Source organism: Alloyangia pacifica (assembly GCF_900116195.1).
Classification (GTDB): Bacteria; Pseudomonadota; Alphaproteobacteria; order Rhodobacterales; family Rhodobacteraceae; genus Salipiger; species Salipiger pacificus.
In genome coordinates this window covers 1-48,540 of record NZ_FOZW01000023.1, presented here as the reverse complement: position 1 = coordinate 48,540, position 48,540 = coordinate 1, and the positions used below count along the sequence as shown (strand labels likewise).

General features: G+C 67.8%; 47 protein-coding genes, 1 tRNA gene, 1 pseudogene and 1 riboswitch. Of the genes and pseudogenes, 24 read left to right on the top strand and 25 right to left on the bottom strand.

Annotated elements, in window-relative coordinates; all coding sequences use genetic code 11:
* Nucleotides 1–290, bottom strand: a 290-nt coding sequence (locus BM397_RS27590; protein WP_143187083.1) for a transposase, incomplete at its 3' end; no start/stop codon positions are given.
* A gap of 184 nt (nt 291–474) precedes the next feature.
* Nucleotides 475–708, bottom strand: coding sequence for a hypothetical protein (locus BM397_RS27585; RefSeq protein WP_092431085.1), 234 nt, complete (start codon nt 706–708; stop codon nt 475–477).
* 326 nt (nt 709–1,034) lie between these two features.
* Here BM397_RS27585 and BM397_RS27580 point away from each other — a divergent pair, with 326 nt between their 5' ends.
* Nucleotides 1,035–1,343 (top strand): hypothetical protein, encoded by a 309-nt coding sequence (locus BM397_RS27580; protein WP_092431100.1) that lies wholly within the window; start codon nt 1,035–1,037, stop codon nt 1,341–1,343.
* A 54-nt stretch (nt 1,344–1,397) separates the two neighbouring features.
* Here BM397_RS27580 and BM397_RS27575 read toward each other — a convergent pair whose 3' ends face one another.
* Entirely contained in the window at nt 1,398–2,486 is a 1,089-nt protein-coding gene (locus tag BM397_RS27575) for a hypothetical protein (protein ID WP_092431084.1), read from the bottom strand.
* 368 nt (nt 2,487–2,854) lie between these two features.
* On the opposite strand from BM397_RS27575, the gene trpB reads away from it, so the two are divergent.
* On the top strand, nt 2,855–4,075 hold the full coding sequence (trpB, locus tag BM397_RS27570) for a tryptophan synthase subunit beta (protein WP_092431082.1): 1,221 nt from the start codon (nt 2,855–2,857) through the stop codon (nt 4,073–4,075).
* A 47-nt stretch (nt 4,076–4,122) separates the two neighbouring features.
* Here trpB and BM397_RS27565 read toward each other — a convergent pair whose 3' ends face one another.
* The 6 genes from BM397_RS27565 to BM397_RS27540 all read right to left on the bottom strand — a co-directional run bounded on the left by BM397_RS27565 (nt 4,123) and on the right by BM397_RS27540 (nt 10,307).
* A complete protein-coding gene (locus BM397_RS27565) occupies nt 4,123–4,527 on the bottom strand; it encodes a GFA family protein (protein ID WP_092431081.1) in 405 nt (134 codons plus the stop codon).
* An 88-nt stretch (nt 4,528–4,615) separates the two neighbouring features.
* On the bottom strand, nt 4,616–5,353 hold the full coding sequence (locus BM397_RS27560; RefSeq protein WP_092431079.1) for an ABC transporter ATP-binding protein: 738 nt from the start codon (nt 5,351–5,353) through the stop codon (nt 4,616–4,618).
* Nucleotides 5,350–6,333, bottom strand: coding sequence for a FecCD family ABC transporter permease (locus BM397_RS27555; RefSeq protein WP_092431077.1), 984 nt, complete (start codon nt 6,331–6,333; stop codon nt 5,350–5,352). The genes BM397_RS27560 and BM397_RS27555 overlap by 4 nt, the downstream gene beginning before the upstream one ends.
* Entirely contained in the window at nt 6,330–7,139 is an 810-nt protein-coding gene (locus tag BM397_RS27550) for an ABC transporter substrate-binding protein (RefSeq protein ID WP_092431075.1), read from the bottom strand. Before BM397_RS27550 ends, BM397_RS27555 begins: the two co-directional genes overlap by 4 nt.
* On the bottom strand, nt 7,139–9,001 hold the full coding sequence (locus BM397_RS27545) for a TonB-dependent receptor plug domain-containing protein (protein ID WP_092431073.1): 1,863 nt from the start codon (nt 8,999–9,001) through the stop codon (nt 7,139–7,141). Before BM397_RS27545 ends, BM397_RS27550 begins: the two co-directional genes overlap by 1 nt.
* Before the next feature lie 113 nt (nt 9,002–9,114).
* Nucleotides 9,115–9,318, bottom strand: a riboswitch (cobalamin riboswitch).
* A gap of 68 nt (nt 9,319–9,386) precedes the next feature.
* Nucleotides 9,387–10,307 (bottom strand): LysR substrate-binding domain-containing protein, encoded by a 921-nt coding sequence (locus tag BM397_RS27540; RefSeq protein ID WP_092431071.1) that lies wholly within the window; start codon nt 10,305–10,307, stop codon nt 9,387–9,389.
* Nucleotides 10,308–10,533: 226 nt separating this feature from the next.
* Between BM397_RS27540 and BM397_RS27535 the strand changes: the two genes are divergently transcribed.
* The gene (locus tag BM397_RS27535) at nt 10,534–10,974 is read left to right on the top strand and encodes a cupin domain-containing protein (RefSeq protein WP_245696265.1); all 441 of its coding nucleotides are present in this window, start codon (nt 10,534–10,536) and stop codon (nt 10,972–10,974) included.
* A gap of 130 nt (nt 10,975–11,104) precedes the next feature.
* On the opposite strand, the gene BM397_RS27530 is transcribed toward BM397_RS27535, so the two are convergent.
* From BM397_RS27530 to BM397_RS27515, 4 genes are all read right to left on the bottom strand, one after another.
* On the bottom strand, nt 11,105–12,493 hold the full coding sequence (locus BM397_RS27530) for an FtsX-like permease family protein (protein ID WP_092431067.1): 1,389 nt from the start codon (nt 12,491–12,493) through the stop codon (nt 11,105–11,107).
* Entirely contained in the window at nt 12,484–13,170 is a 687-nt protein-coding gene (locus BM397_RS27525; RefSeq protein ID WP_092431064.1) for an ABC transporter ATP-binding protein, read from the bottom strand. The genes BM397_RS27530 and BM397_RS27525 overlap by 10 nt, the downstream gene beginning before the upstream one ends.
* A gap of 7 nt (nt 13,171–13,177) precedes the next feature.
* A complete protein-coding gene (locus tag BM397_RS27520; RefSeq protein ID WP_092431061.1) occupies nt 13,178–13,597 on the bottom strand; it encodes a hypothetical protein in 420 nt (139 codons plus the stop codon).
* A 71-nt stretch (nt 13,598–13,668) separates the two neighbouring features.
* On the bottom strand, nt 13,669–15,141 hold the full coding sequence (locus BM397_RS27515; protein ID WP_176806967.1) for an alkaline phosphatase: 1,473 nt from the start codon (nt 15,139–15,141) through the stop codon (nt 13,669–13,671).
* A 468-nt stretch (nt 15,142–15,609) separates the two neighbouring features.
* On the opposite strand from BM397_RS27515, the gene BM397_RS27510 reads away from it, so the two are divergent.
* Entirely contained in the window at nt 15,610–16,734 is a 1,125-nt protein-coding gene (locus BM397_RS27510) for a mannitol dehydrogenase family protein (RefSeq protein ID WP_092431056.1), read from the top strand.
* On the top strand, nt 16,731–17,714 hold the full coding sequence (locus BM397_RS27505) for an aldo/keto reductase (RefSeq protein WP_245696264.1): 984 nt from the start codon (nt 16,731–16,733) through the stop codon (nt 17,712–17,714). The genes BM397_RS27510 and BM397_RS27505 overlap by 4 nt, the downstream gene beginning before the upstream one ends.
* Before the next feature lie 3 nt (nt 17,715–17,717).
* On the opposite strand, the gene BM397_RS27500 is transcribed toward BM397_RS27505, so the two are convergent.
* Nucleotides 17,718–18,620 carry a GntR family transcriptional regulator gene (locus tag BM397_RS27500; RefSeq protein ID WP_092431054.1) on the bottom strand — a complete coding sequence of 301 codons (903 nt, stop codon included), beginning with the start codon at nt 18,618–18,620 and terminating at the stop codon, nt 17,718–17,720.
* Between the two features lie 202 nt (nt 18,621–18,822).
* Here BM397_RS27500 and BM397_RS27495 point away from each other — a divergent pair, with 202 nt between their 5' ends.
* The 5 genes from BM397_RS27495 to BM397_RS27475 all read left to right on the top strand — a co-directional run bounded on the left by BM397_RS27495 (nt 18,823) and on the right by BM397_RS27475 (nt 23,930).
* Nucleotides 18,823–19,848: an ABC transporter permease gene (locus tag BM397_RS27495; RefSeq protein ID WP_092431052.1), complete on the top strand. Its 1,026-nt coding sequence runs from the start codon at nt 18,823–18,825 to the stop codon at nt 19,846–19,848.
* 67 nt (nt 19,849–19,915) lie between these two features.
* Nucleotides 19,916–20,860 carry an ABC transporter substrate-binding protein gene (locus tag BM397_RS27490; RefSeq protein ID WP_092431050.1) on the top strand — a complete coding sequence of 315 codons (945 nt, stop codon included), beginning with the start codon at nt 19,916–19,918 and terminating at the stop codon, nt 20,858–20,860.
* Nucleotides 20,861–20,915: 55 nt separating this feature from the next.
* Nucleotides 20,916–21,728, top strand: a complete 813-nt coding sequence (locus tag BM397_RS27485; protein WP_218124943.1) for an ATP-binding cassette domain-containing protein — start codon at nt 20,916–20,918, stop codon at nt 21,726–21,728.
* Entirely contained in the window at nt 21,725–22,747 is a 1,023-nt protein-coding gene (locus BM397_RS27480) for a zinc-binding alcohol dehydrogenase family protein (RefSeq protein ID WP_092431049.1), read from the top strand. The genes BM397_RS27485 and BM397_RS27480 overlap by 4 nt, the downstream gene beginning before the upstream one ends.
* 139 nt (nt 22,748–22,886) lie before the next feature.
* Nucleotides 22,887–23,930 carry an L-idonate 5-dehydrogenase gene (locus tag BM397_RS27475; RefSeq protein ID WP_176806965.1) on the top strand — a complete coding sequence of 348 codons (1,044 nt, stop codon included), beginning with the start codon at nt 22,887–22,889 and terminating at the stop codon, nt 23,928–23,930.
* Here the strand turns inward: BM397_RS27475 and BM397_RS27470 are convergent, their stop codons facing one another.
* Genes BM397_RS27470 through BM397_RS27455 form a run of 4 tightly spaced genes read right to left on the bottom strand, consistent with a single transcriptional unit; the run spans nt 23,931 to nt 27,422 of the window.
* A complete protein-coding gene (locus BM397_RS27470) occupies nt 23,931–24,764 on the bottom strand; it encodes a metal ABC transporter permease (RefSeq protein WP_092431043.1) in 834 nt (277 codons plus the stop codon). It abuts the gene before it with no gap.
* Nucleotides 24,761–25,615, bottom strand: coding sequence for a metal ABC transporter permease (locus tag BM397_RS27465; RefSeq protein WP_092431041.1), 855 nt, complete (start codon nt 25,613–25,615; stop codon nt 24,761–24,763). Before BM397_RS27465 ends, BM397_RS27470 begins: the two co-directional genes overlap by 4 nt.
* Complete coding sequence (locus tag BM397_RS27460; protein WP_092431039.1) at nt 25,612–26,505, bottom strand: manganese/iron ABC transporter ATP-binding protein; 894 nt, start codon at nt 26,503–26,505, stop codon at nt 25,612–25,614. Before BM397_RS27460 ends, BM397_RS27465 begins: the two co-directional genes overlap by 4 nt.
* Complete coding sequence (locus BM397_RS27455) at nt 26,502–27,422, bottom strand: metal ABC transporter substrate-binding protein (RefSeq protein ID WP_092431038.1); 921 nt, start codon at nt 27,420–27,422, stop codon at nt 26,502–26,504. The genes BM397_RS27460 and BM397_RS27455 overlap by 4 nt, the downstream gene beginning before the upstream one ends.
* A gap of 168 nt (nt 27,423–27,590) precedes the next feature.
* Between BM397_RS27455 and BM397_RS27450 the strand changes: the two genes are divergently transcribed.
* The 6 genes from BM397_RS27450 (at nt 27,591) to BM397_RS27425 (ending at nt 35,104) form a co-directional block, all read left to right on the top strand.
* Nucleotides 27,591–28,013, top strand: a complete 423-nt coding sequence (locus BM397_RS27450; protein WP_092431036.1) for a Fur family transcriptional regulator — start codon at nt 27,591–27,593, stop codon at nt 28,011–28,013.
* A gap of 140 nt (nt 28,014–28,153) precedes the next feature.
* Entirely contained in the window at nt 28,154–28,945 is a 792-nt protein-coding gene (locus BM397_RS27445; protein WP_092431035.1) for a uracil-DNA glycosylase, read from the top strand.
* Nucleotides 28,942–29,532, top strand: coding sequence for a hypothetical protein (locus BM397_RS27440; protein WP_245696263.1), 591 nt, complete (start codon nt 28,942–28,944; stop codon nt 29,530–29,532). The genes BM397_RS27445 and BM397_RS27440 overlap by 4 nt, the downstream gene beginning before the upstream one ends.
* A 51-nt stretch (nt 29,533–29,583) precedes the next feature.
* Entirely contained in the window at nt 29,584–30,126 is a 543-nt protein-coding gene (gene moaB, locus BM397_RS27435) for a molybdenum cofactor biosynthesis protein B (RefSeq protein WP_092431034.1), read from the top strand.
* Nucleotides 30,127–30,234: 108 nt separating this feature from the next.
* On the top strand, nt 30,235–31,710 hold the full coding sequence (locus tag BM397_RS27430; protein ID WP_092431033.1) for an efflux RND transporter periplasmic adaptor subunit: 1,476 nt from the start codon (nt 30,235–30,237) through the stop codon (nt 31,708–31,710).
* A gap of 4 nt (nt 31,711–31,714) precedes the next feature.
* Nucleotides 31,715–35,104, top strand: a complete 3,390-nt coding sequence (locus BM397_RS27425) for an efflux RND transporter permease subunit (RefSeq protein ID WP_092431031.1) — start codon at nt 31,715–31,717, stop codon at nt 35,102–35,104.
* Nucleotides 35,105–35,321: 217 nt separating this feature from the next.
* Here BM397_RS27425 and BM397_RS27420 read toward each other — a convergent pair whose 3' ends face one another.
* Entirely contained in the window at nt 35,322–36,122 is an 801-nt protein-coding gene (locus BM397_RS27420; protein ID WP_092431090.1) for a protein-disulfide reductase DsbD domain-containing protein, read from the bottom strand.
* 135 nt (nt 36,123–36,257) lie between these two features.
* Here BM397_RS27420 and BM397_RS27415 point away from each other — a divergent pair, with 135 nt between their 5' ends.
* Nucleotides 36,258–36,842 carry a YqgE/AlgH family protein gene (locus BM397_RS27415; protein WP_092431030.1) on the top strand — a complete coding sequence of 195 codons (585 nt, stop codon included), beginning with the start codon at nt 36,258–36,260 and terminating at the stop codon, nt 36,840–36,842.
* A gap of 183 nt (nt 36,843–37,025) precedes the next feature.
* Here BM397_RS27415 and BM397_RS27410 read toward each other — a convergent pair whose 3' ends face one another.
* Nucleotides 37,026–37,973, bottom strand: coding sequence for an L-threonylcarbamoyladenylate synthase (locus BM397_RS27410; protein ID WP_092431029.1), 948 nt, complete (start codon nt 37,971–37,973; stop codon nt 37,026–37,028).
* A gap of 127 nt (nt 37,974–38,100) precedes the next feature.
* On the opposite strand from BM397_RS27410, the gene BM397_RS27405 reads away from it, so the two are divergent.
* From BM397_RS27405 to BM397_RS27390, 4 genes are all read left to right on the top strand, one after another.
* Nucleotides 38,101–39,801: an acyl-CoA dehydrogenase gene (locus BM397_RS27405; protein ID WP_092431027.1), complete on the top strand. Its 1,701-nt coding sequence runs from the start codon at nt 38,101–38,103 to the stop codon at nt 39,799–39,801.
* Nucleotides 39,801–40,835, top strand: a complete 1,035-nt coding sequence (locus BM397_RS27400; protein ID WP_092431026.1) for an MBL fold metallo-hydrolase — start codon at nt 39,801–39,803, stop codon at nt 40,833–40,835. Before BM397_RS27405 ends, BM397_RS27400 begins: the two co-directional genes overlap by 1 nt.
* 103 nt (nt 40,836–40,938) lie before the next feature.
* The gene (locus BM397_RS27395; RefSeq protein WP_092431089.1) at nt 40,939–41,073 is read left to right on the top strand and encodes an aa3-type cytochrome c oxidase subunit IV; all 135 of its coding nucleotides are present in this window, start codon (nt 40,939–40,941) and stop codon (nt 41,071–41,073) included.
* 82 nt (nt 41,074–41,155) lie between these two features.
* Complete coding sequence (locus tag BM397_RS27390; RefSeq protein ID WP_176806964.1) at nt 41,156–41,797, top strand: hypothetical protein; 642 nt, start codon at nt 41,156–41,158, stop codon at nt 41,795–41,797.
* Here BM397_RS27390 and BM397_RS27385 read toward each other — a convergent pair.
* From BM397_RS27385 to greA, 4 genes are all read right to left on the bottom strand, one after another.
* Entirely contained in the window at nt 41,782–42,108 is a 327-nt protein-coding gene (locus BM397_RS27385) for an AzlD domain-containing protein (protein WP_092431025.1), read from the bottom strand. The two genes, BM397_RS27390 and BM397_RS27385, sit on opposite strands and share 16 nt — an antisense overlap.
* Nucleotides 42,105–42,800, bottom strand: coding sequence for an AzlC family ABC transporter permease (locus tag BM397_RS27380; RefSeq protein WP_245696262.1), 696 nt, complete (start codon nt 42,798–42,800; stop codon nt 42,105–42,107). Before BM397_RS27380 ends, BM397_RS27385 begins: the two co-directional genes overlap by 4 nt.
* Before the next feature lie 199 nt (nt 42,801–42,999).
* Nucleotides 43,000–44,013 carry a hypothetical protein gene (locus tag BM397_RS27375; protein ID WP_092431022.1) on the bottom strand — a complete coding sequence of 338 codons (1,014 nt, stop codon included), beginning with the start codon at nt 44,011–44,013 and terminating at the stop codon, nt 43,000–43,002.
* A gap of 29 nt (nt 44,014–44,042) precedes the next feature.
* Nucleotides 44,043–44,513, bottom strand: a complete 471-nt coding sequence (gene greA, locus BM397_RS27370; protein ID WP_092431021.1) for a transcription elongation factor GreA — start codon at nt 44,511–44,513, stop codon at nt 44,043–44,045.
* Nucleotides 44,514–44,817: 304 nt separating this feature from the next.
* On the opposite strand from greA, the gene BM397_RS27365 reads away from it, so the two are divergent.
* Nucleotides 44,818–46,464, top strand: coding sequence for an electron transfer flavoprotein-ubiquinone oxidoreductase (locus BM397_RS27365; protein WP_092431020.1), 1,647 nt, complete (start codon nt 44,818–44,820; stop codon nt 46,462–46,464).
* A 109-nt stretch (nt 46,465–46,573) separates the two neighbouring features.
* A tRNA-Ser gene (locus BM397_RS27360) sits at nt 46,574–46,663 on the top strand.
* Between the two features lie 270 nt (nt 46,664–46,933).
* On the opposite strand, the gene BM397_RS27355 is transcribed toward BM397_RS27360, so the two are convergent.
* Complete coding sequence (locus tag BM397_RS27355) at nt 46,934–48,052, bottom strand: phage portal protein (RefSeq protein WP_092431019.1); 1,119 nt, start codon at nt 48,050–48,052, stop codon at nt 46,934–46,936.
* Nucleotides 48,053–48,156: 104 nt separating this feature from the next.
* Here BM397_RS27355 and BM397_RS27350 point away from each other — a divergent pair.
* Nucleotides 48,157–48,540 (top strand): annotated as a pseudogene (locus BM397_RS27350) (transposase); the annotation flags it as partial.

Genomic DNA, 48,540 nt, shown 5'->3' with positions numbered 1-48,540 from the left:
AGGTAGGTTGCGTCAATCATCACGGTCTTTTTCTCGCCGTGCCCGGCAGCCAGTCCCGCCATCATCCTCGCGAAGATGCCCTTGTCGCTCCAACGCTTCCAGCGGTTGTAGAGCGTCTTGTGGGGGCCGTATTCCCTTGGCGCGTCTCTCCAGCGCAACCCATTGCGATTGATGAAGATAATCCCGCTGAGAACGCGCCGATCATCAACGCGCGGTTTGCCGTGGGACTTCGGGAAATAGGGCTCCAGACGCGCCATCTGCGCATCGCTCAGCCAGAAGAGATCAGACATATCACCGCTCTGTTTTCGCACGGTGAATCATGCCCCTCTGGCACAATCAATGGGTCCTGAGCCTAGAACGACACCTGAGCGCAGTGAGCGACCGTTGCGAAATCATGGTGCCGAGCCGTTCGGAGCGACGCGCACGGCCCACGACCGAGTGAAGATCACATAGCAGATCAGACGGTGCGCACCGTCAGTGCAGGCTGAGCAGCAGCTTGATGTCATGCGGGCCAAGGCCGGAGAGCAGTTCGCGCTGCTCGGGATGGAGCGCGGTGCCGCGGTCGATGCGTGCCTTCAACATCTGAGCGATTTCGCTGGTGGACTGGTAATAGAGGTCGGGATTGTCGCGTGCCATATCCTGCAACAGGCCCTCGAGCAGCTTCTTACGTTTCTCGGAGTCCAGATCCTTGCGCTTTTCTTGCAGCATGGTGCTTTCCTTTTCGTACGATCATACTCGCTTCAGGTAGGTTCGCCGCGCCCCCGTGCCAAGCATCCGTCATTCCCACCGTAGTCTCTGGAGGGCCGTAACGCGCATGTTCTGGTCACCAACGCTGGACCGTAGTTAGGTGACGATGTCTTCCGGCTCCACTCGCTTTCCTGCCATTCCATAGTCCTCCTGTTCACCGAAGCCGCGCATCGTGGGGGGACCACTTCAAAGAGGCTGGCTCAGGAAGGCGGGTAGGGCATATGCCGTCCGGGGGCGCGATCTTCCTGCTGGAAGAAGAAGTCGCTCCCGGTCATTCTGACCGCATCATGAGTGAGACCGCTGGATCATCAGAGTGCCGGGGCTTCGAGCTGCGCAGGCAGATCGACGGCCTCGTCTACCGCTTCGAACGCCGCACCGATGCGAGCGGGCGCATCGGCTACAAGCGGAGCGACGGTGACTTCTGGATCGTCTGGCACGCGAAGCTCGGCTGGATCGCCGGCGACCGGGACGGGGAAGAGGTCTTCGGCCGGCCATGGGACCAGCTGACGGGGCAATCAAGCGAGGTGCCGCCCGAAGGTGTCTGGGTCAGCCGGAAGGGTGCGAAATCCTACGTCTACGATCTTGTGCACGTCTGATCGCCGCAGCTGGCAGATTGTGGCGGCGCAGGAGCCGCGGCGTTGCCGGAGGCATCACTGCGGCCGGAAGTGGCGGTAGAAATTGCGGAAGTACCCGTCCGGAGACAGCCATTCTTCCCAGATCTCGCGCATTCTTCGCTGCTGGTCGACGAATTGTTCCGGGCTCAGCGCGGCATGGTGGTCGACGAGGATCTGCCCTGCACGGTGATGCTCGTCCAGCGGCACCCAGACCAGTTCCTTCGGCCAGTCGAGCAGGAAATCGTAGGGCAGGATGCAGATGGTGTCGAAAAACAGCATCGGTCTGCCAGCCGCCATGATCTCGTAGAAGCGCAGAGAGTAATTGCCGATGCCGCGCACGCAGAGGCTGTAGTCGCTGTCCGCGAGATTGCCGAGGAACTCGCCCAGCGCGCTCTTGCGGGCCACCGTCTGCTCGTCCGAGCTGGCTTTCCTGTCGGCCCCGGCAAAAAAGTCGCCGCGCAGCACGAAATTGGTATCGACACCGGGGTGGTCGAGCAGGGTCTGCACGGACTTGGCGCGAAGGAACTTGTACTGGAAGTTCTCCTTCAGAGAGGCGGAATAGCCCGACATGTGCCGCTTGGAGAGATGCGGCAGCGAGGTGCGCGCGAATTGAACGAGGCGCGATTTGAGCCGCGGTTTCAACACCAACCCGCAGAAGCCGATCGAGGGGCGCTCCTGCTTCTCGCGCAGCGGCGCCGGGCCGTTGGTGTGGTCGGGCATCCAGGCGGGCAGGGCGTATTCGTTCGGCTGCCGATCCTTCTCGATCGTCGGCGTGAAAAGCAGTGCGTTCCTGGCCGGGAACTTGAAATCGTGGTCGCGCTCGTGAAAGACGATGATCTGCTTGCCCGCCTCGGCGGCCTTCTGGGCAAAGCGCAGCGCGACCTCGGTGGTGCCGTCGGAGAGATACCTGTGCCAAGTACTGGGCAGGACGACATATTCTGCCTCCTCCATCGTCTCGGTCATCTGGAAATAACCGGCGCCGTTCTTTTTGTACTTGTCGAAGACGTTGGTGCCCGCGGACCAGAAGGTGGTCTCCTCGTTGCCGAGGAAGGGGATCAGCATCGCGCAGTTCATCGGGTTCACGGGAGAGGCAAAAGCCGGGTCGGTGTAAATCTTCAGGCGCATCCAAATGGGTCCAATCGTTATCACGGCGCAGGGGGGCGTGCGCGCAAAAGACTTCGGTAAAATTCAATGAAGCGCGTAGGTCGGCGAAAAAGCCGGCGCCAAGCAGAAGGTAAAAAGCGAAAGTTGTCTTGGCAAGCACCTCATCGCCATGAAGTGCCATGATCCGCGACCGGCGAGGGATATGCTGCCCGATCGTCCGATTTCCCGGCCGGTTGCCGCGCGGGGCACCGCTGGGACAGGCGAATGACGGGCCCGGAACGCCACCCGCGCGAGAAATCCCGCCCCATTTCCTCGCAGCGGGCGCGTGACCTCTGGTCATTGGCCGCGCGCTTGCTTTAGAGAGGGGAAAATTCTGCGGGAGAGGCGCGATGGACGATCTGGTCAATTCCTTCATGACAGGCCCCGACGAGAAGGGCCGCTTCGGCATCTATGGCGGGCGCTTCGTGTCCGAGACCCTGATGCCGCTGATCCTCGAGCTTGAGGAACAGTACGAGCGCGCCAAGACCGACCAGAGCTTCTGGGACGAGATGGACTGGCTGTGGAAGCACTACGTCGGCCGTCCCTCGCCGCTCTACTACGCCGAGCGCCTGTCCGACCACCTCGGCGGCGCCAAGGTCTATTTCAAGCGCGACGAGCTGAATCATACCGGTGCGCACAAGATCAACAACGTGCTGGGCCAGATCATCCTCGCCAAGCGCATGGGCAAGACCCGCATCATCGCCGAGACCGGTGCCGGTCAGCACGGCGTGGCGACCGCGACGGTCTGCGCCAAGTTCGGCCTGAAATGCGTCGTCTACATGGGTGCGCATGACGTCGAGCGCCAGCAGCCCAACGTCTTCCGCATGCGCCTTCTGGGCGCCGAGGTGGTGCCCGTCACCTCCGGCCGCGGCACGCTGAAGGATGCGATGAACGACGCGCTGCGCGACTGGGTGACCAACGTGCGCGACACCTTCTACTGCATCGGCACCGTGGCGGGTCCGCACCCGTACCCGGCCATGGTCCGCGATTTCCAGTCGATCATCGGCAAGGAGACCAAGGAGCAGATCCTTGAGCAGGAGGGCCGTCTGCCCGACACGATCATCGCCGCCATCGGCGGTGGCTCGAACGCCATGGGCCTGTTCTACCCGTTCCTCGACGACAAGGACGTGCGTATCATCGGCGTCGAGGCCGGCGGCAAGGGCGTCAACGAGAAGATGGAGCATTGCGCCTCGCTCACCGGCGGCCGCCCCGGCGTGCTGCACGGCAACCGCACCTACCTGCTGCAAGATGACGACGGGCAGATCCTCGAGGGCTTCTCGATTTCCGCGGGCCTCGACTACCCGGGCATCGGGCCGGAACACGCCTGGCTGCATGACACGGGTCGCGCGGAATACGTGGCGATCACCGACAAGGAGGCGCTCGAGGCGTTCCAGCTGTCGTGCTCGACCGAGGGCATCATCCCGGCTCTGGAGCCGTCGCATGCGCTGGCCCACGTGATGAAGATCGCGCCCGATCTGCCCAAGGACCACATCATCGTCATGAACATGTGCGGCCGCGGCGACAAGGACATCTTCGCCGTCGCCAAGCACCTCGGCGTCGACATCAGCTGAGGGCTGCAAGCCATTGAAAGGCCCGGGCGAAGTATCGCCCGGGTTTTCTATTTCTGGCCATCGTCCTCGGAGCGCCCGGTGCCCTCGCGGTTGCCCGGGTAGTGGTGGGCGAGCGGGAACTCCGGCAGCCAGGGTTCGCGCCGCACGGTCCAGTTCTCGTAGCTCGGAACCAGCTGTCCCGGCGCGTCGAGCGTGCCGAGATGCAGCTCCACCTCGTCTCCGTCGACCGCAAAGACCGACGAGCCGCAGAGCGGGCAGAAATGTCGGCCCCTGTAGCTTTGTGTCTCGCCGGTGACGATGACCGCTGCCTCCGGGAAGATCGCGGCGGCGTAGAACAGCGCGCCGTGGTGCTTGCGGCAGTCAAGGCAATGGCAGAGGCCGGTGCGGTAGGGCTGCCCCTGCGCCCGGATGCGGACCGCCCCGCAAAGACATCCGCCGTCGTAGGTTTCCATCGCGCTGTTCCTTCTTCGAGCCATTGCCCGGAAGGTATCGCCAAGCCCGCGCGGAACAAGGCCCGCAGGGCCTTCCTCCATCGTCAGCTCACCGCGCCCGGTGCATCGGCTGGAACACCGGCCCGTCCGGGGTCTGCGCATGATAGGCGGTGATCCCGAAGCCCCGCGCCAGTAGCTCATCGGACAGCACCTCTTCCGGCGGGCCATCCGCCAGCAGCCGCCCCTCGGCCAGCAGCACCAGCCGCGTGCAGTGCCGCGCCGCGAGGCCGATGTCATGCAGCGAGAGCAGCACACCGTGGCCCTCGGCGGCGAGCGCACCGAAGACTTCCATCGTGGCGATCTGATGCGCCGGGTCGAGCCCCGCCGTGGGCTCGTCGGCCATCAGCAGCGGCGTCTCCTGCGCCAGCGCGCGGGCCAGCAGCGCACGCGCCTGCTCGCCGCCCGAGAGGTTGGTGGAGCGCCGCTTGCGCAACCCCTCCAGCCCCATCTTGGCGATCGCCGCCTCGACCGGTCCTTGCGCGTGATCGCCATGCGGAAGGCGGCCAAGCGCCACGAGGTCCTCGACCTTTACCGGCCAGGCGATCTCGCGCGCCTGCGGCATCCAGGCGACGGCCTTCGCCCGCTGCTGCGGTGTCAGCCCGGCCAGGGAGCTTTCGCCGCGCGAGGGGATCAGACCCAGCGCAGCGCGCATCAGGCTGGTCTTGCCCGCGCCGTTGGGACCGATGAGGCCGACCACCTCGTGCGCTCCGATTTCCAGCGTGATGTCGGAGAAGACCTCGCGGCCACGTAGGGTTACCGAGAGTTTCTGAAGTGACAGGAAGCTCATGCCCGCTCCCCCCGGCTGCGCCAGACAAGGCGCAGGAAGAACGGCGCGCCAACGAGTGCGGTCAGCACCCCGAGCTTGAGGTCGCGGTCCGGGGCGACCACGCGCACGGCGATGTCCGCCGCCAGCAGCATCGCCGCGCCGCCTGCCGCCGAGACCCAGAGCAGCGGGCCGGGACGTCCGCCCACCGCGCCGCGCAGCAGGTGCGGCACCACCAGGCCGACGAAGCCGATTGCCCCCGCCACCGCCGTGCCCGCGCCGACGACGCAGGCGGTGCCCAGCACCACCCGGAGCCGCAGCAACCCGAGATCGATACCCATCGAGGCCGCCGCATCCTCGCCCAGCGTCAGCGCGTCCAGCCCGCGTCCGACGCCCGCCAGCAGCAGCACGCCCACGGCCATGAAGGGCAGCGCCAGCCAGACATGCAGCATCGAGCGGTCGGCGAGCGATCCCATCATCCAGAAGACGATCTCGCTGGCGGCGAAAGGGTTGGGCGAGAGGTTCAGCACCAGCTGCGTCAGCGCACCCGCGACCGCCGACAGCGCGACCCCGGCAAGGATCAGCGTCAGTGTCTCGGCGCGCGGCCCTGCGAGCATGATGAGGATCAGCACGGCGATCACCGCCCCGGCAAGCGCGCTCAGTGGCAGCGCCAGCGCAAAGGCCACCGACAGCCCGCTCTGGATCGCCAGAACGGCCCCAAGCGCGGCGCTGGCCGAAACGCCCAGCAGGCCGGGCTCGGCCAGAGGATTGCGCAGGTAGCCCTGCATGGCAGCCCCTGCCAGCCCCAGCGTGCCGCCGATCATCAGCGCCAGCAGCACGCGGGGCAGGCGAATCTCGCGCATCACCATTGGCAATGGGCCGTCGCCGCCGAAGATCAGCGCGGGCAGGCTCTCGGGCAGGCTGACATCCGCCGGGCCGATCGACAGCGAAACCGCCGCGAGCGCCAGCACCAGCGGCAGAAGGAACGCGAGGGCGCGGGTCATTCGATCTCCTGACGGAAGCGCGAGAGGTCTTCGATGGCGCCCAGCACGTGCGGCGTGCCGCAGATCCAGTCGCTGCCAGTATTGGCGGTGGCCGCCCGCGCGGCGCGCAGCTGGCGGACGACGGGATGCATCAGGATCTCCTCCGAGCGCGAAGCGCCGGGGTAGGGGCGCGCGGTGATCAGCGCCTCGGGCTCAGCCATGGCCAGTGCCTCGAGCGGCAGCTGCCCGCCGCCGCGCGCGCCGGCGATGTTGTGAAACCCGGCGGCGAGCAGGATTTCCCCTGCCAGCGTCTGGTCGCCGGTGGTGTAGCCATTGGCATAGTAGAGCGCGGCGGAGGGGCGGCGGTCCATCTCTGCGCGCAGGGCGGCAAGGCGTGTCTCGAACTCGGCGATCAGCGCCTCGGCCCGCTTTTGCCGGCCCATCGCCTCGCCCAGCGTCCGAAGCCGGGCGGGCACGTCGGCCAGCGAAGCGGCGGGCGCGACCCGCAGCACGCGTGTGCCGAGCCGCTCGAGCATCTGCGCCGCCGCCTGCGCCGTGTAGCTGCCGACCACCACGAGATCGGGCCGCAGCAGCCAGACCTCCTCGGCCTGTCCGTGGTTGACCGGATAGCCCTTCGCCTCTTCCGCCATGGCCGAACTCATCGGATCGCGTGCCAGCTTCGAGACCGAGACCAGCTGGCCCGGCGCCGCGAGCAGCATCGCCAGCTGGTCGGTGCAAAGGTTCATCGACACGACGCGCGCCGGGGCCTCCTGCGCGGCGGCCGGAGCCGCCGCGAGCAGGAGGCAGATCAGCGCGCGCCGCAGCATCAGAAGCGCGCCCGGACGCCGAAATAGGCGGCCCGGTCCGAGGTGCCGTAGCCGGTCACCACCTGGTAGTCCTCGTCGAAGAGGTTCTCGACCCGCAGGTAGAGTTCAGCCTGATCCGAGAGGGCATAGCGCAGGTTCATGTCGGCCACGGTGTAGTCGTCCATCGCGTAGCTGGCATCATGCAGGCCCGAGATGTGCCGGACCGTGAACGCGCCGCGGAACGCGTCGGAGATTCTGGAGTCGAGCGTCAGCGCGGTGCCGCGCAGCGGGACGCCCGCGATGGGCGCGCCGGTCTCGGCATCCTCGCTGTCCGTCCAGGTGTAGGCCGCGCCAAGGTTGATCCGGTCGGTCACCTCCACGCCCGCCTTCAGCTCGAGCCCCTGCGTCCAGCTCGTGCCCTCGCTCTGGACGTAGACATAGGCCGGTGCGGGGGCCGTGATCAGGTCGGTGATCTCGGTCCGGAACAGCGTCGCCGCGACATAGCCGGAGCCAAAGCGCTGCTCGGCGCCAAGCTCGTAGCTGACGGAGGTCTCGGGTGTCAGCTCTTCGTTGCCCGACCAGCCGTCGTAGCGTTCGTAGAGCGAGGGCGCGCGGAAGCCGGTGCCGACGCTGGCCCGCAGCGTCAGGTCTGGATTCGGAAGATAAGCCAGCGAGACGCGGCCCGTCGTCTTCCCGCCGTAGTCGGAATGGTCATCGTGGCGCAGCACGGTGACCAGTTCGATCTGGTCGGACAGGTGCCAGTCGGCCTGTGCCCACAGGCCCAGGGTGTCCTGCTCGCCGTCGTCGCTGCCATTGTCGAAATACTCGCGGGTCGCGTCGGCGCCGAAGGTGAGCGTGGCTGCCGAAAGCTCGGTCTGACCTTCGTAGGCGAGGCCCCAGCGGTGCCCTTCGTAGGGGTATTCGAAGGGGATGATGCTGCCGGGCGAGTAGTAGGTGTCGACGTAGGTGCCCGAGAGCTTGCGGTCGATGTCGTAATATTGCGCCGAGACCTCGTGGCTCACCGCGCCGGTCTCGAGCCGCGCAAAGGCGCGCAGACCGTATTCCTCGCTTTCCGACAGTTCGTCGGGGGTGCCGTCCATGGGGCCGAGCTCGTCGTAGTCGCTGTCCCGCTTCTGCCAGAAGGCCGCGCCGCCCACCGTCACGTCGTCGGTCAGAGCGTAGTCGCCCGAGAGGCTCAGGCGGGTCGCCTCGTGGCCGTCCTCTTCCGTGTTGCCGTCGTCTTCGTCCGCCGCCGAGTAGCCGTCGGTGGTGATGCGGCTCAGGGTTGAGGCGAAGCTGCCGCGCTCGCCGAGGTAGCTGAGGTTGTAGCTCAGCTTGGCGGTATTGTAGCTGCCGAACTCGGCGGCCACGCTCTGGTTCAGCCCTTCCTCGGTCGCGCGGTTGGTGGTGATGTTGATCACGCCGCCAATCGCCTCGGAGCCGTAGAGCGCCGATTGCGAGCCTTTCAGGACCTCGATGCGACTGACGTCGGCAGTGGTCAGCATGCCGAAGTCATACTGGATCTGCGGCCCCGAGGTGTCGGTCACGTCGATCCCGTCGACATAGACACCCACGTATTTGCCCGGCAGACCACGGATGAAGACCGAGGAGGTCCCGCCGATGCCGCCATTGCTCGTCAGGCTCACGCCCGGCAGACGTGCAAGGTAGTCGGCCAGCAGCGTCTCGCCGCTCTGCTCGAGGTCATCCTTGGTGACCACCTCAACTGTCACGCCGCTGCGCGCGAGCTCGGTGCTCTCGCCGCGGTTGGCGCTGAGGGTGAGCGTGCCGAGATCGACGGCGTCCTGCGCGAAGGCGGTGCCGGACAGGCCGAGCGTGGTGAGGGCGGTGGCTGTGAAGAGCGCTGCGCGCTGCGATGGCTTCATTGTCCCTTTTCCGTTCTTTTCATGTCGCCGGAAGGGACTCTCCCTGCCGCAGACGGTTAGCGTGATGCCACCTCTACGGAAGGTCCGTCGCCCGCGGCGCTCCCCGCGCCGGGACTGGGTGATCGGCTTCGGCAGGTCTCCTGACTCGCGGGTCCATGCTTGGCCGGGTCTTCCCGCCCCGAAAGGCAGTGACTTGGGTCCGGCGTCGCTCTCCGCCTACAGTTGCGGGGGCAGTCGCGGAGTTGGGCCGGGGCCCGCACCGCATTCCCTATTCACCGGGCGGCAGGCCGCCCGGAACCGAAGCAGAGACGGCATAGCCGCTCGCCGCGCGCCGCGCAACAATCAGAAACGGTCAGTCAGCGTGCCGGGGTGCCGCGCGCCTCACTCAGGGCCCGGCGCGCCCGGCGCTGCGCGGGGCAGGGGCGAACCCCTCAGCCTCGACCTCGCCGTGGATCCAGTCGGAGAACTCGCGGATCATCGGGTCCTCGGCCCGGGCCTCCGGGTAGGCGAGCGAATAGATGACGAAGGGCATCACCACGGTGTCGAAGAGCCGGACCAGCCGCCCCTCGCGCAACGTGCCCTGCACCACGGCGTCATAGGCCAGCGCCACGCCCTGTCCGCGCTCGGCGGCGGTGGTCGCCAGTTCGCAGTTGGGAAAGGTCGGCCCGCGCGGGAACGCCGGGGCCGGCAGGCCGGCGGAAGCGAACCAGCTGCCCCAGGCGTCCATCGTCTCGTCGTGCATCAGGGTCAGCCGCGCAAGGTCCGCAGGCTCGCGCACCTGCTCGCGCTCGCGCAGCTCGGGACTGATCACCGGGTAGCGCCCGGAACTCATCAGCGGATCGGTGACCACACCCGGCGTGGGCTCGTCCGCCCATTGGATCACCAGGTCCGACTCGTTGGCGGCGAAATCCAGCGACGGCGCGCCGTCCGAGACCCGCAGACGCAGCCTGTCGCCGAAACTCAGCCGGTCGAGCCGGGGCACCAGCCAGCGGGCCGCAAAGCCGGGGGTCGAGAGCACGCGGAAAGGACGCCGCCCGGCCTCGCGGACGGCGCGGGTCGACTCGTCGAAGGCGTCGAGCAGCTGGGTCATCTTCCCCGCATAGGCGCGCCCGGTGAGGGTAAGCGCCAAGCGGTTGCCGTGGCGCTCGAACAGGGCGGTGTCGAAATACGCCTCGAGCGCGCGGATCTGGTGGCTGAGCGCGGAGGGACTGAGGCACAGCTCCTCGGCCGCGACCTTGACGTTGAGATGTCGCGCGACCGCTTCGAATGCCCGGACCGCCGCGAAGGGAGGAAGTTTTCGTGCCATGGCGCTCTGCTCCCGTTCACGTCAGTGCCGCGAAAGGCTGTCCCGCGACACCTTTTCGACCCTAACACAGCCGGGGCCCGTGCCAAAATTCGGGCGTGTTCCCAAGCGGCTGGTGCTTGGATGAATTCCTTTCATCGGCACCTGAAAAAGACCCATTCGGCGGTGCGTCCGGTGGCTGTTACCTTGAACGCCATACCTTCAAAATTTTTGAAAAGGGAATTTCCCCATGCCTTTACCAGTCCCGCAATCTCCCGCCCCCGTCCCCGCCCCGGCGCTCTGCGCGGCCCTTCTCACCCTCGTAGCCGGCGCCGCCGCCGCGCAGATGTCGGGCCCGTCCGAGCACGCCGGCCTCACGGTCGAAATGCTGGCGGAACTGCCAGCCGCGACCATGGAGGCGACCGTCGGCCTGCCGGGCTACACCCTGCGCATGCGAGCGATCGAGATCGCGCCGGGCGGGCAGATCGCCGAGCATGGCCACGCCGACAGGCCCGGCATCGTCACGGTCATCGACGGCGCCTGGATCGAGGGGCAGCCTTCGGGTGAGCAAACCTTCGAGGCCGCCGTCCTCGGCACTTTCCCAGAGAAGGAAGATACGGTGCACTGGGTCTACAACCGCAGCGATGCACCCGCGACCGCCCTCGTGTGTGACATCGCCAAGGCGGAGTAGCCCTTTCCGGGATGCGGCGCCCAGACCTCTCTCTGGTCCCGGCTCCGCGGGGTGTGCGCCGAGGTCCGATGCCCTGCTCCCGGGCACCTCTTGCGACCGGTGCACACCTTTTGCGGACGCTTTCCCCCGGTCAGCTGCGCAGCCCGTCAACCACCGGCTGGCGCAGCACCACCGCGGCGGGCAGCAGCGACAGCAGCATGGCCAGCGTGACGAAGCCCGCCAGCAGGTGCAATTCGGTCCAGCCAGGAAGCGCCGAGATCGCAATGTCGGTGCGGGCGCTGACGATGCGCGACAGCACCTCCGCCGCGCCCCAGCCGACGCCGAGCCCCAGCAGCGAACCAGCCAGCAGCAGCACCGCGCTGAACGCCCAGACCGTCGCGAAGACGAAGCGGCGCGGCGCGCCGAGCGCGCGCAACAGGGCGATTTGCCGGCGGAACAGCCGGGTCAGGATGAAGAGCCCGGTGAGCACGCTGGCGGCCACCAGCCCCTGTGTGACCAGCGCCATCAGCGACATGGCCTGCCGCACGTCGCCCATAACCCGATAGAGGCCCGAGAGCACGGCGCCGGGGAAGAAGGCCATGGTCTCGCCATCGCGGGTGAACTCCGAACGCAGCGCGTAGTTGGCCCAGAGCTCCTGTGCGCGGATCACCACGGCGGGGGTGCCGGGGAAATACTCCGGATCGAACGGCGGCCCGATCTGCGCCTCGCGGTCCGGAGCGTGGCCGTTGGCAAGCCCGTGGACCTCCCAGACGAATTCGACCGGGATCAGGATTGCCCGGTCCCAGGGGGTACCGGTCGGGGCCATGCGGCCGACCACGGTGATCGTGCCGCCGTGGTCGTGGTCGTGTGACTCCTCGCCGTGATCCCCTTCGTCGTGGTCCTCACCCTCTTCGTCCGCGTGCCCGCCGCCATGCGCCTCGGGATCGGCGGCGTCGCCGACACCATGGGCGGGGGTGAAGCGCGCGCCGGTCTCCAGCGCCACCAGCGCGCCGACGACAGCCTCAGCATGGTCCTGCCAGAGCCGTCCTTCGATCTGGCCCTCCGACAGATGGCGCAGGAACTCCGCCGTGGTGCCCACCACCGGCGCCGCGCCGTAGCTGTCGCCGAAGGCCAGCGGCGCGGCGATCGAGACCTGCTCGTGCCCGGCAATCTCGGCGTAGGCGGCGCCCGAGACCAGCCCCATGTCCGAGGGTTGCAGGAAGACCGAGGCGAAGAGCGCGGTCAGCTCGCTGCCGGGAGCGGCGACGATCAGGTCGAACTTGTCCGCCGCCTGCGCAGTGCCCCGGCGCAGGCCGCGCTCCTGCGCCAAGAGCCCGATGCCCATGCCGGTCGAGATCGCGATGAGCAGCACGAAAAGCGCGGCGCTCCAGCGGAAGCGCCCGAAAAAGCCGCGCAGCAGCGGCCATGGCGCGTAGCCGCGCAGCACCAGAACTCCGGTCAGGAGCGCCGGCAGCAGCAGCACGATGAGCAACGCGATGTCCTGCGCCAGTGCCGGCAGGGTGTCCCAGATCAGGCGCATGCGGGGACCTCGTCTGCTGCCAGCGCGCCGCCCTCGATGGTCAGCACCCGGTCCATCCGGTCTAGCAGCGCGGGGTCATGACTGACCGCGATGAGCGTCGTGCCCTGCGTGCGAACCAGCGCCACGAGATCGTCGATCAGCCGGTCGGCGTTGGCGCGATCGAGGCTGGCTGTGGGCTCGTCCGCCAGCAGCACCGGCGCCTCGGCAGCCATCGCGCGGGCGATGGCCACGCGCTGACGCTCGCCGCCGGAGAAGCTGGTGACCCGGCGCTCCGCGTCGGTGAGCCCCAACGCTTCAAGCCGCGCCCTGGCGCGGGCGCGCAGCGCCGGACGCTCCGAGCGCGGACGGAAGAGCGCGGTCAGCGAGGCGTTGTCGAGTGCGCCAAGCTCCTCGAAGAGCATGAAATCCTGAAAGATCATGCCGATGTTCCGGGCGCGGAACCGGGCCCGGCCCTCCGAGCCGAGCGACAGAAGTTCGGTATCCCCCCAGCGCACCGATCCCTCGGCGCGGTCGAGCAGCCCGGCCAGCGCGTAGAGCAGGGTGGTCTTGCCGGCGCCCGAGGCGCCACGGATGCCGATCAGCGCGCCGGGCGTGGCGCTCAGGGCGGGCAGGTCCAGCAGAAGCCGGCCGCGCGGACTGCGCAGGCGCAGATCCGCGACGTGGAGAGGCAGGGACATGCGCGGCTCAGCCGTAGGTCGCATCGACCAGCCGCATCATGCTGACAAAGCCGGTGTCGGGATCGGTGTAGGCGCCAAGCTCCAGCACACCGGAGGTGACGATCTTCACGTTGAACGGCATCACCTCGACCACGCGCTTGGTGTAGACGGCGATGATGTCATTGGGCCATTCCGCCTCGGTTTCGCAGAAGGGGCAGACCGCCATGGGCATCTTGGTCAGCACGAAAAAGCGGCTCTCGGCCTTCAGCGGCGGCGCCATGAAACCCTCGATGTCCAGCCGCTGCCCGGCGCTCTGCTCGGCCAGGTCCGACAGGCCGCGCCCCTTGGTCTGGTAGAGCTCGCGGACCTTGAGCGTGTCGGCCCGGGCGGCGCGCGAGAGCAGCGGGGTTGCGAGGGTGGAAGCGAGGAAGGTGCGGCGGGTCAGCATGGGGGAACCTGTGGGTCGGAAACGGCGACGGGGGCGGACTGGCCGCCCCCGCCAAGTCTGTTGGCAGTCTATCACTCGGCGGTGACGGCGTGGTGCATCACGTGGAAGATCACGTTCTGCTCGATGGTGCCGTCAAAGAGATGCGACCAGGGGCCCTTGGCGTAGACCGCGACGTCCTCGCCCGAGTGGCTTTCCGACGACTTGGGGATCAGCGCCTGCTGCACGTAGTCGATGTCGGTGGCCTCTTCCTGGGTCAGCTCGGGGCGCGATCCGGAGTAGTCGTTCTCGCCTTCGCCCTTGGTCAGCACCGAGCCGGCACCGTTGAGGTAGCCCACCACGGTGTAGGGCTTGCCGTCATCGGCCAGCACCAGCTCGTCCGAGTGCTTCTCGCCGGTCTTGGCGACGTCGTAGCACAGGCCCTCGATGGGGGTGCCGCGGCCGCAATAGCCGTTGAAGGCGATCGAGTGCTCGTGGTCGGCGGTGACGATGATCAGCGTGTCGGCGTCGTCGGTCAGCTCGTCGGCCATGGCCACGGCATCGGCGAAGGCCATGCCGTCGATCATCGTGCGCTGCGCGTTGCCGGCGTGGTTGGCGTGGTCGACGCGGCCGGCCTCGATCTCGAGGTAGTAGCCGTTCTCGTTGCTGCTGAGGTACTCGATCGCCGCCTTGGTCATCTCGGCCAGCGAGGGCTCGTCATCCTCGGCGCGGTCGGCTTCGTATTCCATGTGGCTGTCGTTGAACAGCGCCAGAACCGGGGCGGAGCCGTCGAGGTTCAGCCCGTTGAAGGTCTCGGTGTTCCAGGCGTATTGTGCGCCCATGCCGGTGGCGGCCTCGATCAGGTTCGCGCCGTCCGGCCGGTGGCCCTTGCCACCCTCGTCGAGGGTCACCTCGGTGCCGGCGAAGTAGCGGCGACCGCCGCCCATCGCGAGGTCCACGACACCCGCATCCATCTGGTCGATCAGCTGGCTGGCGATGTCCTTCTGGGCGGTGCAGCCCTCGGGGACCTCGTCTTCCCAGTTGCGGTTGGCGGTCTTGGCGTAGACGCCGGCCGGGGTGGCGTGGGTGAGGCGCGCGGTCGAGATGACGCCCACCGACTTGTCCATGCCGGTGACGATCTCGGCGAAGGTGGTCAGCTCGTTGCCGGCCACGGTCGAGCAATCGTCATGGATCGCGTCGCCGCCGAGGTTGATCAGGTTGAAACGCTGCTTCACGCCGGTGTTCATCGCGCCCGCGGTGGGGGCCGAGTCCGGGGTCTGGGCGTTGATGTTGTAGGTCTTCACCAGCGCGCTGTGGAAGTCCGGCGTCTCGTAGGGCAGCACGTGCTCCTCGCCGAACTGACCTTCCTGCTGACCGGCATAGAGACGGGTGGCGTAGTTGGTGCCGACACCGTTGCCGTCCGCGACCAGCAGGATGACGTTCTTGGCGCGGCCGGTGTTCATCTCGCGGTCGATGATCGCCTGGATGGCGTCCTGACCGGCGGTGAACCAGGCGTCGCTTGCCTGCGGGATGTCCTGCGCGCTGGCGGCACCGGCGGCGAGGATCATGGCGAGGGAGGTGGTGGAGAAGATCGTCTTCACGACAGGGGTGCTCCGAAGTCTGGAGGGCTTTGCCCGTTGCTGGGTTTTGGGTGTCGGGCGCTTCAGACAGGAGGGGAGTCACAGCCGCGTGATGGTTTCATGACAATACAACGACAGTTCGCGCTCCGTTGCCGCTGCCATGTCGGGGCGTAGGGCGGCGGCCCGGTAGCTCCGGGGTGCCCCGGTCAGATGCGAGCAATGATACGGGCAGCAGGAGAGAGAACCGGGCCGTTGCCTGTAGGGCGATTGAGGATCCGTATCGTGCCGCGCGTCGACCACGTTTCCGTCCCTCGCGATGGGGGGGCGCCCTGATCGGTGGCGTCGGTCTCACCAGCGCGACAATCCCCTTGACCTCGGCAAGGTACTCAATAATAAAAAACCAAATATGCGGTCGCCGGAGGAGGCGGCCGCGCCCGGGCAGGAGGAGGAGACACCATGCTCAGCACGCCGATCCTGCAATTCGGCACCAGCCGCTTCCTGCAGGCGCATGTGGACCTGTTCCTGTCCGATGCGCTGGCCCGGGGTGAGGCGCTTGGCCCCGTCACCGTGGTCCAGTCTTCCGGTGATCCCGCGCGGGCGGCGCGGCTCGGCGGGCTGACCGCGCCCGAGGGCTATCCCGTCCGTCTCAGGGGGCTGCGCGCAGGACAGGAGGTGGATGAGGAGCACCGGGTCACAAGCGTGAGACGGACACTCAGCACCGCCACTGACATGGAGGCGCTTCTGGACCTCGTGCGCGGCGAGGTTCAGATCATCCTGTCGAATACCGCCGATGCCGGCTTCCGCGCTCGGCCGGCCGACGCCACGGCGGAGACGCAACCGCTGCAGGAGATGTCCTATCCCGGCAAGCTTGCCCGGCTGCTGCTCGCCCGCTTCGAGGCGGGTGGCGCGCGCATCCAGGTCATGCCGACCGAGCTCGTCCAGAACAACGGCGACACGCTGCGCGAACTCGTTCTGGAGGCCTCCGCCGAACTGCCCGGGGCCTTCCGCGACTGGCTCAGCACCGATGTGCTCTGGGTCAACTCGCTGGTCGACCGGATCGTCTCGGAACCGCTGGAGCCCGCCGGGGCCGTGGCCGAGCCCTATGCGCTCTGGGCCATCGAGGATCGCCCCGGCCTGATCCTGCCCTGCGCCCATCCCGATGTGCAGGTGGTGGCCGATCTCGGCAAGGTGGAGCGGCTGAAGCTCTTCATCCTCAACCTGGGTCACACATGGATGGTCTCGCGCTGGCTGGACGAGGGGCGGCAAGGCCCGGCTCTGGTGCGCGAGGTTCTGGCCGACCCCGAGCGCCGCGCCGCACTGGAGACGCTCTACCGCGAGGAGGTTCTGCCCGGCTTCGCCGCGGCGGGCGAGGGCGCGGCGGCAACCGCCTATGTGGCCGAGACGCTGGACCGTTTCGCCAATCCGTTCCTTGACCACGGGCTTTCGGACATCGCGCAGAACCATTCAGAAAAACTCGAGCGCCGTCTCGCCGCCTTCGTCACATGGGCGCGCGGGCAGGGCGATCGCACGGAGAAACCGCGGATCAACGCCGCGTTGGCACGCAGGGAGGAAACCGCATGAAGACCCCCATGAACACGAGGACCATCGGCAAAACGGGCGTCGAGGTGACTGAGGTCGCCTTCGGCTGCGCGAGCATCGGCAATCTTTACCGGAAGGTGACCGATGCGGACGCCGAGGCGGTTCTCCAGACAGCCTGGGATGCGGGCATCCGCTATTTCGACACCGCGCCGCACTATGGTCGGGGCCTCTCCGAGACCCGGCTGGGGCGTTTTCTGAAGGGCCGCGACCGGGACAGTTTCGCCCTGTCGTCGAAGCTCGGCAGGGTGCTGTCGCCGTCGCCCGAACCGATCGCCGAGGCCGACAGCTACATCGAGCCGCTGCCCAACCTGATGAGTTACGACTACTCGGGCGACGGCATCCGTGAGAGTTTCGAGCAGGCCTGCGGGCGGCTTGGGGTGACCCGGCTCGACATTGCCTATGTGCATGACATTGGCGCCTATACCCACGGGGAGGCGGCCAACGCCGGGCACATGGACGCGTTCTTCGGCAGTGGCTACGAGGCGTTGGTCAAGCTCAAGGAGGCCGGGAAGATCGGCGCCTTCGGTCTTGGGGTGAACGAGTGCCAGGTCTGCCTCGACGTAATGGATCACGGGCCGATCGACGTCATCCTGCTCGCCGGGCGGCTGACGCTGCTCGACCGCTCCGCCGAGGAGGCGCTGGTGCCGCGCTGCCGCGAGGCGGGGACGAGCCTCGTGCTTGGCGGGGTGTTCAACTCCGGCATCCTCGCGACGGGGCCGGTCGAGGGGGCGACCTATGACTATGGCCCCGCGCCGAAGGAGGTGCTGGACCGCGTTGCCGAGCTGCAAAGGGACGCTGAAGCGCTTGGCATGCCGCTGGCCACCGCCGCGCTGCAATTCGCGCTGGGCCATCCGGCGACGGCCTCGGTGCTGCTCGGAACGTCGAAGGCCTCTAGCCTGACGCGCAACCTCGACGCGCTGAAGGCCCCTGTCCCCGCGGGGACGGAGGCGCTCTTCGCCTGAGCCTCAACCCAGACGGTGGTCGCGGAGCGAGGAGAGCAGCGTCGTCTTCGACGTCAGAAGATGCCGCCGCGCTGCCTGCTCCGCCCCCGCCGCGTCGCGCAGCAATAGTGCGTCGAGCAGGGCGACATGCTCGCCGATGGCAGCTTGGTTCCTGTGTCTTTCCAGTGTTTTGTCCCACATGTAATGGTAGTGGAAGATCAGCGCGATCACCTTCTGGAACTCGGCGACAAAGCGGTTCTGCACCACCGAGTTGATCGTCGCGTGAAACCGTTCGTCGAGCGGCGAAAAGTCGTGGAAGTCGGTTTCGATCCGGTCGAGCAGGTCGAGGTGCTCGGCACGCAGCGCCTCCAGCTTCGGCCAGATCGGATGGCTGCCGGGCAGGGTGACGAGATGCTGGACGGCGTTCAACTCGAGCAGGCTGCGGAATTCCGAGAGCTCCACGGCGAAACCGGCGGTGAAGCCGAGCAGCAGCCAGCCGCCCTTCTTGCGCCGCTCGACGAGGCCGAAGCGGCTGAGCCCGGCGAGGAACTCCTGCAACAGCTGCGGCGTCACGCCGAACTCGCGTGACAGGGCCGCGACGTTGAGTGGCGTCCCTGCGGGGACGTCGAAACGCAGGATCCATTCGAGAAAGCGTTGCTCCAGCGTTTCGGGGTCCTCGGTCTGCAGCTCGAGGGGCATTCGGTCACCGTCGCGCGGGGCGCGGAGCAGCGTCTTCTCGCGGCCCTCCCAGCGGATCAACCCATCGTCCGAGGCGCGCTGCAGGCAGGCGCGCACAACGGTGCGGCTGACCCCGAGCCGGTCGCCGAGGGCGTTCTCCGAAGGCAGCGAGTCGTCGGGGGACAGCCCGGCGCAGAGCTCGAGCAAGGCGTTGTAGGTCTCGCGGAAGCGGGTGTCGCTGCGGGCCATGGGTCAGGACCCTGCGGACCGGTTTGGCTGATCGTGCGTCATGTGGTCCTTTCAGATGGGCGACTTGGTATTTTACCGATGAATTAAATTATTAAAAACACTTGACCCCGGTCAAGCATCACGACACCTTGTTTTTAATAATTTTGTGCCGCGTGGGGGAGGGACCATGATCCGGCACTGTCCGAGGACCCCGGGAGGACCCATGGCCAATATCTCGCAGCCGTCGCAAGGCGCCTGGACGCGCATGCTGCCCAGCTCGACCGCCGCTTTTCACCGCATCTCGGCGCTGCTGACGCTGGCGATCCTCGTCATCGCCTTTTCCTTTGCCAGCCCGGCCTTCCTGTCGGTGAACAACACGCTGACCATCCTGCTGCAGACCTCGGTCATCGGCCTGCTGGGCATCGGCATGACCATGGTGATCATCACCGGCGGCATCGATCTCAGCGTCGGCTCGGTGCTGGCGCTCTCGGGCACGGTCACGGGCATGATGGTCAAGGCCGGTGTGCCGGTGGTGCCCGCGATGATGCTGGGTGTCTGCATGGGGGCGGCCTGCGGCCTGTTCAACGGTTTCGTCGTCACCAAGATGAAGATCACGCCCTTCGTCGCCACCCTGGGCATGATGCTGATCGCCCGCGGCGCGGCGCTGCAGCTGACCGGCGCGGCGCCGATCTCGCAGCTCGGCGAGGCCTTCGGGGTGCTCGGCAACGGTGCGCTCTTCCGCATGGTCGAGATGGGCGATAACGGGTTTCCGCGGGTTATCTTCCCTGGCATTCCCTACCCGGCGATCCTGCTGGTGGTGATCGCCATCGCGGCCTCCTACATGCTGCGCCGCCGCGCCATCGGGCGGCACATCTACGCCACCGGCTCCAACGAGGAAGCGGCGCGACTGTCGGGCGTGCTGGTGGATCGCACGAAACTCATTGCCTACACGCTCTCCGGCGCGCTCGCCGGTGTGGCGGGCAACGTGCTGATGTCGCGGCTGATCACCGCCCAGCCGAGCGAGGGCGTGATGTACGAGCTCGACGCCATCGCCGCGGCGGTGATCGGGGGCGCCTCGCTGATGGGCGGCGTCGGCGGCATCTCGGGCACGATGATCGGCGCCTTCATCATCGGCGTGCTGCGCAACGGGCTGAACATGGGCGGCGTGTCGTCCTTCATCCAGCAGATCGTCATCGGCTTCGTCGTCATCGGCGCCGTCTACATCGACCAGCTGCGCAACCGCCGCTGAGGCGAGGCGCGCCCCCGACCGACCTAAAATTTCCAACGAAGACTGTCATCTAGGGAGGAAAGACAGGATGAACGGAAGACTGACCAAGCTCATGGCGGCAAGCGCGCTGGCGCTGACCGCGGCGGGTGCCGCCCAGGCGGGCGAGATCGCGGTGATCGTCAAGACCACCAGCTCGAACTTCTGGCAGAACGTGAACCTCGGCGCCACGGCGGCGATCGAGGGCCAGTCCGAGCACACGATGACGTTCGACGGCCCGGCCACCGAGAGCGCCATCGCCGATCAGGTGAACCTCGTCGAGAACGCCATCAACCGCGGCGTCGCGGGCATCGTGCTGGCACCCTCGGACCCCGAGGCGCTGGCCCCGGCGGTGAAGCGTGCCTACGAGTCCGCGATCCCGGTGGTGATCATCGACTCTGCCCTGACCGACAGCGCCGAGGGCACCTACCAGGCGTTCCTCTCGACCGACAACTGTGCGGCGGGCGAGTTGGTCGCCAGCGCGATGATCGACAAGGTGGGCACCGAGGGCAAGGTCGCCGTCATGTCCTATGTCGCGGGCGTCGGCTCCGAGATCGGCCGCGTCGGCTGTTTCAGCGACTACCTTGCCGCCAACTCCTCGCTGGAGATCGTCGGCCCGTATTACTCGCAGTCGCAGATGGCCAACGCGCTGAACCAGACCACAGATGTGCTGGCGGCGAACCCGGATCTCGTGGGCATCTTCGGCGCCAACGAGCCCACCGCCGTGGGCATGGGCCGGGCCATCGAACAGGCCGGCAAGGCCGGTCAGATCGCCGCCTTCGGCTTTGACGGCAACGCCGACCTGCAGGAGTTCGTGCGCAACGGCACGCTCGAGGCGATCGCGGTGCAGGGCTCGTTCCAGATGGGTGAGCTGGGGGTGAACGCGGTGATGGACGTGCTGGCAGGCAACAAGATCGAGTCCTTCATCGACACCGGCGTCGTGCTGGTGACCAAGGACAACATCGACGCGCCCGAAGCGCAGAACGTGCTCTACTGAGCGATGCGGCCGGGGCCCTCGCGGCCCCGGCCAGACCCACGGAAGGAAGCGCAGCATGAGCCAGACCCAGCTTGCCCCCGCCCGGTTCGACGCCGAGGCCGCCCCCCTCGTCGAGATGCGGGGCATCGAGAAACACTTCGGCGGCGTTGTGGCGGTGGACGGCGTCTCGCTCGATCTGCGCCCGGGCGAGGTGGTCGGCGTGCTCGGCCATAACGGCGCGGGCAAGTCCTGCCTGATGCGCATCCTGTCGGGTGCCATGGCCCCCAGCCACGGCGAGATCCGCATCGGCGGCGACGTTGTCGAGATGGGCTCGCCGCAGGACGCGCGGGCGCATGGGGTCGAGACCATCTACCAGACGCTGGCGCTGGCCGATCACCTCGACGCGCCGTCGAACCTGTTCCTTGGGCGCGAGCTGAAGACCCGCCTCGGCAACCTCGACGACAAGCGCATGCTGGCCGAGGCGCGCAAGGTGCTGGCGACGCTGAACCCCAATTTCACCAATCTCAAGGACCCGGTGTCGAGCCTCTCGGGCGGCCAGCGGCAGGTCATCGCGATCGCTCGCGCCATCTACTTCGACGTGAAGATCCTGATCATGGACGAGCCCACCGCGGCGCTCGGCCCGTCGGAGACGGCGATGGTCGCCGATCTCATCCGCAAGCTGCGGGCGCAGGGCATCGGCATCTTCCTCGTCAGCCACGACATGCACGACGTCTTCGACCTTTGCGACCGGGTGGTGGTGATGAACAAGGGCAAGCTTGTCGGCGCCCACCCCATCGACGAGGTGCACAAGGATGATATCCTGTCGCTGATCATCAAGGGCGAGCTGCCGACCGACTGGCGGCCGCGCAACCTGGAGGCGGCGCAATGAACAGCCACACCGAGACCATGCTCTGCGGCACTTGCGTGGAGCCGGGGGCCTTCGCGCTCGAGGCGCGACCGAAGCCCGCCAGCGCGCCCGAGGGCTGGGTGCTGGTGGATATCGCGGCGGTCGGCCTTTGTGGCACCGACTACCACATTCTCGAGGGCAAGCACCCGTTCTTGCAGTACCCCCGGGTGATCGGTCACGAGCTCTCGGGCCATGTCGCAGAGGATGCGGCGGGCTGGCGTGCGGGCGAGCTCGTCGTGATCAACCCCTATCTTTCCTGCGGCGAGTGCCGGGCCTGCAAGCGTGGCAAGCCCAACTGCTGCATGTCCATCGAGGTTCTCGGTGTTCACCGCGACGGCGGGCTCTGCGCGCGCATCGCGGTGCCGGCAGGCAATCTCTACGCCGCCGGGGACCTGCGCCCCGAGCAGGCGGCGATGGTCGAGTTCCTTGCCATCGGTGCCCATGCTGTGAGCCGCTCGGGTATCGCGCCCGGCGACCGGGTGCTGGTGACGGGGGCGGGGCCGATCGGTCTCGGCACCGCGCTGTTTGCCCGGCTCGAAGGCGCCGAGGTGCACCTGATGGACCTCAGCCCGGCGCGGCTCGAGCAGGCGCAGCGGCTCTTCGGGTTCGAGCACCTGCATGTGGCGGGAGAACCGATCCTCGAGGGGGACCTGTCGGACGGTTTCGACCTGATCTTCGACGCCACCGGTAACGCAAAGGCGATCGAGGCGGGCTTCCCGCTTCTGGCGCATGGCTCGACCTACGTGCTGGTCAGCGTGGTGAAGGATCGGATCACCTTCGAGGACGCCGAGTTCCACAAGCGCGAGACGCGGATCATCGGCTCGCGCAACGCGCTGAAGGCGGATTTCGAGCGGGTGATGGTGGCGATTGCCGCGGGGGACATCGACACGGATGCGCTGCTCTCGGAGCGCATCGCGCTGGCCGAGCTGCCCGAGCGGTTTCCATTGCTGGCCAAGGACCGCGACGCATTGATCAAGGCGGTGGTCACCCCGCTGCGGTGAGCCGCCGGGCGCCCGGTTTTTCGCCTTGAAACCCGTCCCTGCGCCTGTCTAGCTGTCCGCGAGGACAGGCGCCCGTCGCGCCGCAGAGGAGACAGCCCATGACCCGATCCGCGACCCCGATGCCGGCAGGACGCGCCTGATGGAGGCCGTCGTCATCCACGCCCCGAAGGACCTGCGGCTGGATACCATGCAGGGCGCCCCGACCCCCGGGCCGGGCGCAGTGCGCATCGCCGTGAGCCATGGCGGCATCTGCGGCTCGGACCTGCATTATTACCTGCATGGTGGCTTCGGCACGATCCGCATCCGCGAGCCCATGGCGCTGGGGCACGAGGTGTCGGGGATCATTACCGACATTGGCGCCGGGGTCAGTGGCCTCTCGGAAGGCGACCGTGTGGCGATCAACCCCTCGCGCCCCTGCAACGACTGCGAGTACTGCCTGCGCGGCATGGCCAACCATTGCCTCGACATGCGTTTCGCCGGCTCGGCTATGCGCTTTCCGCACGAGCAGGGATTCTTCCGCGCGCAACTGACGCTGCCGGCGCGGCAAGCGGTGCGGCTGTCGCACAAGGCCGATCTTGCGCTCACCGCCATGTCCGAGCCGCTGGCGGTCTGCCTGCATGCGGTGGCGCAGGCGGGCAGCCTGATCGGCAAGCGTGTGGCGGTCTCGGGTTGCGGCCCGATCGGCTGCCTGACCATTGCGGCGGCGAAGCTCGCCGGTGCCGAGGAGATCGTGGCGACCGACATTTCGGCCTCCGCGCTGGATGTGGCCAAGACCATGGGGGCGGACCGGGTGATCAACCTCGCCGGTCACGAAGGCGCGCTGGAGGGGTTGCAAGCGGGCAAGGGGCAGGTCGATGTGCTTTTCGAATGCTCGGGGGCTCCGGCAGCTGTGGTTGCTGGCTGCTCCATTCTGCGCCCGCGCGGCAAGATGGTGACCGTCGGCCTCGGGCCGGAAACGCCGCTGCCGATGACGGTGATCGTCGCCAAGGAGTTGCGCCTCATGGGCAGCTTCCGCTTCGATCCGGAGTTCGCCACGGCGGCGCGGCTGATCGACAGCGGGCGGCTCGACGTGAAACCGCTGCTCACCGGCGTTCTGCCGGTGGCGCAGGCGCAGGAGGCCTTCGAGCTGGCCGCCGACAAGACCCGTGCGATGAAGGTGCAGATCGCCTTTCCGGCGCCCTGATCAGACCTGAGCGGACGCCCGGCGCGTGAGGATCCCGCGCCGGACCAACGCCGCGAGGAAGATCGCGGTCAGGATCAGGATGATCGTCGGCGCCGGGGCGCTGTCGAGGAAGAAGCTCAGGTAGGTCCCCGCCAGCATAGCGAAGAGGCAGGCGGCAGAGGCCGCGATCATCATTCTGCCGAAGCTGCGTGCGATCAGGAAGCCGATGGCCCCCGGCGCGATCAGCAGCCCCACGGCAAGGATCAGCCCGGTGGCGCTGAGCGTCGCCACGATGGCCAGCGAGATCAGCGTCAGCAGACCGTAGTGCAGCAGCCCCACCGATAGCCCGCTCGCCCGCGCCTGCGCCGGATCGAAGGCGTGCAGCAGCAGGTCTTTCCATTTCAGCAGCAGCGCGCCCGCCACGACCAGAGAAATCAGCCCGGCGGTCCAGAGGTCCTCGGCGCCGACACCCAGCATGTTGCCGAAGAGGATGTGGTCGAGGTGCACGTTGGTGTGGATCTGCGTGTAGAGCACGATGCCGAGCGCGAACATGCCCGAGAAGACCACGCCCATCACCGTGTCCTGCTTGACCCGGCTGTTGCCGGCCAGAAATCCGGTTGCAAGCGCGGTAAACATGCCCGCGCCGAACGCCCCGAGGATCAGCGGCAGGTTCAGGATATAGGCCAGCACCACGCCCGGCAGGATCGCATGGCTGATCGCATCGCCCATCAGCGCCCAGCCCTTGAGCACGAGGAAGCACGAGAGCAGCGCGCAGGGGATGGCGACGATGGCGCAGATCACGAAGGCGTTCTGCATGAACGGAAACTGGAAGGGCAGGGTGAGGGCCTCGATCATGCTGCCTCCTCCAGCGCCGCGCGGGCCTTGCGGTGGGCCGCGAGGCGTCCGTGTTTGGGCGCGAAGGTGAAGGCCAGCAGGAAGATCGCCGTCTGCAAGAGCACGATGATGCCGCCGGTCGCGCCGTCAAGGAAATAGCTCAGATAGGCGCCCGCGAAGCTGGTCGCCGTGCCGATCGCCACCGAGGTCAGGATCAGCCGCGGAAAGCGGTCGCAGAGCAGGTAGGCGGTGGCACCCGGGGTCACCACCATGGCGATCACCAGAAAAGCCCCGACGGTCTGCATCGCCGCCACCACGCAGGCCGAGAGCAGCGTGAAGAACAGCGCCTTGAGCAGCCCCGGCCGCAGCCCGATCGAGCGCGCATGGCCCTCGTCGAAGAACACCACCATGAGGTCCTTCCACTTGGCCAGCAGCACCGCCAGCGACAGGACGCCGATGATTGCCAGTTGCAGCGTGTCGGCGGGGGTGATGGCAAGGATATTGCCCATGGTGATGGTCTGGATCGACACGGCCATGGGATTTACCGAGGCCATGAACAGCCCGAGCCCGAAGAAGGAGGTGAAAATCAGCCCGATGATCACGTCGCTCTTCAGCCCCGAGCGGTCCGAGAGCAGCAGCATCGCGGCCGCCGCCAACCCTCCCGAGAGGAAGGCGCCGAGCGCGAAAGGCAAGCCGAGCATGTAGGCGCCCGCGACACCCGGCACCACCGAGTGCGAGAGCGCGTCGCCGATCAGCGACCAGCCCTTGAGCATCAGGTAGCTCGACAGGAAGGCGCAGACCGCGCCGACCAGCGCCGAGACCCACATGGCGTTGGTCATGTAGCCGTAGGTGAAGGGCTCGAGCAGGCTCATTCCCTCTCCTCCGGCTTGGCCCGGCGCATCTCGCCGCCGTAGCGCACCAGCGGGCGTTCGTCGTCGGTGAGGATCGACACCCTCCGGGGGTCTTCGTCGTCGTGCAGGTCTGCGCCCTCGATGGTGAAATGCCGCAGCACGCCGCCGAAGGCCTCTTCCAGCGCGGCGCGGGTGAAGGTGGTTTCGGTCGGCCCAAAGGCGAGCACCGTGCCCTTGACCAGCACCGTGCGGTCGCAGAATTCGGGCACCGTGCCGAGGTTGTGGGTGGAGACCAGCATGACCCGGCCCTCGTCCTTCAACTCGCGCAGCAGGGCGATGATCTGCGCCTCGGTCTTCACGTCGACGCCGGTGAAGGGCTCGTCGAGCAGGATCACCTGGCCCTCCTGTGCCAGCGCGCGGGCGAGGAAGACGCGCTTCTTCTGGCCGCCCGAGAGCTCGCCGATCTGGCGCAAACGGAAGTCCGTCATGCCGACGCGCGCGAGCGCCGCCTCTACAGCCGCGTGGTCGGCTTGCGACGGTCGCCGCAGGAACCCCATGTGGCCGTAGCGGCCCATCATCACCACGTCCTCGACCAGCACCGGGAAGGACCAGTCGACCTCTTCCGACTGCGGGACGTAGGCGACGAGATTTTGCTTCAGCGCCGCCTTCACCGACTGGCCGAGCAGGGTGATCCTGCCCTGCGCCACCGGAACGAAGCCCATGATCGCCTTGAACAGCGTCGACTTGCCCGCGCCGTTGACCCCGACGAGCGCGGTGATCGTGCCGCGCGGGATCTCGAAGCTGGCGCGGCGCAGCGCGGTGTGGCCGTTGCGGTAGGTGACGGTAACGTCCTCGACGCGGATGCCGTCCATGATGCCAGTGTCTTTCATATCCGGCTGCGTCCCGGTCATTTCGCGGCTTCTTGTTCGGCGAGGCCCGCCTCGAGCCCCTCGGCAATGGTGCGCGCGGTGACGCCAAGCAGATCGAGATAGCTCGGCACCGGCCCGTCCGGCTCCGAGAGGCTGTCGACATAGAGCACGCCGCCGTAGGCCGCGCCGGTCTCGCGCGCCACCTGCTCGGCGGGGCGGGTGCTGACGGTGCTTTCGCAGAAGACCACGGGGATGTCGTTGCCGCTCACCCCGTCGATCACCGCGCGCACCTGTTGCGGCGTGCCCATCTGGTCGGCGTTCATCGGCCAGAGGTAGAGCTCCTTCATGCCGAAATCGCGGGCGAGGTAGCTGAAGGCGCCCTCGCAGGTCACCAGCCAGCGCTGCTCTTCGGGGATGGCCGCGATCCGCGCGCGCAGCGGCTCGAGCGCGCTGCGCAGCGCGTCCTTGTATGCGGCGGCGTTGGCGGCATAGGTCTCGGCGTTCGCGGGATCGTTCTCGGCGAAGGCCGTCTCGATGTTGTCGATGTAGATCAGCGCGTTCTCGAGCCCCATCCAGGCGTGCGGGTTGGGCTTGCCCTCATATGCGCCGGCGGCGATGGGGATCGGGTCGATGCCGTCGGAGAGCGTCACCGAGGGCACGTCCCGCAGGTTCGACAGGAACTGCTCGAACCACAGCTCGAGGTTCAGCCCGTTCCACAGGATCAGATCCGCCCCCTGCGCCCGCACGATGTCGCGCGGGGTGGGCTGGTAGCCATGGATCTCGGCGCCGGGCTTGGTGACCGAAACTACCTCGGCAGCCTCCCCGGCGACCTGCGCCGCCATGTCCGCGAGAACGGTGAAGGTGGTCACCACCTTCATCTTCTCCGCCGCGCCGGCGGGCTGGGCGATCAGCAGGCCAAGGCAGGCAAGGGCGACGAAGGGGCGGCGGCTGGCGGGCATTGGGATCCTCCTCGGGGTGTTTGAGGAAATGTAAATGCGAGGCATTCGCAGAAGTCAAGCTAGATGCGAGTGATTCTCATTTATGTGCGGAGCACCGCCTTGCCGTCTCCGCGTGGTTGCCACGTTGCCGGACCGGGGCTATCAAACGGGCCTGAACAGGAGTTGCCCATGACTGCGGTCTCGACCGATTTTGCCCAGGCCTTGCGCGATGCGGGGCTGCGCGTGACGCAGCAGCGCATGATCGTGATGTCCGTGCTCATGGAGTCCGAGGACCACCCCAATGCCGACGAGCTCTTTGCCCGCACCAAGGCGATCGACGGCTCGGTCTCCTTTGCCACGGTCTACCGCACGCTTTCGGCGCTGGAGGAGGCGGGGCTGATCCGCAAGCTCAGCTTCGAGCACGAGCCTGCGCGCTTCGAGGTGACGCCGGCCGCCGAGCATGACCACCTCGTCGACGTGGACACCGGCGAGGTGATCGAGATCGAAAGCGCCGAGATCGAGCGGCTGCGGCGCGAGCTGGTCGAGCGGCTGGGCTATGAGATCATCAGCCACAACACGCTGATCCGCGCCCGCAAGAAGCCGCGCTCCTGAACGCTGGCGGCGCCGACGGCTTTCATCTTTCCGCAAATACTCACGGCGCGGCGCGTGACCCTGGTGGCGGCATGAGTATTTTGGGAAAGATGAAGCAAGGGGAGATTTGCTCTGCCGCCGCGCTCGGCTAGTGTCGGGCCATGGATTCGGGGATTGACTGGCATTGGGCGCGTGCGGCGCTGGACTGGCAGCTGGAGCTGGGCGCCGACGAGGCGATCGGCGAGGCGCCGGTAGACCGTTTTGCGCTGGAAGCGGCGGAACAGGCAGCGCGGGCTCAGCCCGCCGCGGCGACGCCCGAGCGCGGGCGGGCGCCCGCACCCATGGCCGAACCGGCCGGGCCGGACCCTGTGCACCTGGCCAAGGACGCCGCGCGGGGCGCGGGCAGCCTCGAGGCTTTGCAGGCGGCGATGGCGGCCTTCGAGCTTTGCGAGCTGAAGCGCGGCGCGCGCAACCTGGTCTTCAGTGACGGGGTGGCGGGCGCGCGGGTAATGATCGTCGGCGAGGCGCCGGGCCGCGAGGAGGACCTGCAGGGCAAGCCCTTCGTCGGGCGCGCCGGGCAACTGCTCGACCGGATGCTGGGCGCAATCGGTCTCAGCCGTGCGGAGTCGGTCTACATCACCAACGTGCTGCCCTGGCGGCCACCGCAGAACCGCGATCCGCGTCCGGAAGAGATCGCGATGATGAGGCCCTTCCTTGCCCGGCACATCGCGCTGGCCGATCCCGACCTTGTGGTGATCATGGGCAATATTTCCTGCGATGCGCTGCTCGGCAAACGCGGGATCACCCGGCTGCGCGGCACCTGGACCGAGGCCGAGGGCCGTCCGGCGCTGCCGATGTTCCACCCTGCCTACCTGCTGCGCCAGCCCGCGATGAAGCGGCAGGCCTGGGCCGACCTGCTGGAGCTGCAGGCCAAGCTGAAGGCGCTGGGGTGAGGCGCGCGCGGGCCGGGCGCAGGGGTGCCGGGGCCGCGATCTGCGCGCTGCTGCTGGCCATGGCGGGCTCGGCGAGCGCTGACGGCTTCATGCCGGATTACACCGCGCTCTTTCGGGATCGGGCTGCCGAGGTCGAGGACCCTGCGCCGGGACTGGAGATCCTCGAGTTGCCGGGGCCGGTGATCCTGACGCGGCGCGACGGGGCAGGGGTACGGGCAGAGGATCAGAGCGGCCACGGGCCCGCGGGCTGCGCGCTGGCGCGGCTGGTCGAGATCACCGCCGCCGTGCAGCTCTGTCCCGACCTTCTGAACATCGCCGAACGTGACCGGCTCGCGACGCTGCTGCTGCGCGCCGCGCGTTTTGCCGCCGAGAACACCTATCCGCCGCTCACCCCGGAGTTGCGTGAGGAGGCGCTGACCGCCGCGCTGGCCAAGGCCCGGCTGGCGCAGGGCGGCACCTGCCCGCAGCCCGAGACCGAGGCCGACTGGGTGCGCTTTGCCCGCAGCCTTGCCACCGACGAGGCGGCCCGGCGCTTTGCCCATATCTTCGCGGTGCCGCGACTGCCGGTGGCGCAGCCCTGCCCGTGAGGCTATGGCTGTCGCAGACACCCCCGTGACCCGAGCCCTGATGGAGCCCGCATGAGCCGCATCGACGAAACCCGAGAGTTCATCCCTGTCCGCATCGCGGTGCTGACCGTGAGCGACACCCGCGGCCTTGACGAGGACCGCTCGGGCGCCACGCTGGTGCAGCGTCTGACCGATGCAGGGCATCTGCTGGCGGATCGCGCAATCGTGAAGGATGACCGGGCTGCCATCTCGGCGCAGCTGCGCGCCTGGATCGCCAGCCCCGAGGTCGACGTGATCATCTCGACCGGCGGCACCGGGCTGACCGGCCGCGACGTGACCGTCGAGGCGCACCGCGACGTCTACGAGAAGGAGATCGAGGCCTTCGGCACGGTCTTCACCATGGTTTCCATGCAGAAAATCGGGACATCCGCAGTCCAGTCGCGAGCCACGGGCGGCGTTGCGGGGGGCACCTACCTCTTTGCGCTGCCCGGCAGCACCGGCGCCTGCAAGGACGCCTGGGACGAGATCCTGCGCTGGCAGCTCGACTACCGCCACATGCCCTGCAACTTCGTCGAGATCTTTCCGCGGCTCGAGGAGCACAAGCGGCGGAAATGATACACTCCCGCGGAGCGTGGTGACGGCTTGGATTGTGCCGGGACGTCGGCATAAGCTGAATGCAGCCAGACAGGAGGGTGCCTCCCTCCCATTTCGCGGGACGATCAAATGCGGTTTCTTCGGCGGAGCCTCGTTGGGCTCTTTCTTCTTTCGCTGACGCTGGGCCTGCTGGCCTGGGCCGGAATCCTGGTGCGGGATGCCGTGCAGGCCTATCTGACCGACACCCCGCGCATCCCGCAGGCTCGCGAGAGGGTGTTCGCCGTCAACGTGGTGCCGGTGCGGCTGGAGACCGTGGCGCCGGTGATGACCGCCTTCGGCGAGATCCAGAGCCGCCGTACGCTCGAGCTGCGCAGCGCCGTCGGCGGCACGCTGATCGACCTTGCGCCCGAGTTCGTCGAGGGCGGGCGGGTCGCGGCGGGCACGCTTCTGGCGCGCATCGATCCGGCTGACATGCAGGCCGAGCTGGAGCGCGCGCAGAGCGCCCTGCACGATGCCGAGGCCGAGCGCCGCGAGGCGATCCGCGCGGTGGAGCTGGAGAAGGACGCGCTCGCCGCCGCCGAGGAACAGGCCGAATTGCGCCAGCGGGCCTACCAGCGGCAGGCCGACCTGCAGAGTCGCGGCGTGGGCACCTCGGCGCTGGTCGAGGAAGCCGAGCTTTCCGCCTCCTCGGCGCGGCAGGCGGTGGTCACGCGGCGACAGGCGCTGGCGCAGGCCGAGGCGCGGGTGGACCAGAGCACCACCTCGCTGACCCGCGCGCATATCGCGCTCGACGAGGCGCAGCGTCGTCTCGACGAGACCGAGATCCGCGCCGGATTCGATGCCCAGCTCGAGGAGGTCTCGGTGGTCGGCGGGCGGCGGGTCTCGGCCAACGAGATGCTGGCGACGCTGGTGGACCCGACGGCGCTGGAGGTGGCCTTCCGCGTGTCGACCCAGCAATACCTGCAGCTGCTCAATGCCTCTGACCGGCCGCGCGAATTGCCGGTGACGGTGACGCTGGACTTCTACGGCGCCTCGGTGAGCAGCTTCGGCACGCTGACCCGCGAGGGTGCGGCGGTTGGCGAGGGCCAGACCGGGCGGCTGCTCTTTGCCGCGCTCGAGACGCCGCGCGGCTTCAAGCCGGGCGATTTCGTCACCGTCACGATCGACGAGTCGCCGCTGGAACAGGTGGCCCTGTTGCCCGCCACCGCACTCGGACCGTCGGGAGACGTGCTGGTGCTGGACGGCGAGGAACGGCTCGAAGCGATCTCGGTCGAGCTGCTGCGCCGGCAGGGGGATTCGGTGATCATCCGAGCACCGGGGCTGGATGGCCGGTTGGTCGTCGCTGAGCGCACGCCGCTGCTGGGGGCAGGGATCAAGGTCCGCCCGCTCGACAAGGCGGCCACGAGCGGGCCCACTGGCCCCGATGTGCAGGCCGAGGCGGCGATGCTGGAGCTGACCGAGGAGCGCCGTGCACGGCTGGTGGCTTTCATCGAGGGCAACGACGGTATGCCCGCCGAGGCCAAGCAGCGGCTGCTGGCGCAGATTTTGGAACCTCGGGTGCCCGCGCAGGTGATCGAGCGGCTCGAAGCGCGGATGGGGGGCTGAGCCGATGCGCCACATCCCCGGTTCCGCGAGCGGCCTGCTGAGCTATTTCACCCGCCACCGGACCGTGGCGAACCTGCTGCTGGTGATCCTGCTTGGCGCCGGTCTTCTGGCTGTGCCCAACATGCGGGCGCAATATTTCCCCGACGTGATCGAGGACGAGATCGACGTGCGCGTCAGCTGGGACGGGGCCGGGGCGCAGGACATCGACAACGCCATCGTGCAGCTCCTTGAGCCGACCTTGCTGGCGGTCGAGGGCGTGGTGGCCACCGAGAGCCTCTCGCGCGAGGGCTCGGCGCGGATCGAGCTGGAGTTCGAGCCCAATTACAACATGGCCAAGGCGCTCGACGACGTGCAGACGGCGGTGGATTCCGTCGATAACCTGCCCGAGCAGGCCGATGATCCGCGGGTGACGTCGGGCGGCTGGCGCGACCGGGTGACCGACGTGGTGATCACCGGGCCGGTGGGGGTGGATCAGCTCGGGCGGTTCGCCGACGAGTTCGTCGTGCGGCTCTTTGCTGAGGGGGTGACCCGAACCACCATCCGCGGCGTCGCCGCGCCGCAGATCATCGTCGAGGTGCCCACCGCCAACCTGCTGGGCTACGACGTCACCATGCAGCAGATCGCGGAGGCGATCTCGGCCGAGGTGGATGCCGCGCCCGCCGGGGACGTGAGCGGCGCCAACGCCCGCGTCCGCGCAGGTGTCGAAAAGCGCGCGCTGCGCGACATCTCGGCCATCGTCCTGCGCTCGGAGCCGGATGGCACCAAGCTCACCGTCGGCGACGTGGCGCTGCTGCGCGAGGAGGGGATCGACCGCGAGCGCGCCTATTTCGTCGGCGAGCACCCGGCGATCTCGGTGCGGGTGGACCGTTCTGCCGACGGCGACGCGATCAAGATCCAGCAGACTGTCGCCGAGGTGGCGCGCGAGTTCCAGTCGGTGCTGCCCGGCGGCACGACGATCGATCTGATCCGCACCCGCGCCGAGGCAATCACCAACCGCCTCGACCTCTTGTTGCACAATGGCCTGTCGGGGCTGGTGCTTGTGGTCGGGCTGCTGTTCCTCTTCCTCAACGCCCGCACGGCGCTCTGGGTGGCGGCGGGGATCCCGACAGCGATGCTGGCCGCGCTGGCGCTGATGTATGCCTCGGGTCTGACGCTCAACATGATCTCGCTTTTCGCGTTGATCATCACGCTGGGGATCGTGGTCGACGATGCCATCGTCGTGGGCGAGCACGCCGACCACCTGCACCGGCGACGCGGCCTGTCGCCGGTCGAGGCGGCCGAGACCGCCGCCCGGCGCATGGCGCTGCCGGTGTTCAGCTCGACGCTGACCACGGTGATCGCCTTCTTCGGGCTGACCGCCATCGGCGGGCGTTTCGGGCAGATGATCTCGGACATCCCCTTCACGGTGATCGTGGTGCTGATCGCCAGCCTGGTGGAATGCTTCCTGATCCTGCCCAACCACATGGCCCATGCCATCGCCAAGTCGACCGAACATCACTGGTACGACTGGCCTTCGCGCATGGTGAACCGCGGCTTCCGCTGGATGCGCGAGACGCTGTTCCGCCCGTTCATGGCCGGGGTGATCGCGGCCCGCTACGTGGTGCTCGCGGGGGCGGTGCTGCTGCTCGCCTCGCAGGCGGCAAGCTTCATCCGCGGCGACGTGGTCTGGCGGTTCTTCAATTCGCCCGAACGGCCCTCGGTGAGCGGCAACTTCGCCATGACGCCCGGTGCCACGCGCGCCGACACGCTGGCGCAGATGCGCGAGATGCAGCGCGCCACCGAGGCGCTCGCCGCCGAGTACGAGGACCGCTACGGCCGCAACCCGCTCGACTACGTGATCGCCGAGATCGGCGGCAATTCGGGGCGCGCGCTGGCCGAGGCCGAGAACAAGGAGGCCGACCAGCTGGGCGCGATCTCGATCGAGCTGATCGATCCCGATTTGCGTCCCTACTCCAGCTACGAGTTCGTCGCCGCGCTGCAGGAACGGGTCGAGCAGATGCCGATGGTCGAGGTGATCAGCTTCCGCGGCTGGCGCTCGGGACCGGGGGGCGATGCGCTCGACGTGCAGTTCTACGGCGCGGATGCCGAGACGCTCAAGCACGCGGCCGAAGACCTGAAAACCGCCGTGCTGCGCTTCCCCGAGGTCTCGGCGGTGGAGGACAACCTGTCCTACGACAAGGACGAGCTGGTGCTCGAGCTGACCCCGCAGGGGCAGGCCCTTGGTCTCACCGTTGATGATCTCGGCGTGGTGCTGCGCCACCGCATCGGCGGCATCGAGGCGGCGACATTCCCGGTGGGCCCGCGCAGCGCCGAGGTGCGGGTCGAGCTGCCGGAGGGCGAGCAGACCGCCGATTTCCTCGAGCGCACGCAAATCCGGACACCCGAGGGTGCCTATGTGCAGCTTGCCGATATCGTTCGCGTCGCGCGGCAGACCGGCTTTTCCACCGTTCGGCGCGAGAACGGCCTGCGCACGGTCTCGGTCACCGGCGACATCTCCGAGGACGATGCCGAACGCGCCGCCGAGATCGTGCAGGCGCTGCAGGACGAGATCCTGCCCGCCATCGCCGCCGAGCGGCAGGTCGAGTACAACCTCTCGGGACTCGCCGAAGACGAGCAGGATTTCCTCTCCGACGCGGGCGCCGGGCTGGTGCTGGTGCTGTTGGGCATCTACCTCGTGCTGGCCTGGGTCTTCGCCAGCTGGACGCGGCCCCTGGTGGTGATGGCGGTGATCCCCTTCGGGCTGGTCGGGGCGATCTACGGCCACGCGCTCTGGGACGTGCCGCTGTCGATGTTCACCGTGGTCGGCCTGCTGGGCATGACCGGCATCATCATCAACGATTCCATCGTGCTGGTGACGCAGATCGACGAATACGCGCCGGACCGGGGCATCTTTCAGGCGATCATCGACGGGGCCTCGGACCGCCTGCGTCCGGTGTTCCTGACCACGGCCACCACCGTTCTGGGGCTCGCGCCGCTGCTCTACGAGCGCAGCTCTGACGCGCAGTTCCTCAAGCCGACGGTGATCACGCTGGTCTACGGGCTGGGCTTTGGCATGCTGCTGGTGCTGCTCGTTGTGCCGGCGCTGCTGGCGGCGCAGCACGATATCGCGCGCCGTATCGCGGCCCTGCGCCGCGGCGCGCGGCACCGCCACGGCGGGGTGCGCGCGCTGGTGCTGGGGCTTGGCGTGCTGGTGCTGGGCTGGCTGGCTGCAACCATGGGCAGCCTGCTGGTGCAGGGGGCGCTGCCGGGCGCGCTGCAGCTGTCCGCGCTGGCGGGGCTGCCGGCAACGGTCGCCGGCTTCCTGCTCTTCGTCGCGGGTGTGGCGCCGCTGCTTGGGCTGGTCTGGGCGTCGGTGCTGGTCCTGGGACTGGTCAGGGGGCGGGCGCGGGCCTAGGGGCAGCCTTGCGGGCCACTGGCGCCATTGGGGCAAGCTGGGAGTGCGCCTCCCGGGCCAGCGGAGAAAGAGGGCCCCAAGTGAACCTGCGCCGACGCAAATCTAACAGCGACGCTTCCCCGCCGCCAAAGTCCGCTTGTGGCTGAACGATCGGGTGCGGCGAGTCCTGCGCTGCTGCGCGGAAAGCCTAGCTTGCGAGGCAGAAGCAGAAGCTGGCTCAGCCGCAGCCTTGGATGTCGACCGCGTGGCTGTCTCCAAGCACCGTGAAGCGCAGCTTCGAGCGATCGAGGGCGAAGGGCTTGCCCTCCATGTGCATCAGCCTGGTTTCGCTGATCAGCGTGTTGCCCTTGCGCTGTGTCCTCGGCTCCGAGGCCCAGAGCTCCGGCTGGCCGGCCTCCACCACGGTTTCCTCGGGGCCGGCAATCGCCGGCATGTCGATCTCGGCGCGCAGCTTCAGTCCACCCTTCGCAGGGCTGACGGTGCAGCGCACGGCGCTGACCCGGGCTTCCTTGGCGGTGAAGGGAGCCTCGGCGAGCGCCGCGGCGATCATCGGATCGACGCTGGTGCTGTCGGGTAGAACGGCGGTCACATGCAGCGTCTGCGGCACGCAGATGTCACTGCACACACCGATCATCATGTTCGCCTCGAGCGTCACCGGTCCGCCGTTGCCGGAGATCCGCAGCGGCAGCACCAGCTCACCCTTGTAGCCCACCGAGCGCGCGCCGGACTGGCGGAAGACATGCGGTGTCGGCCAGAGCGCGGTGACTCGCGCCACGTTGTCCGAACCGCTCCAGTCGAAGACCGGGGGAATTCCGGCATCGCCGGGGGCGCGCCAGTAGGTCTTCCAGCCGGGCGCGAGGCGCAGGTGCAGCGCTGCCATGTGGTCACCGTCGGGCAGGCGCCAGCCGGGGCGCAGTTCGGCTACCACCGGCTCTTCGGCATGGGCGGTGCCGGCGACGAGTGGCGGCAGGCCAAAGGCGCAAAGGCAGGTCAGGACTCTGAAGATATCGCGGATCATGAATTTCAAATGGCGTCTCCCCCCGCTCCTGCCAAGTCACATTGCAGCGAGAGCGCGGTGTTTCAAGCCGGATGTGTGCTTGCACCCTCAGGTCGGGAAGGTCACACTCGGGAGGCAGATCGCAGAAAGGTCCTCATGACGCACAGCCAGATCGCCTCCGGCGCCACCGACCTGACCGGGTCCTTGCTGATCGCCATGCCCGGCATGGGCGACGAACGTTTCGAGCATGCGGTGATCTACCTCTGCGCCCATTCCGACGAAGGGGCGATGGGGCTCATCCTCAACAAGCCCTCGTCGGAAGTGACGCTGGAAGGCCTGTTCGAACAGCTGGGAATCGACGCCGAGCCTGGCTCGGGGCACGAGCCGGTGCATTTCGGCGGACCGGTCGAGATGGGCCGCGGTTTCGTGCTGCACAGCAACGACTACCGCTCGGAGCTGACCACATTGCAGGTGGACGACGGTTTTTCCATGACCGGCACGCTTGATGTGCTCGAACACATCGCGCGGGGCGACGGGCCGGACGACTGGATCGCCATGCTCGGCTATGCCGGCTGGGGACCGGGACAGCTCGAGGGCGAGCTGGCGGAAAATGCCTGGCTGGTCTGCCCGGCCACCCGGGATCTGGTGTTCGGCACGGCCGATGCCGCCAAGTGGGGCGCGGCCCTGGACAGCCTCGGTATCGCGGCGCTGGCGCTCTCGGGCGAGGGCGGTCGGGCCTGAAGCCCTTCAGTTGGCTGGGCCTGAGCTCTGCGGACGGTCGGGCCTGAGCGCCGCGCGGGGTTCATTGTTCTTCAAATATGCCCGCCGGAGGCGTCCGGCATCTGCCAGGCCGCACCGCGCCGTGGGGAAGGCAGGGGTGCGTATATTTGGAAAAATGAAGGCGACCGGCGCGCCGGGTCCGTCTCAGCGCGGCGCGGCGGCGCGGCTGAGGCGGTCGTTGATCGCGATGCCCGCGCCCACATGCGGGATGGGGGCCACGGCAATCACTTCGGCGCCAGCCGCATCGAGCTGGTGCAGGTGGGCAAAGAGATTGGAGGCCGCCTCGTCGAGATCGCCCGCGGGCGAGAGGTTGAGATCGCAATCCACGTCGCCGAAGCCGAGCCGGGCCTCGCCCTCGCGCCATTCGGCGGCATTGAGCCGCATCCGCGCGCGCGGCGCGTAATGCGAGGCGGTCTGGCCGGGAGCGGAGATCGCCTCGCGCTCCTGCCGGCGCATCACCGGGTGGCCGAGCGCCTCGGAGAGCTGCTCGGCGCTGATCCCGCCGGGGCGCAGCAGGGTGGGGCGGCCGGCGAGGCCGAGGATGGTGCTTTCGAGGCCGACCGGGCAGGGGCCGCCGTCGAGCACCGCGGCGATGCGCCCGTCGAGGCTGCTGAGCACGTGGTCGGCGGTGGTCGGGCTGATCCGGCCCGAGCGGTTTGCCGAAGGGCCGGCGAGCGGGCCGCCGAAGGCGGTGAGCAGGTCGCGGGCCAGCGGCGCGGCCGGCAGGCGCACGGCGAGCGTGCTGAGCCCGGCGGTGACGCGATCGGAAATGCCCGCGTCCTCGCGGATCGGCAGTACCAGCGTCAGCGGGCCCGGCCAGAAGGCCTGGGCGATGTTCTCCGCCGTGCCGGACCAATGCACCAGCTCCTTGGCGTGCTCGATGCTGGGCACGTGAACGATCAGCGGATTGAAGCTGGGACGGCCCTTGGCCTCATAGATCGCCGCCACCGCAGCGTCGTCGCGCGCATCGGCACCGAGCCCGTAGACCGTCTCTGTCGGAAAGGCGACGAGCTTGCCATCGCGCAGCAGATCGGCGGCGCGGGCGATGCCGGCCGCATCGGCGGGCAGGCGCAGGGTGGAGGTGTCGGGCATCGGGCTTTCCGTGACGCTGCGTTCCGTTTGGTCAGGGGCGAGCCATGGTCTTAGGGTCGCACCGAAATCGTGGGATCCTCCCTACCCGAGGGGACCCGCCTTGCCAACCAGGATCGGAGGACCTGCCATGCCATATCGCGCGCCCGTCGCTGAAATGACCTTCCTGCTCAAGGAGGTGGTCGGCTTTGACGAGGTCAGCGCGACGCCGCGATACGCCGAGGCGAGCGACGACATGGTGCAGGCCGTGCTGGGCGAAGCCGGGCGGCTTTGCGACGAGGTGCTGGCGCCGCTGAACCGCGCGGGCGACCTGCAGGGCGCGGTGCTGGAGAACGGCGTGCTGCGCAGCTCGCCGGGCTTTGCCGAGGGCTATGCCGCGCTTGCCGAGGGCGGCTGGGTCGCCGTCTCTGCCGACCCCGAGCACGGCGGCATGGGGCTGCCGGTGGCGGTGGGCACCGCAGTGAACGAGATGATGGCCGGGGCCTGCCTCGCGCTGCAGCTCAACCCGCTGCTGACGCAGGGCCAGATCGAGGCGCTGGAGCATCACGCCAGCGAGGAGATCAAGGCGCTCTACCTGCCCAAGCTGATCTCGGGCGAATGGTCCGGCACGATGAACCTGACCGAGCCGCAGGCGGGATCGGACGTGGGCGCGCTGACCAGCAAGGCCTCGCCCAATGGCGATGGCACCTACGCGGTGACCGGGCAGAAGATCTTCATCTCCTGGGGCGATTGCGACTTCGTCGGGAACGTCTGCCACCTCGTGCTGGCGCGTCTGCCCGACGCACCCGCCGGAACCAAGGGGATCAGCCTGTTCCTCGTGCCCAAGTACATTCCAGACGGCGGTGGCGCGCCGGGGGTGGCCAATGACCTCAAGGTGGTGAGTCTCGAGCACAAGATGGGCCTGCATGGCTCGCCGACCTGCGTGATGAGCTTCGATGGCGCGACGGGCTGGCTGATCGGCGAGGAAGGCGACGGCATGCGCGCGATGTTCACCATGATGAACAACGCCCGGCTCGGCGTCGGCGGGCAGGGCATCGGCGCCGCCGAGGGCGCCTATCAGCACGCGCTGGAGTATGCCATGGAGCGCAAGCAGGGCCGGTCGCCGGACGGCACCATTGTCGGCCACGCCGACGTGCGGCGGATGCTGGCAGGGATGAAGGCGGACATCCTCGCGGCGCGCGCGATCGCGCTGAGCTGCGCCGTCGCCATCGACATGGGCCGCGCCACCGACGAGGCCGAGTGGATCGCCCGCGCGGCCTTCCTGACGCCGATCGCCAAGGCCTTTGGCACCGATGTCGGTTGCGAGGCGGCCGAGGCGGGCGTGCAGGTCTGGGGCGGCATGGGCTACATCGAGGAAAGCGGTGCCGCGCAATACTACCGCGATGTGCGGGTGACGGCGATCTACGAGGGCACCAACGGCATCCAGGCGATGGACCTCGTGGGGCGCAAGCTGATGGACGGCGGCGAGGCGGCGGGGCGGCTGCTCGACGAGATCGAGGCGCAGGCCGAGGCAGCCAAGGCAACCGCTCCCGAGCTTGCCGGCGCGGTCTGGGAGGCCGCGGAGAGCCTGCGCGAGGCCACCGAGGCGTTGGTCGCCCGGCCCATGCCGGAGCGCTTCGGGGTGGCAGTGCCTTACCTGCGCGCCTTTGCCCGCGTGCTCGGGGGGCATTTCCATCTGCGCGCGGCCATGGCAGACCCTTCGGGAGCCCACGCGCGTCTCGCGCGCTTCTACATCACGAGGCTCCTGCCCGAACATGCCGGCCTGCTGGCCCATGTCGCGCGGGGCGACGCCGAGCTGATGGCCATCACTGCCGAGGACCTTGCCGCCTGATGAAGCCTGCCCTGCATTACCCGTTCGACACGCCCCCGGCCTGGGGCGAGGCCCTCGAAGTTGCCGAGGGGGTGCTGTGGATGCGCCTGCCGCTGCCGATGAAGCTCGACCACGTCAACGTCTACGCGCTGGACGATGGCGATGGTTGGACGCTGATCGACACCGGCATGCACACGCCGCGGGCGCTGCGGGTCTGGGAAACGCTGCTGGCCGGGCCGCTGGCGGGCAAGCCTGTGCGGCGGGTGGTGGTGACCCACCACCACCCCGATCACGTCGGCCTCGCGGGCTGGTTCCAGCAACAGGGGGCGGAGCTGCTGACCACGCGCACCGCCTGGCTGTTCTCGCGCATGCTGCAGCTCGACGCGCAGGACGCGCCGCCGCCCGAGCAGGTGACCTACTGGCAGCGCTGCGGCATGGAGCCGCGAGTGCTGGAGCGGCGACGGACGGAGCGGCCCTTCAATTTCGCCGATTGCGTCTGGCCGATGCCGCTCGGCTTCACCCGGCTGCAGCAGGACGACGTGCTGCGCATGGGCGGGCGCGACTGGGAGGTGCATATCGGCAATGGCCATGCCCCCGAGCATGCGACCTTCTGGTCGCAGGACGACGATCTCGTGCTGGCGGGGGACCAGATCCTGTCGACCATCAGCTCCAACCTCGGGGTCTATGCGACCGAGCCCGAGGCCGATCCGGTGGGCGATTGGCTCGAGGCCTGCGAGCGTCTCGGCGCGATGGCGCGCGAGGAGCATTTCGTGCTGGGTGGGCACAAGCTGCCGTTCACCGGATTGCCATTCCGCATGCGCCAGCTGATCGACAACCACCATGGCGCGCTGGAGCGGCTGGAGGCGCATCTGGACACGCCCAAGAGCGCCGGGGACTGCTTTGCGCCGCTGTTCAAGCGCACGATCGGCGATGCGGAATACGGGCTGGCGCTGGTCGAGGCCATGGCGCATTGCCAGCATCTCTACGTTGAGGGACGCGCGACGCGGACGCTTGGCGAGGACGGGGCCTGGCTGTGGCAGGCGGTGCGGGGCTGATCCATCACGCCGCAGCTGCGCGGGCTCAAGAACAGGTGACAGCTGGTGCAGAATCCGCTAAGCCTCTGGGCGGAGAAGAAACGCCCGAGGGATGGACGGACACATGGCAGACTACAAGCCCGGCAGCATGGATATCACCGCGCAGGAGCAGACCTTTCACGGCTTCATCAAGTGGGTCATCCGCACGGTTTACGTGATCATCGCGGTGCTGCTGTTCCTGGCGATCTTCAACTCCTGATCCCGCGGGGTCTAGGGAGGAGAATTTCAGCCACGGCCGGGCGGCGGAGGAGCCGCCCGCTGACCAAAGAGGGTCGGCTTTCATGTTCCATCGCGCCACGTTCCTGGCCGGTCTCGCAGCGCTTGCGCTGGCGGGATGCACCCCGTCGATGCATTATCCCAACGCCACCCCCGAGCAGGTGGCGGCGGCGCGCTACGTTGACAGTGGTCCGACCAAGCTGACGCTTTACACGATGATCAGCAACCGCTCGGAGGCCGGCGCGCATTCGAGCCTGATGATCAGCGCGCCCTCGCAGCGGGTGGTCTTCGACCCGGCGGGCTCGGTACGGGCGAGCAACGTGCCGGAAGTGGATGACGTGCTTTACGGCGTGACGCCCGAGGTCGCGGAGTTCTACGCGCGGGCCCATGCGCGCGAGACCTATCGCGTGCGCATCCAGAGCATCGAAGTGCCCCCCGAGGTCGCCGAGCAGGCGCTGCGCGCGGCGCAGGCCTATGGCCCGGTGTCGCAGAGCTTCTGCACCCAGGCGACATCCTCGGTGCTCAGCCAGCTGCCGGGATTCGAGGGCATCCACCGGACCTGGTTCCCGAGGAGCCTTGCCGACCAGCTGGCGCAGATGCCCGGGGTGACCGAGCAGGTGCTGCGCGAGCAGGATTCCGATGACAAGCAACTGGCGGTCGCGGCCTTCGAGCAGAGCGCCGCCGCGGACGATCAGCCCAGCAGGTAACCGCCCGCGACCATCGCCACTGCGCCGCTGAGGATCGCCAGGATCACGTTCTTGGTCAGCAGGCCGACGCCCAGCGTCGCCGCCGTGGCGAGCAGCCGCAGCGGGTCGGTCTGACCACCGGTGGCGGCGGGCCAGGCCACAAGCGGTGCGACAAGCGCGGGCATCATTGCCACGGCGGTGTAGCGCAGGTGCCGGGTCAGCCATTCCGGCAGGGGACGGTCGCCGACCAGCCCGAGGAAGAGGAAGCGCAGCGCGAAGCTGCCCAGTCCCAGCCCGAGGATCACCAGCCAGAGGTCTCCGCGATCAATCATTTCTGCATCCTCCGTTCGGTCTCGGCCCCGGCAGCCATGCCGAGGGTCGCGGCGCAGAGCACCCCGAGGTTGTAGGGCAGGAAGGCCAGCAGCAGCGTGGCCAGCGTGGCGACCAGCGCTGCCACCACATGCGCGCCGGTACGCAGCGCCGGGGCGATCATCGCGAGAAAGGCGATGGGCAGCGCGAAGTCGAGGCCGAAGTCGGCGGGCACCGCCTCGCCCAGCCAGGCACCGAGCAGGGTGAAGGCATACCAAGGCGGGCAGATCGGCGTCATCGCGCCCATGAAAAAGGCGAATTTCTGCGCCAGCGTCTTCTCGGGGTGCTTCTCGAACTCCAGTGCCGAGGCGGCATAGGTCTGGTCGACGAGGAAGTAGGCGCTCAGCGCGCGTTTCCACAGCGGCAGGCCGCCCAAGTGCGGGGTGATGGCGGCGGAATACATCGCCATGCGCAGGTTCACCGCCAGCGCCGAGGCAAGCACGATCAGCGTCGGCACATGATCCTGCAGCATCTGCAGCGAGACGAATTGCGCGGCGCCGGCGATCACCACGACCGAGAAGCTCAGCGTTTCGAAGACAGTCAGCCCGGCCTCGGTGGCCAGCACGCCGAACAGCGTGCCGAAGGGCGCGATCACCAGCAGGAAGGGCAGCCCGGCCTGGAAGCCCTGCCAGTAATTGGAACTCGGGGTCGGCACGGGGGTCTCCTTGGCGCGATCAACCGGGCAAGGCGTAGCCAAGGGCGCGGGGAGATGCAATCGCGTGCAGCGCTGCTTGTCCGGCGCTGACGGGATGCGTGGCGCGCGGCGGGAGGGGGGTAGGGGGGTAGGGGCGCTGCCCCTCATGGCCTGCGGCCATTTCACCCCGGCGTATTTTGAAAGAGAAGAAGCCCTGACGTCAGTCGAAGGCGCCGGCGACGCGGCCGAGAAGCATGAAGGCGCGGGCGGTGCGGGTGTTCGAGAGCTCGGCAATCTCGGTATCCGAGGCGTGTTCGGCGAAACGCACGAACGCTCGGTCATAGAGGCGCAGGAAGTGGTGCACCGCGTCGCGGAAGATGGCGTCCTGCTTCATCCGCCCCGAGCTCAGTGCCAGCGAGGAGCGGTCGCGCACGCCCCCGAGCGCCGCAACGGCGCGCCCGCGGGTGCCCTTGGCGAACTCGCGCCAGACCTCGGGGCGGGCGAGGTCGGGCTGCAGGTCGTCCATGTAGATGCCTTCCTGCGACAGCAGCGTGAGCACGTCCTGCGAGGCCTGGATCAACTGCGCCGCCGGCCGGTCCTTCAGGGCGCGGCGCAGCGCGGCGAACCCCTCGAGGTCCTCGGCGGTGTCGGGGAAGTTCAGCGCGCGGATGAAATCGGCATTGCCGAGTGGCGGCTCGAGCGCCTCGGCTGGGGTGCCGAGAGACAGCGCCGGCTGGTCTTCGGCCTGCGGCTGCGCGGCGGCGGGCGCGGCCCCCTGCGCCTCGAGAGCGGCCTGCGCGGCGCGGGTTGAGCCGAGCATGGCCAGCGTTGTCTCGATCTTGCGCTGCGCCGCCGCGATCTCGTCGAGCTTGCGGGCGAGGGTGCTGGCCGAGGGGTCGTTCCGCCCGGTCTGCGCCTGGGTCAGGTAGGACTTGCGGATCGCCTCGATCGCCGTCTGCAACCGCTGGCTCTCCTCGCGCATCACGCGCGACGCGCGGGCGGTCAGCGCCGCCACCCAGATCATCGCCACCGGCAGGAACACCACCATGACCGCGAGCACGAATCCCAGCCCACCGGGCACGGCGGTGCCCAGGGTGAACACATAGCCGCCTGACAGCACGAGCCAGAAGAGGCTGGCCGCCAAGGCGGCGATCTCGATGCCGCTCATGCGGCGCTTCTCGCCCTGGTCATACATGCCGAGCGGGGCGGAGCGGCTGTCGTTGCTGTCTGCCATGATGCGGCGCGACCCTTACCTGTGGTGCGTTACTTGTAGGCGATCGTGAGGATCTCGTAGCTCTTCTCGCCGCCGGGAGTGCGCACCTCGACGCTGTCGCCTTCCTCCTTGCCAATCAGGGCGCGGGCGATCGGCGACTTGATGTTGAGCAGGCCCTTCTCGATGTTGGCCTCGTGCTCGCCGACGATCTGCCAGGTCTTCTCCTCGTCGGTGTCCTCGTCGACCACCGTGACCGTCGCGCCGAATTTCACCGAGCCGGACAATTTCGCGGGATCGATCACCTCGGCCAGCGAGATCACGCCTTCGATCTCCTTGATCCGGCCCTCGATGAAGCTCTGCTTCTCACGCGCGGAGTGGTACTCGGCGTTCTCCGACAGGTCGCCGTGCTCGCGTGCCTCGGCGATGGCCTTGATGATGGCCGGACGCTCGACGGACTTGAGCGTTTTCAATTCGGTCTCGAGCGCGGTGAAGCCCGCGCGGGTCATCAGGATTTTTTCCATAGAGTCTTTCCGCAACTGTCCCGGGGCCTGTGCCCGGCCCCTTTGTGTTTGCCGTCTAAAACCATGAGTGGTCAGTTCTGGCAAGAGTGGGCATTGTCCCGCGCTTTGGCAAGGGCGGGCTGTGCGTGCAGGGCAGGGGCGGATGTGCGGCGCTCCGCCGGATAAGATTCATCGCCTGTCCACTATTATTTTCCGAAGGTCGCGACAGGCACCTTTTATGCCGCGTTTCGATTGACCTGTGCTGCGCTGCCGCGCTACGCCAATGCGCAAGATAATTACAGCAAACAGCCAGCGGAGGACCGGCATGGCCGAGATCGAGCGCGAGTCGATGGAATATGATGTGGTGATCGTGGGGGCGGGGCCTGCGGGGCTCTCGGCCGCGATCCGGCTGAAGCAGCTCGACGCGGATCTGAACGTGGTGGTGCTCGAGAAGGGCTCCGAGGTGGGTGCGCACATCCTGTCGGGTGCGGTTCTGGACCCCTGCGGTCTCGATGCGCTGATCCCCGACTGGAAGGAAAAGGGCGCGCCGGTCACCGTGCCCGTCAAGGAAGACAAGTTCTACCTTCTCGGCGAGGCTGGCAAGGTCACCATCCCGCACTGGCCGATGCCGAAATTCATGTCGAACCACGGCAACTACATCGTCTCCATGGGCAACGTCTGCCGCTGGATGGCGGAGCAGGCCGAGGCGCTCGGGGTCGAGATCTTCCCGGGCATGGCCTGCTCGGAGCTGGTCTACGGCGACAATGGCGAGATCCGCGGCGTCGTCGCCGGCGAGTTCGGCAAGGAGGCCGACGGCACCCCGGGCCCGGGCTACGAGCCGGGCATGGAGCTGCTTGGCAAATATGTCTTCCTGTCGGAGGGCGTGCGCGGCTCGCTGTCGAAGGAAGTGATCGAGAAGTACAACCTCTCCGACGGTCACTGCCCGCAGAAGTTCGGCCTCGGGATGAAGGAGATCTGGGAGATCGATCCCGCCAAGCACAGCGAGGGCCGGGTCGAGCACACCATGGGCTGGCCGCTGGGCGGCAATGCCGGGGGCGGGGCCTTCATCTACCACCTCGACAACAACCAGGTCTACGTCGGCTTCGTGGTGCACCTGAACTACCGCAACCCGCACCTCTATCCCTACATGGAGTTCCAGCGCTTCAAGCATCACCCGCACGTCGCTGCGCTGCTCGAGGGCGGCAAGCGCGTCGCCTATGGCGCGCGGGCGATCTCGGAGGGCGGTTTCCAGTCGATGCCGAAGATGGTCGCGCCCGGCGTGGCGCTGCTCGGCTGTTCGGTGGGCATGGTCAACGTGCCGCGCATCAAGGGCAACCACAACGCCATGCTCTCGGGCAAGGCGGCGGCAGAGGCGGCCTATGAGGCGATCCAGGCCGGGCGCGCCTCGGACGAGCTCTCGGCCTACGAGAGCGAAGTGCGCGAGGGCGCTATTGGCAAGGACCTGTGGAAGGTGCGCAACGTCAAGCCGCTCTGGTCGAAGACCGGCCTGCTGGGCTCGCTGGCCCTCGGCGGCTTCGACATGTGGACCAACAGCTTCGGCTTCTCGCTTTTCGGCACGGTCAAGCACGGCAAGACCGACGCGGCCTCGACCGAGCTTGCGGCAGGGCACCAGCCGATCGACTACCCCAAGCCCGATGGCAAGCTGAGCTTCGACCGGCTGACCAACGTCAGCTTCTCCTTCACCAACCACGAGGAGAGCCAGCCGGCGCATCTGAAGCTCAAGGACAAGCGGGTGCCGGTGCTCGACAACCTGCCGAAATACGCAGGTCCCGCGCAACGCTACTGTCCGGCGGGGGTCTACGAGTTCGTCGAGACCGAGGGCAAGACGGAGTTTGTGATCAATTTCCAGAACTGCGTGCACTGCAAGACCTGCGACATCAAGGATCCCTCGCAGAACATAAACTGGACGGTGCCACAGGGCGGAGACGGCCCGAACTACCCCAATATGTGAGACGGTTTGCCTTCTTGACCCAACGACATGCCCCGGCCAAGCGCCGGGGCAAAATTTTTCGAGATCCGGCTCTTGCGCCCGGTCGCGACTTTCCTGTAGAGCGGTCCGCGGAGAGGTGGCCGAGTGGTCGAAGGCGCACGCCTGGAAAGTGTGTAGGCGGGGAACCGTCTCGAGGGTTCGAATCCCTTCCTCTCCGCCATTTTCACGCATAAGTGCATGAAAGAATTGGCAAAAACGACTGCTCCCGCGAAGTCGTCTACCTAAAGCACCCCAAAAGCGTTAGAGCATAAATCGGCACCTGCCGATCCGGGCTTGTTGCTAGCCACCGACAGGCGCGCCCCTTCCGATCGCCTAAAATAACGCGATTCAGGGGCGGCGGAGTAGGACACTTCAGCGCGCGCTGCCGGATCGGCCATGTCGCTATCTCCGACTCACGCCGTCGTGCAGCCTGCTCGGAGCCGGGTGAGTGTCAGGTCTCGCGCTCGGGTACGACCGCAGGCATTGGCCCATAGCCTTCGGCTTCGCGCACCTCGTTGACGGTGAGCACGCCATACCTGAGCGCCACGTCCCACGACTTGAAGCGCGTCTCCGCGTCGCCTCGGAGGATGCCGGACAAGTCGACCTCGATGCTCATGCGCTCGATCTCGTCGTCGGAGAATAGGGCCCGCGCCATCTCTGCCTCGAGCCGCCTCGCCCAAGTCGAAAGGGTCGATTGAGCGAAGTGGACGCGCAGATGTGCGACGTTGGTCAGGGTCGCGCCCTGCATCGAGCCGATAAGCGGCGTCGGCACCGCGAAAACACGGGCGATCTCTTCGACCGTGAACCGGCGGGAGTCGAGCGCCTCGGCGCTTTCTGCCGATTGAATCTCGACACCCTCGAATTTCAATCCTTCCTCAAGAAGCACGCCTTTGCCCTTGCCGCTCCCTCCGATCAGACCTTCGAACTGGCGCTTGAGGCGCGCCGCAGCACCCTCGGAGATGCTCTTCTCGTGCATGAGCACGTAGGCGGGCTTGGTCAGGTTCTTCCAAAGCGCTCGGCTCGTCGCGTCGATCTCGACGGCTGCTTCGGACGCCGCGCGCGCACGCGCCAAGGGCGCAACCCCGATCAAGCCGTCGTCGGTCGGGCATCGGAGGTGAAGCACCTCATGCGGCAAGAGACGCACGGTTTGGCCGCGCGGGGCGAAGAGCCCGTCGCCGGAGCACACGTAGATGATCCGCCCGGCGTCGCTCACCTCGACCGAGACGCCGCGCCAAGGGATCGGCAGAAAGTCGACCACGACGCCACGACCGTCGGACTCAATCTTCGCAAGCCCGTTGCCGTAGGTCAGGGCCTGCCGCACGAGCCAGCTTACGAACCCCGGGAAGGTGAGGCGCCCGCCAGCGACGCCACGCCTCGTCAGGCGCAAGAATGGGTGGCCTGCCACCTCGACGCGCCCGGCCTCGCCTTCCTGGTAGACGCGGAAGGGAAGCGCGGACAAGCTGTCAGAGATCAGCCCGATTGCTGCCTCGGAAGCGGCGAGCGCCTCGGGCCTGTGCCTGTAGCCGTCGCCTTGCGCGAGCCACGTCGCGCCGAGGGCGGCGAGACTCATGTTCGAGCGGGTCTCAGGCGAGGTCCGGCGAAAGAGATCAGCGAAGGCTGAATAGCCCTGTGTATCGTGGACGCCTTCTTCGCTAATTTTGAGGCAAGGAGGCCATGATGAGCAGCAGCAAGTTGAGCGATGAGTTCAAGCGGGACGCGGTCGCGCAGATCACCGAGCGGGGCTACCCGGTCAGGGAAGTGTCGGAGTGTTTGGGGGGCAGCGCGTATTCGCTCTACGCCTGGAAGAAGAAGTTCGCGAAGGCGTCCTCGGGAGAGGCGGAGGAGGACGCCGAGATCCGGCGTCTGAAGAAGGAGCTGGCGCGGGTCTCGGAGGAGCGCGACATCCTAAAAAAGGGCGAGGCTTGTCCGCCGTTGGTTCGAGGACAATGCCGAGCGCGTATTTCGCCAGGGATGCAAAGTGAGTGGAGCCATTGAGGCGCCATTGGTTCGAGCCCAATGGCGACGGCGTTCGTGGCCGAGCATCGCGGGCAGTTCTCC

What these genes read in the sequence shown, in the direction of transcription:
- BM397_RS27585 (WP_092431085.1), bottom strand. Translation starts at nt 708, where the DNA reads ATGCTGCAAGAAAAGCGCAAGGATCTGGACTCCGAGAAACGTAAGAAG.
- BM397_RS27580 (WP_092431100.1), top strand. Translation starts at nt 1,035, where the DNA reads ATGAGTGAGACCGCTGGATCATCAGAGTGCCGGGGCTTCGAGCTGCGC.
- BM397_RS27575 (WP_092431084.1), bottom strand. Translation starts at nt 2,486, where the DNA reads ATGCGCCTGAAGATTTACACCGACCCGGCTTTTGCCTCTCCCGTGAAC.
- trpB (WP_092431082.1), top strand. Translation starts at nt 2,855, where the DNA reads ATGGACGATCTGGTCAATTCCTTCATGACAGGCCCCGACGAGAAGGGC.
- BM397_RS27565 (WP_092431081.1), bottom strand. Translation starts at nt 4,527, where the DNA reads ATGGAAACCTACGACGGCGGATGTCTTTGCGGGGCGGTCCGCATCCGG.
- BM397_RS27560 (WP_092431079.1), bottom strand. Translation starts at nt 5,353, where the DNA reads ATGAGCTTCCTGTCACTTCAGAAACTCTCGGTAACCCTACGTGGCCGC.
- BM397_RS27555 (WP_092431077.1), bottom strand. Translation starts at nt 6,333, where the DNA reads ATGACCCGCGCCCTCGCGTTCCTTCTGCCGCTGGTGCTGGCGCTCGCG.
- BM397_RS27550 (WP_092431075.1), bottom strand. Translation starts at nt 7,139, where the DNA reads ATGCTGCGGCGCGCGCTGATCTGCCTCCTGCTCGCGGCGGCTCCGGCC.
- BM397_RS27545 (WP_092431073.1), bottom strand. Translation starts at nt 9,001, where the DNA reads ATGAAGCCATCGCAGCGCGCAGCGCTCTTCACAGCCACCGCCCTCACC.
- BM397_RS27540 (WP_092431071.1), bottom strand. Translation starts at nt 10,307, where the DNA reads ATGGCACGAAAACTTCCTCCCTTCGCGGCGGTCCGGGCATTCGAAGCG.
- BM397_RS27535 (WP_245696265.1), top strand. Translation starts at nt 10,534, where the DNA reads ATGCCTTTACCAGTCCCGCAATCTCCCGCCCCCGTCCCCGCCCCGGCG.
- BM397_RS27530 (WP_092431067.1), bottom strand. Translation starts at nt 12,493, where the DNA reads ATGCGCCTGATCTGGGACACCCTGCCGGCACTGGCGCAGGACATCGCG.
- BM397_RS27525 (WP_092431064.1), bottom strand. Translation starts at nt 13,170, where the DNA reads ATGTCCCTGCCTCTCCACGTCGCGGATCTGCGCCTGCGCAGTCCGCGC.
- BM397_RS27520 (WP_092431061.1), bottom strand. Translation starts at nt 13,597, where the DNA reads ATGCTGACCCGCCGCACCTTCCTCGCTTCCACCCTCGCAACCCCGCTG.
- BM397_RS27515 (WP_176806967.1), bottom strand. Translation starts at nt 15,141, where the DNA reads ATGATCCTCGCCGCCGGTGCCGCCAGCGCGCAGGACATCCCGCAGGCA.
- BM397_RS27510 (WP_092431056.1), top strand. Translation starts at nt 15,610, where the DNA reads ATGCTCAGCACGCCGATCCTGCAATTCGGCACCAGCCGCTTCCTGCAG.
- BM397_RS27505 (WP_245696264.1), top strand. Translation starts at nt 16,731, where the DNA reads ATGAAGACCCCCATGAACACGAGGACCATCGGCAAAACGGGCGTCGAG.
- BM397_RS27500 (WP_092431054.1), bottom strand. Translation starts at nt 18,620, where the DNA reads ATGGCCCGCAGCGACACCCGCTTCCGCGAGACCTACAACGCCTTGCTC.
- BM397_RS27495 (WP_092431052.1), top strand. Translation starts at nt 18,823, where the DNA reads ATGGCCAATATCTCGCAGCCGTCGCAAGGCGCCTGGACGCGCATGCTG.
- BM397_RS27490 (WP_092431050.1), top strand. Translation starts at nt 19,916, where the DNA reads ATGAACGGAAGACTGACCAAGCTCATGGCGGCAAGCGCGCTGGCGCTG.
- BM397_RS27485 (WP_218124943.1), top strand. Translation starts at nt 20,916, where the DNA reads ATGAGCCAGACCCAGCTTGCCCCCGCCCGGTTCGACGCCGAGGCCGCC.
- BM397_RS27480 (WP_092431049.1), top strand. Translation starts at nt 21,725, where the DNA reads ATGAACAGCCACACCGAGACCATGCTCTGCGGCACTTGCGTGGAGCCG.
- BM397_RS27475 (WP_176806965.1), top strand. Translation starts at nt 22,887, where the DNA reads ATGGAGGCCGTCGTCATCCACGCCCCGAAGGACCTGCGGCTGGATACC.
- BM397_RS27470 (WP_092431043.1), bottom strand. Translation starts at nt 24,764, where the DNA reads ATGATCGAGGCCCTCACCCTGCCCTTCCAGTTTCCGTTCATGCAGAAC.
- BM397_RS27465 (WP_092431041.1), bottom strand. Translation starts at nt 25,615, where the DNA reads ATGAGCCTGCTCGAGCCCTTCACCTACGGCTACATGACCAACGCCATG.
- BM397_RS27460 (WP_092431039.1), bottom strand. Translation starts at nt 26,505, where the DNA reads ATGACCGGGACGCAGCCGGATATGAAAGACACTGGCATCATGGACGGC.
- BM397_RS27455 (WP_092431038.1), bottom strand. Translation starts at nt 27,422, where the DNA reads ATGCCCGCCAGCCGCCGCCCCTTCGTCGCCCTTGCCTGCCTTGGCCTG.
- BM397_RS27450 (WP_092431036.1), top strand. Translation starts at nt 27,591, where the DNA reads ATGACTGCGGTCTCGACCGATTTTGCCCAGGCCTTGCGCGATGCGGGG.
- BM397_RS27445 (WP_092431035.1), top strand. Translation starts at nt 28,154, where the DNA reads ATGGATTCGGGGATTGACTGGCATTGGGCGCGTGCGGCGCTGGACTGG.
- moaB (WP_092431034.1), top strand. Translation starts at nt 29,584, where the DNA reads ATGAGCCGCATCGACGAAACCCGAGAGTTCATCCCTGTCCGCATCGCG.
- BM397_RS27430 (WP_092431033.1), top strand. Translation starts at nt 30,235, where the DNA reads ATGCGGTTTCTTCGGCGGAGCCTCGTTGGGCTCTTTCTTCTTTCGCTG.
- BM397_RS27425 (WP_092431031.1), top strand. Translation starts at nt 31,715, where the DNA reads ATGCGCCACATCCCCGGTTCCGCGAGCGGCCTGCTGAGCTATTTCACC.
- BM397_RS27420 (WP_092431090.1), bottom strand. Translation starts at nt 36,122, where the DNA reads ATGATCCGCGATATCTTCAGAGTCCTGACCTGCCTTTGCGCCTTTGGC.
- BM397_RS27415 (WP_092431030.1), top strand. Translation starts at nt 36,258, where the DNA reads ATGACGCACAGCCAGATCGCCTCCGGCGCCACCGACCTGACCGGGTCC.
- BM397_RS27410 (WP_092431029.1), bottom strand. Translation starts at nt 37,973, where the DNA reads ATGCCCGACACCTCCACCCTGCGCCTGCCCGCCGATGCGGCCGGCATC.
- BM397_RS27405 (WP_092431027.1), top strand. Translation starts at nt 38,101, where the DNA reads ATGCCATATCGCGCGCCCGTCGCTGAAATGACCTTCCTGCTCAAGGAG.
- BM397_RS27400 (WP_092431026.1), top strand. Translation starts at nt 39,801, where the DNA reads ATGAAGCCTGCCCTGCATTACCCGTTCGACACGCCCCCGGCCTGGGGC.
- BM397_RS27395 (WP_092431089.1), top strand. Translation starts at nt 40,939, where the DNA reads ATGGCAGACTACAAGCCCGGCAGCATGGATATCACCGCGCAGGAGCAG.
- BM397_RS27390 (WP_176806964.1), top strand. Translation starts at nt 41,156, where the DNA reads ATGTTCCATCGCGCCACGTTCCTGGCCGGTCTCGCAGCGCTTGCGCTG.
- BM397_RS27385 (WP_092431025.1), bottom strand. Translation starts at nt 42,108, where the DNA reads ATGATTGATCGCGGAGACCTCTGGCTGGTGATCCTCGGGCTGGGACTG.
- BM397_RS27375 (WP_092431022.1), bottom strand. Translation starts at nt 44,013, where the DNA reads ATGGCAGACAGCAACGACAGCCGCTCCGCCCCGCTCGGCATGTATGAC.
- greA (WP_092431021.1), bottom strand. Translation starts at nt 44,513, where the DNA reads ATGGAAAAAATCCTGATGACCCGCGCGGGCTTCACCGCGCTCGAGACC.
- BM397_RS27365 (WP_092431020.1), top strand. Translation starts at nt 44,818, where the DNA reads ATGGCCGAGATCGAGCGCGAGTCGATGGAATATGATGTGGTGATCGTG.
- BM397_RS27355 (WP_092431019.1), bottom strand. Translation starts at nt 48,052, where the DNA reads ATGAGTCTCGCCGCCCTCGGCGCGACGTGGCTCGCGCAAGGCGACGGC.